We start from the raw sequence: 56,023 nt of genomic DNA, 5'->3' as shown, positions 1-56,023 counted from the left end.
CCAGTTTGTACTGGCCCTTGCGGTCCTCGATCTCGAGCACCCAGACGTCGGGATCGTACTTCACCTGGCGTTCGATGTAGGCGTCGGCCTCGGCCTCGGTGACCGGCTTGGGTCCGGTGCCGCGACTCCACGCCGGCTCGCCGTCGAGCGAGGTCGCCTGAGCGTAGACCGTGACGCCCGCCTCGAAGCGGTTGATCTTGACCAGCACCGTGCCGGCCTCGTCGTGGCCGTGCCGCACGATGGTCGCGGGGATGAAGGCGCGGTCGCACAGCCGCACCTGCGCGCTCACCCAAAGTCCCGTGGTCAGGCCCATCACCATGGTGGGACCGTCATGCCAGCGCGTCGTCCAACCCGTCAAACACCGCGCGCGCCCCACGCCAGCGGAAGCGCACCAGCGCGAAGGGCAGCGCGTCGAGTGCCGCGCCGTCGCCCTCGGCCAATGCCTGCGGCGCCACCAGGATCGGCCGCATGTCCGGACCGCCGCGCGCCGAGGCGAGCGACAGTGCGCCGACCGCCCTGACGAGCTCCTCCGGCTCGCCGTCGGCGACCAGGGCGAACAGCGGCTGCGGTCCTCCGCCCGCCAGCGAGAAGAGGTCGCGCGCGCCGCCGAGCAGCCCGCGCTTGGCGAGCTCCTCATGCAGCGACGCATCGACCAGCCGCCGGTCGCACGCCACTGCCGCCGAATCGCCGGGGCCGGGTCCGAGGCAAAGCCCGGTCGATCCGGCGGGCATCTCGCCCGCCTTGAAGCGGCGCACCGCGTCGACGAACTGGCCCAACAGCCGCGTCAGCCGCGGATTGTCGAGCGGCGCGATGACCAGCGCCTCGGACTCCCCGCCATCGGGCCAGCGAAGGTCGCGCCATACGCCGTCGGCCAGGAATTCGCGGAAACCGGACTTGCTGAGGCGGCCGGAGTGGGCGAGGTAGAGCGCGCCCGCCTCGTCCGATGCGACGATGCCGGCGACCCTTCGATCGGCGCCCACGCGCGGCAGGTTGATCTCGCAGGTGATGCTCTCGCGGCGGGTCGGCGGACGGGGCGCATGGCCGAGCAGCAACGTCTGGCGCGCGGTGCGCGATTCGAAGGCCCACCAGAACTGGTCGTCGCGGGCCCAGTGGATGGTGGTGCGCAGCTCACCGCCGCGCCAGGTGAGCCGCACGCCGCGCGCCGGAACGCCCTTCAGCGCGCCGGCCAGGCGCTTGATGGCACGCTCGATCCGCCTCGGCTCCCCCACGACCCGCAGCATGGCCGACTGTAGCGCGGTTCGGGCCTTGCCGTCGTGGACAGGTTCGGCCAAGAGAGCCGGCTCCATGGCCGATCCACCCATCCTCGCGCTGTCCGGCGTCCGCTATCGCCTGGGCGACCAGACCGTCCTCGACGGCGTCGAGCTCGCGATCGCGCCCGGCGAGCGGTTGAGCCTGGTCGGCCGCAACGGCGCCGGCAAGTCGACCCTGCTGCGCATCCTGGCCGGCGAGCCGATCGCCGATTCGGGCGAGCGCTTCGTGCAGCCTGGCACGACCGTGGCGAGCCTGCCGCAGGAACCGGATTTCGCGGGCCACGCCACCGTGGCCGACTACGTGGCGTCGGCGGGTGCGCCCGACCATCGCGTGGCGGCCCTGCTGGACGACGTGAAGCTCGACGGGTCGCGCCTGCCGGCCGAACTGTCGGGCGGCGAGGCGCGGCGGGCGGCGCTCGCCCGCGCCCTGGTCGGCGAGCCCGACGTGCTGCTGCTCGACGAGCCGACCAACCATCTCGACCTGCCGACCATCGAATGGCTGGAGGACGTGCTGCTGAACTGGCGGGGCGCCTATGTGCTGGTGAGCCACGACCGGCGCTTCCTCGCCAACCTGGCGCGCGCCGTGCTGTGGCTCGACCGCGGCATCGTGCGCCGCCTCGACCGGGGCTACGGCGCCTTCGAGGCGTGGTCGGCCGACATCCTCGAACGCGAGGCGACCGAGCGTCACAAGCTCGATCGCCTGATCGAGCGCGAGACCGAATGGGCCGGCCGGTCGATCCGCGCCCGCCGCACGCGCAACGAGGGCCGGCTGCGCGCGCTCGCCGAGCTGCGCAAGCAGCGCCAGACTCAGATCGGGCCGACCGGGCGCGCCACCATCGGGGCCGGGCCGGCCGGGCAATCGGGCATCCTCGCCATCGCCGCGCGCGGCGTCTCGAAGTCGTTCGGCGAGAGGGCGATCGTCAGGAACTTCTCGACGCGCATCCGTGCCGGCGATCGTGTCGGCCTGATCGGGCCGAATGGCGCGGGCAAGACGACGCTGTTGCGCCTGCTGATCGGCGAGCTCGAACCGGACGTGGGCTCGGTCAAGCTCGGCGCCAGCCTGACGCCGGTGGTGATCGACCAGCGCCGCATGGCGCTCGATCCGGACAAGACGCCGTGGGAGATCCTGGGCGGCGGCAACGACCACTTGCCGGTGCGCGGGCGGCAGACCCACGTCATGACCTATCTGCGCGAATACCTGTTCCGCGACGAGCAGGCGCGCCAGCCGGTGCGTACGCTGTCGGGCGGCGAGCGCAACCGCCTGCTGCTCGCCAGGGCGCTGGCCGCGCCGTCGAACCTGCTGGTGCTCGACGAGCCGACCAACGACCTCGACGCCGACACGCTCGACCTTCTGCAGGAGGCGCTCTCGGACTACGACGGCACCGTCCTGCTGGTCAGCCACGACCGCGACTTCCTCGACCGCCTCGTTACCTCGACCGTCGCCCTCGAAGGCGACGGCACGGCCATCGAATATGCCGGCGGCTACAGCGACTACCTGCTGCAGCGCGGGCCGCGCGAGAAGTCGGCGCCCGTGGAACGCAAGAACAGGCCCGCACCGCAACGCCAGCGCACTGCACCGGCGAGGCTTGGCTACAAGCGCGAACGCGCGCTCGCCGAGCTGCCGCAGAGGATCGACGCCCTGCATGCCGAGATCGCCGACCTGCATCGAGCACTCGCCGATCCGGATATCTATCGCCGCGACGCCACGTCCTTCCAGGCGAAGACGGCGCGCCTCGCCGCGGCACAGGAAGAGGTCGAGGCGGCGGAGACGGAATGGCTGGAGCTCGAGCTGCTGCGCGAGGAACTCGGCGGCTAGGTGCCTTGGCCGCTCCGAACCGGGTATCCTCCGGCATGGCCGAGATCATGGACAACACGACCATCGCCGCCGCCTTCGCCAAGGCCGTGGCGGCACATGCCGATCGTCCGTTCCTCGCGGTGCCGGCCAACGACGCGCGCGACTACCTTCCCGCGGGCTTCGAGATCACCTATGGCGAGGCTGGCCGGCGGATCGGGGAGCTGGCAACCGTCTACCGGCGAGCGGACTACGGCGTCGGCCACAGAATCGCGACATTGCTGGAGAACCGCCCCGAGCATGTCCTGCACACGCTGGCGCTCAACAGCCTCGGCATCTGCTGCGTGCCGATCAATCCCGACTACCGCGCCGCCGAGATCGCCTACCTGATCGACCACAGCGAGCCCGATCTGGTCGTGACGCTCGGCTCACGGCGGGCCTCGATCGAGCAGGCGCTGGCCGAGAGCGCCCACCGTCCGCCTGTCGTCGTATCGGAAACCTTCCCCGACGGCGTGACGGCGGCGTCGCGCGCGGCGCGCGGCTTCGAGCCCCGGCCCGAGACGCCGGCCAGCATCCTCTACACGTCGGGCACCACCGGGCGGCCCAAGGGCTGCGTGCTGTCGCACGGCTACGAGATCGCCTCAGGCGCCTGGTACGCCTCGCTCGGCGGCATCGCCGGCCTGAGGCTCGCGGCCGACCGCATCTACAATCCCCTGCCGCTCTATCACGCCAACGCCGGCGTGGTTTCCCTGATGGGCGCCATCCTGACCGGCAACTGCCAGATCCAGCCCGACCGCTTCCACGCCCAGCACTGGTGGCGCGAGGTCGCCGAGACGGGCGCCACCATCGTGCACTATCTCGGCGTCATCGCGCCGGTGCTGCTCAAGCTGCCGCCCGGCGAGCACGAGCGGCGCCACAAGGTCCGCTTCGGCATCGGCGCCGGCATCGAGCCCGAGCTGCACGCCGCGTTCGAGAAGCGCTTCGGCTTTCCCATGATCGAGCTGTGGGGCATGACCGAGATGGTGCGTGTGCTGGGCGACACCGTCGAGCCGCGCCAGGTCGGCACCCGCGCCTTCGGCCGCGCCGTGCCGGGCATCGACGTCCGCGTCATCGACGACGAAGACCGCGATGTGCCCAGCGAGATGCCCGGGGAGTTGCTCGTGCGGCACTCGGCGGCGACGCCGCGCCGCGGCTGCTTCTCGGGCTATCTCAAGGACGACGCGGCCACCGAGGCATCGTGGAAGGGCGGCTGGTTCCACACCGGCGACGTGGTGTGGCGCGGCCCGGACGGCATGCTGCATTTCGTCGAGCGCAAGAAGAACATCATCCGCCGCTCGGGCGAGAACATCGCCGCTGCCGAGGTCGAGGCGGTGCTGCTGACCCATCCGGACGTGCAGCAGGCGGCGGTGATGGCGGTGCCCGACGAGCTGCGCGACGAGGAGGTGCTGGCCTGCGTCGTGCTGAAGCGCGACCGGCCGGCCAGGGAGGCGGCAACGGCGCTGTTCCAGCACTGCAACGAGCGGCTGGCCTACTACAAGCCGCCGGGCTGGATCCACGTCGTGCCGAGCTTGCCGACGACCGGAACGCAGAAGATCCAGAAGCACACCATCTATCCCGCCGGCACCGATCCGCGCAGCCTCCCGGACATCATCGACCTCCGGGCGTTGAAGCGGCGGCAGCACGCATGAAAGCGCGCTGAACCATTTCAGCTAATATACCTACATGAAGTCCTTTTCCTTCAGAGATGTCAGCAAAACGCCCTGCGCGGTCCTCGAGGAGGCGCTCAAGTCACCCGTCGTGCTGACCAAGCGCGGCAAGGAATGCTCGTGCTCGTTCCCGCCGACTACTTCAGGCGGCTCGCCGGGCGGCCGGGCGGCCGGGCGCCGAAGCCTATTCCCTCGACGACGTGCCCAAGGAGATCGGCCGGCAACTCGACGAGGGTTTGGACGCCATATTGAATCGGCCGAAGCGCCGATAGGCGTGTTTGAGTTCGGCGAGGTCTGCGAGTTCTCGTGTCTCTGGAAGAGACAGGCCGAGCGGGGCGAAGGGACCGGGCGGCAGGCCATGATCCGACGGCGCTCTTCCTGTCCCCATCACCTCGCAGAGGCCGGCACGGGGCAGGCATGCGATCGCCACCACTCAAATTCCTCTCCCCCGCTAGGGGGAGAGGTAAGGTGAGGGGGGTACGGACGATGTTTCATCAAACGCAAGCGTCGCGGTCCACCTCCATGCATCTCCGAATTCGGATAGCTGAGCTCCCACAGTTCGCCAGTGTCACGATGCCTGTAGATTGTCGTCCAACCACCTTCGTCGACGCCGACCTTCTGAAGCTCGTTCGCGAGCATTTCGTTGATGGTCACGGCATCACCGCGTGCCACTATCCGCCCATTCTCCAGGACCAGGATGTCATTGAGTTCGCGCGGAGGCGACATGCGTTGAGCATTCTATCCGTCGCTGCCCCCTCTCCCAACCTCTCTCCCTAGCGGGGAGAGGAGACTTGAGAGCGTGAGGTTGACGTAACCACCCGCCTCCGCTACCCCCCTCGCCGCCCCCTCAAGGTCCAGGAAGAAGTGCCCGATTCCGCCGTCTCTTCTGTCGCGTCCGATTCAGCCCTGGCCGGTCATCCGGCCGGGTTGCGGCGCACGTTCGCCATCATCTCGCATCCGGACGCCGGCAAGACGACCTTGACCGAGAAGCTGCTGCTGTTCGGCGGCGCCATCCATGTCGCGGGTGCGGTCAAGGCGCGCGGCGAAGCGCGGCGGGCGCGCTCGGACTGGATGAAGATCGAGCAGCAGCGCGGCATCTCGGTCACCACCTCGGTGATGCATTTCGAGTATGGCGGCGCGGTGTTCAATCTCCTCGACACGCCGGGCCACGAGGATTTCAGCGAGGACACCTACCGCACGCTCACCGCCGTCGATTCGGCCGTCATGGTGATCGACGCCGCCAAGGGCATCGAGGCGCGCACGCGCAAGCTGTTCGAGATCTGCCGCCTGCGCGACGTGCCGATCGTCACCTTCATCAACAAGATGGATCGCGAGTCCAAGGATCCGATCGAGCTCCTGGACGAGATCGCGTCCACGCTCGCGCTCGACGTGACGCCGATGAGCTGGCCGCACGGCTCGGGCCGTGACTTCAAGGGCACCTACGATCTCGCGCGCAACCGCATGCTGGTGTTCGACACCGCCGACAAGGGCCGCATCGGCGAGGTGATCGAGAACTACGAGATCACCGATCCCCGGCTTGCCGAGGAAGTCGAGCTGGTACGTGCGGCCTATCCGGCGTTCGATCTCGAGTCCTATCGAGCCGGCCACCTGACGCCGGCGTTCTTCGGCTCGGCCTTGAGCAATTTCGGCGTGAAGGAGCTCTTGGACGCGCTCGTTGCCTGGGCGCCGCCGCCACGCCCGCAGCCGGCCGAGCCGCGCGCCATCCAGCCGACCGAGCCCAAGGTCGCAGGCTTCGTGTTCAAGGTCCAGGCCAACATGGACCCCAACCACCGCGACCGCATCGCCTTCCTGCGTCTCTGCAGCGGCAAGTTCCGCCGCGGCATGAAGCTCACGCAGATGGGCACGGGTAAAACGCTGTCGGTCAACTCGCCGATTCTCTTTTTCGCCCGCGAGCGCGAGATCGTCGACGAGGCCTGGCCGGGTGACATCATCGGCGTGCCCAACCATGGCGTGCTGAGGGTCGGCGACACGCTGACCGAGGGCGAGACGATCAAGATCGTCGGCATCCCCAACTTCGCGCCCGAGATCCTGCGTCGCGTGCGGCTCGAGGATCCGATGAAGTCCAAGCAGCTCAAGCGCGCGCTCGACGACCTCGCCGAGGAGGGCGTCACCCAGGTGTTCCGCCGCGTCATCGGCGGCGATCACATCGTCGGCGTGGTCGGCGAGCTGCAGCTCGACGTGCTGAAGACCCGCGTCGAGGCCGAGTACAACGTCAACATCGATCTGGAACCGGCGCCGTTCGAGACCGCGCGCTGGATCTCGGCCGACAGCAAGGCGGACCTCGAGGCCTTCATGGCGGCCAACCGCGGCGGCATGTCCGAGGACCGCGACGGCGCGCCGGTGTTCCTGGCCCGCAATGCCTGGGAGCTCGGCTACATCGCCGAGAAGAGCCCGAAGGTGAAGTTCTCCGACATCCGCGAACGCAGCTAACGCTTCGGCTCCCACCGGTAGGCCTTGGCGCAGGCGCCGCCCATCAGCATGGCGCGCTCGGAGGAGCTCAAGCGCTTGGTCTCGAGGAACGGCTTCACGGCCTGCTCGTAGTCGACGACGGCGAAGGCGCGCGTCCAGTCGGTGCCCCACAGGCAGCGCTCAAAGCCCCAGGCGTCGAACACGCGCTGCAGCGGATCCCAGATGTCGGGGAAGGGATAGGGTTCCTTCGACAGCGTGCAGGCGCCGCTCACCTTGATCACCACGTTCGACCGCTTGGCGAGCTCCAGCACCTTGGGCAGGTCGGCCCACGGCTGGGGCGGCGCGGGCGGCGTGCGCGGCTGCAGGATGCCCAGATGATCGAGGATGAAGCGCGCGTTGGGATGGCGGTCGATCAGCGCCGTTCCTTCGTCGACCTTGCCCCAGCACAGGAAATTGACCGGCAGATCGTGTTGGACGGCGGCCTTCAGGATGCGGTCGAAGCCGGGATCGGTCGGCGGGCGGGGGTTCTCCTCGCGGAGAAAGATGCGGATCCCAACCGCGCCCGGCTGCTTCTTCCATTCGGCGACGACGTCGGCCACCGCCGGATCGTCAGGGTCGACCGGCTTGACGATGGCCATGCGGTCGCCGTGCTTCTTCTGCACCTCGACGGCATAGCTCGCGTCGTAGCCGTAAAGCGAGAAGGCAGAGATGAAGATCGCGCCATCGACGCCGACCTTGTCCATCGCCGCCACCATCTCGTCGCCCGTCACATGCGGCGGCCAGTTCGGCACGTTGCGCCACGGCCGCTTCGCCGTATTGGCCTCGTAGGCGTGGACCTGGCTGTCGATGATCGCCATTTGAATCTCCTCCTATGTCTTTCTCCTCCCCCGTCTTCGGGGGAGGTGTCGGCGTCTTACGAGGGCACCTCCCCATGTGAATGGGGAGGAGGGCTACGCCTTCTGCTCTGTCACCGGCGTCGTCACCTTTTCCGCGCGCAATCGCGCCAGCTCGTCGGCCTTGAGCGCCAGCAGCTCGGCGAGCACGGCCTCGGTGTGCTGGCCGAGCGTCGGCGCAGGCCGGCGGATCTCGGGCTTGCCGCCGTCGTGCAGGCGGATCGCCGAGATCGGCACGCGCGTGCGGCCGCGCCTGGGATGATCGATGTCGACCCAGAAGCCGCGCGCCTCGAGATGCGGGTCGCGGCTGACCTCGCGCGCTGTCTTGACCGGCGCGCAGGGCACATGCGCCTCGTTGAGGAGCTTCAGCACCTCGTCCTTGGTGCGCGCGATCGTCCAGGCGCCGACGATGTCGTCGACCTCGGCCATGCGCCTGGCGCGACCGATCGTGTTGGCGAAGTCGGGATTGTCGAGCAGGTCGGCCCGCCCCAGCAGGCGGCACATCGAATGCCAGTGCCGCTCGGCCGAGGTGAAGATCGCCACGTAGCCGTCGCTGCACGGATAGGTGTTGTAGGGCGCCATGGCGAGCGCGGGATGGCGGTTGCCGGTGCGGTCGGGCACGTTGGTGTCGCCGTCCATGACCGCGCCCATCGCCGAAGCGAGCGCCGTCACGGCCGCCTCGTGCATGGCGACTTCGACGCGCTGACCCTTCCCGGTCCGTTCGCGTTGAACGAGCGCGCCTAAAATGCCGGCGCAGAGATGGATGCCGGCGAGGAAATCGCAGACCGCGGCGCCGGCCTTGGTCGGCGGGCCGTCGGCGTCGCCGGTGGCGTTGGTGATGCCGCTCATCGCCTGGATGGTGACGTCCATGGCGGCGAGGTCGCGATAGGGCCCGTCGAGCCCGAAGCCCGAACTGCCGCCATAGACGAGTCGAGGGTTCAGTTTGCTGAGCACGTCGTAACCGAGGCCGAGTCGATCCATGACGCCGGCCGCAAAGTTCTCGATCACCACGTCGGCCTTGGCCACCAGCTCGAGGAACAGCGTCTTGCCCGTCGACTGCTTGAGATCGAGCACCACCGACTCCTTGTTGGAGTTCAGCATGACCAGCGGCCACGGCTCGACCTCGCGCTTGCGCCGGCGCACGACATCGCCTTCGGGCGGCTCGATCTTGAGCACGCGCGCGCCCATGAAGCCGAGCTGCAGCCCGCAATAGGGTCCGTTGTAGATCTGCCCGAGATCGAGCACGAGCATGCCGTCGAGTGGGCGGCGGATGGTCATTGGTGTCTTCCTTCCCGTTCGGTTCTCCTCCCCATCGTCTTGCGATGGGGAGGTGCCCGCGCAGCGGGCGGAGGGGTCATGAGCGCCGGCGTTGACGCTCATGACCCCTCCGTCGGCGTATGACGCCGCCACCTCCCCGGCTCCGCCGGGGAGGAGTGATTACTGTGGCGCCAGGTGCTCCTTCTTCCAATGCCGCGCGATGTCGATGCGGCGGGTGATCCAGACGCGCGGGTTGTTCGCCAGCCAGTCGAGTACGCGGGCCAATCCCATCGCACGGCCGGGGTGGGCGATGATGCGATTGTGCAAGCCGAAGCTCAGCATGCGCGGCGGATCCTCCTCGAGCACGCACTGCACGGCGTTCCTGATGTAGGTCTCGTACTCGTCGCCGGTCGTCATGCCCTGGCGGGCGAAGCGCACGTCGTTGTGCACCACCGAGTAGGGCACGATGAGCTGTTGCCGCGCGCCGACCCGGCGCCAGTAGGGCAGCTCGTCGTCGTAGGAATCGCTGTCGTACTCGTAGCCGGCGTCGAGCAGCATGGTCCGCGTGTGGATCGACGGCGCGTAGCGGCTGTACCAGCCGGCCGGACGCGTGCCGATGGTCCGGGCGATGCTCGCCGTCGCCATCTCGATCTGCTTCTTCTCGTGGTCGGGCGCGAGATTGCCGTGGATTTCCCACTTGTAGCCGTGGCCGGCGACATCCCAGCCGGCCTCACGCATGGCGGCGCAGGCCTCGGCGTTGCGTTCCAGGGCGCGGGCGATGGCGAACACCGTGCAGGGCAGCTTGCGCCTGGTGAACAGGCGATGCAGACGCCAGAATCCGGCGCGGCTGCCGTACTCGAACATGCTCTCCGCGCCGAGGTCGCGCCCCTTGACCGATGCCGTCGAGCCCTCGGTCAGGCCGGTCTCGGTGGCTGGATCGCCGTCGGGCACGGCATATTCGCCGCCCTCCTCGTAGTTGATGACGAAATTGACGGCGACGTGCGCGCCGCCCGGCCACCGGGGATCGGGTGGGTTGCGCCCGTAGCCCACGAAGTCCCTGGCGCGGCCGGCTTCCTCATCGGTCATGGGTCGTATCTCCCTGGGGCGACCTTATCGCGAACCGTGAAAATATGCTCTACGCTCCACGCATGACCGACATCGGACGAAGCGATTCCGGCGCACGGCACGGTACAGGCGAGGGTGAACGATCCAGCGTGCCGGCCAATCGCATCTCGCAGATCATTCACGGCAAGCGGGCGATTACGGGTGATACGGCGCTGCGGCTGGGGCACTGGTTCAAGACCAGTGCCGAGTTCTGGCTCAATCTCCAGACAGCGTACGACCTGCGGATCGCTGCCGACGAAGTGGGGCGCTTCGTCGCCAAATTGCCGACGAGACCGGAGATCAAGGGACGGTCCAAGGAGGCCGCGTAGCCCGGATCGCGGCGATTGCCCCCCGAGCGGGCGCATCTTCGCGTCGTCCGCAGCGAGGAGCCGAGCATGACCGCTCCGCCGCCTGTTTGCTCTGCAGCTGGCCCGCGATCAGATGGGACAGAGCATCATCGACGCGGCCGGCTTCCTCATCGGACATGGAATGCTCCTCCGGGAGGGCGAGCTTATCGCGAAGCGGAAGCCATGGGCGCATCGAGCGCTTGCCAGAGCCGACCTGCGAAGCGTAGGTCACTGGCCCAGAGCTGAAATGGACGGACATGGGCGTGACTGAGCCCGCGGGACAGGCGGGCTGGCGCGAGCGGCTGCGTCAGGAGGAGCTGAACGGCTTTGCCTTCGCCTTCAAGGCGCGGAGCGGCGCTCTCGCGGTGATCGTGCTGTGGGTGGTGGTGTCGTCGACCTGGTCGCGGCTGCCCATGCTGATGGCGGCCGCGGCGGCGTTCTTCGCGGTCGGCTGGGTGGCCTACGCCGCGCGCGGCCATCGCCACACCATCGCGATCCAGGGCGCCTGCGCCTTCGCCGACGTGGCGATCCTGGTACTGGCGAGCCATTTCCCCGAGCGGGACTGGAACGAATGGGCGCTGCAGAGCTGGATGCGGCGTTCGGCCTTCCTCTACCTGGTGGCCTACATCGCCTGCAGCGCGCTGACCTTCTCGGTGACGGTGGTGCTGCTCTCCGGCCTGGCCGCCGTGCTGGGCCAACTCGCCTCGTTCGTGTTCGTCATCTACGCCGCCGAGCATGTCGACATGTTCAAGGGCTTCGCGACATCCGGCGCCTACGACCTGCTGCGTCAGCTGACGTCGCTGCAGAACGTCGAACCCTGGGTGTTCATGGTGAACCAGCTCGTTCTGCTCGGCGTGACGACCGGCCTGATCGCCGGGGCGATCTGGCGGGCGCGGCGCCATGTCGAGCGCGCGGTCCAGGCCGAGGCACGCAGCACCACGCTCGGCCGCTATTTCTCGCCCGATGTCGCCCAGCGGCTGGCCGACGAGCCGGCGTCGCTGGAGACCGGCCGGGCACAGGACGCCGCGGTGCTGTTCGTCGACATCATCGGCTCGACGCGGCGCATGGAGGCGCTGCCGCCGGAGCAGGTGATCGAGGCGGTACGGGCCTATCACCAGCGCATCGTGCCGATCGTGTTCCGTCATGGTGGCTCGATCGACAAGTTCCTGGGCGACGGCGTGATGGCGGTATTCGGCGCACCGGAGAAGTCGCCGTCCGCCGCGTACGATGCCGTGCTGTGCGCCGTGGTGATTCTCGACACGATCGATGCCTGGAGCGCCGACCGGGTCGCGCGCGGCAACGTCGCCACCACCGTGGGCATCGGAATCCACTACGGGCCGGTCGTGCAGGGGAATGTCGGCATCGCCGACCGGCTCGAATTCACCACGCTCGGCGATACGGTGAATCTCGCCAGCCGCCTGGAAGGCATGACGCGCCAGGTCGATTCGGGCATCCTGCTGAGTCACGAGGCCCTCGACGCGGCCGAGCGCCTGGCGCCGCTGCCGCCCGGCATCAAGGCGCGCTGCCGCGACCTCGGTCCATTGCCCATCGCCGGCCACGAGGCGCCGATCCACGTCTTCGGCATCGCCAGAAAGGGGAGCCCATGAATCCGACGATCACGCGCATCGATCCCGGTCCGCGCTTGAGCGAGGCCAGCGTCTTCGACGGCCGCATCCATTGCTCGGGCATGATCCCGGAGGACACCTCGCGGGACATCGCCGAACAGGTCGGGCAGGCGCTGGCCGAAATCAACTCTCTTCTGGCGAAGGGCGGCAGCGACAAGTCGAATATCCTGTCGGCGGTGATCTGGCTCGCCGACATCGGCGACTTCGCCGCCATGAACGCGGTGTGGGACGCCTGGGTGGTGCCCGGCCATGCGCCGGCGCGCGCCACCGTCCAGGCCCGACTCAACGACCCCAGGATGAAGGTAGAAATCATGGTCGTGGCGGCGGTCCAACTGCTAAGGTCCGCCCCGCCTTTGGAGGAGGAAGACAACATGGCAATCAAGCGCATCAACGCCGGGCCCCGCATGTCGAGCGCCGTCGTGCACGGCAACACGGTCTATCTCGCCGGGCTGACGGCCGACGACACGTCGCAGGACGTCAAGGGTCAGACCGCCCAGATCCTGGCCAAGATCGACAAGTTCCTGAAGGACGCCGGCAGCGACAAGTCGAAGATCCTGTCGGCCAACATCTGGCTGACCGACATCGGTACCTGGAGCCAGATGAACGAGGTGTGGGACAAGTGGGTGTCGCCCGGAAACACGCCGGCCCGCGCCACGGTCGAGGCCAAGCTCGCCAACCCCGCACTCAAGGTCGAGATCATGGTGCAGGCGGCGCTGTAGTCCCGACGCGAGCGGGCGAAGGAAAAGGGCCGGCCGTTGCCGGCTCTTTTTGCGTCGGGAGAGTCAGATTCGCGCCCGGCGCCGGAATCGGGGGGTCGAATCGCCCTCCGATGCAGATGCCATCGGCATCGGACGGAATCCATCGACCCGATTAGGTCCTCGAGGGCGCGTCGAGGTAAAATGCGCGCATGAGCACCCTGACCACACCCGGCCGCGAGGGCCGTGCGGGATTTCCCGTATCGACGTTCTGTTTCGCCAATCGCCCGCCGACCCGTCCTCCCGACACGTGACCGGAGGTTTGCGCAGTTCCCGCAGTTTGCGCAACGCATTCCGGCAGAGAGCAGGCACACCACCCTGAGGGCGTCTCGAGCGGGTGCTCGCGACGTCGATTGTCCGGCGACACCCCGCCGGAGGTTTCCGCGATTTCCGCGATTTCCGCGACGAGGTCGGGAGGCACTCCACACTCCGCCAGACGCGCTCCGGGGACTTCTCGGCCTTTCCGCCACAGGAAACACGTTCGTGTACGTGCAATTCTCCCGTCCTACCGGCTGCTGAACACGGGCTTGCGCTTTTCCACGAACGCCGCGACCGCCTCCTTGTGGTCGGCGGTGCGCGAGGCCAGCACCAGCCGCTCGGCCTCGCGATGCAGTGCCGTCGGATAGTCGACGTGCAGCGCGTCGTCGAGATTGTCCTTCATGCCGGCGAGCGCCACGCGCGGCCCCTCGGCCAGCGACTTGGCGAGCGTGAAGGCCTCGTCGCTGAGCCCGGTGTCGTCGACGACGCGGTTGACGAGGCCGATGCGCTCGCAGCGCTCGGCATCGACCCGTTCGGCGGTGAACATCAGCTCGCGCGCCCGCGCCGAGCCGACCGCGCGGGTCAGCAGCCAGGCGATGCCGTAATCGCCCGACAGCGCGACCCGCGCGTAGCCCGTGCTGACGAAGGCCGATCGGGCGGCGATCCGGATGTCGCAGGCGAGCGCGATGGCGAGCCCCGCGCCCGCCGCCGCGCCGGGCAGCGCGGCGATGGTCGGCTTGCGCACCGCAACCAGGGCGCCGGTCAGGTTGGCCTGACGCCAGCGCAGGTCGGCGAGCCGTTCCTCGAAGCTCATCTGGCCGCGCGGGCCGCGGCCGCCCATGCCCTTGACGTCGCCGCCCGAGCAGAAGGCGGTGCCGGCGCCGGTGATCAGCAGGGCGCCGACGTCCGGATCGGCGCCGCGCTCCTTGATCTGGGTGCGCAGCGCCGGCGTCAGCTTGTCCGACAGGGCGTTGCGCGCCTCCGGCCGGTTGAGCGTGATCAGCGCGACGCCCTCGCGCACGGAACACAAAAGTTCATTTGTGCCGGTATCGATTTCCATGGAACCCTCCGTCGCCATGACCTTCCCGATCACCGAACACACCGTCAAGACGAGGCGCCACACCACGGGCTATCTCGCCTGCGGTGCGGAAGCCGCGCCGTTGCTGGTCTTCTGCCACGGCTGGCCCGAGCTCTCGCTGTCGTGGCGCCATCAGCTGCCGGTCTTCGCCGCGCTCGGCTTCCGCTGCGTCGCGCCCGACATGCGCGGCTACGGTCGCTCGAGCACCTACCCGCGGCACGAGGACTTCGCGCAGGAGACGATCGTCCAGGACATGCTCGAGCTGCTGGCGGCGCTGGGGCGGGAGAGGGCGGTGTGGATCGGCCACGACTGGGGCAGCCCCGTGGTCTGGAACGTGGCGAGCCACCATCCCGAGCGCACCGTCGGCGTCGCGAGTCTCTGCGTGCCCTATCTCTCGCAGGGCTTCTCGCTCGAGCAGATCGTGGCACTGGTCGATCGCGGGCTCTATCCCGAGGCCGAGTATCCCGCCGGACAGTGGGACTACATGCTCTTCTATCGCGAGAACTTCGAGCGGGCCTGCGCCGCGTTCGACGCCCATCCGCGCAACGTCGTGAAGGCGCTGTTCCGCAAGGGCAGCCCGGACGGCGCGGGCAGGCCGTCGCGCACCGCGGCGGTGCGCAGGGCCGGCGGCTGGTTCGGCGGCGGGCCGTGTCCCGACCTGCCGCGCGACGGCGACGTCATCAGCGAGCAGGATCTGGAGGCCTATGCCGCCGCACTCGAGCGCAACGGCTTCTTCGGGCCGGATTCCTGGTACATGAACCACGAGGCCAATGCCGACTATGCGCGGCGCGCCGTGAATGGCGGCCGGCTCGCCATGCCGGTGCTCTTCCTGCACGGCGCCTACGACTACACCTGCGAGACCATGACCTCGCGCCTCGCCGCGCCGATGCGCCGCGACTGCGGCGACCTCACCGAGGTCGTCGTGAAGTCGGGCCACTGGATGGCGCAGGAGCGGCCGGTCGACGTCAATCGCGCGCTCGCCCGATGGCTGGCGACCAGGCTGCCTGCCTACTGGTCGCCATAATTGCGCGATTCCATGGGAGACCAACTCATGGAGGCTTCGGTGCGCCCGTTGTCGATCGTCGTCGTGGCCATGTCCGGCATCCTCGTCGCGTCGGGTGCGTGGGCGCAGAAGGACAAGGATGACAGGCCGGGCCGCGGCCAGGGTCAGGGCCAAAGCCAGACTGCTCCGGGCCAGGGCGGCGGGCCGCCGGCGTCCGCCGGACCGTCGAGTGCCGGGCCGCGCCGGGCGGCGTCGCCGGGCCCTCAGGTCGATATCGTCATATCCGATCGCGACCGCGGCACGACCTACTCCTACTATCGCCGGGAATTCGCCGCGGGCCATTGTCCGCCGGGCCTCGCGAAGAAGAACAACGGATGCCTTCCGCCCGGTCAGGCCAAGAAGATGTGGAGCCTCGGTCGGCCGCTGCCGGCGGGTGTCGTCTACTACCCCTTGCCTGGCGCCTTGCTCGGTCTGTTGTCGCCGGCTCCGGCCGGCCACGAATATGTGCGCGTTGCCAACGACATCCTGCTCATGGCGGTGGGCACGCGCATGATCGTCGGCGCATTAGCCGATCTCGGCGCTCTCTAGCCCGTTCTGGCGCGCGTCGCCGCGCGTCGCGCGAGACTCTCCTTCGGCCACGTCGCCTCGCGGTCGTAGAACTCGGGCACGGCGCGGGCGCCCTCGGGCAGCACGACCCAAGGCTGCTTCGACGCGGTGAAGATGTGGACGTCGGGCGGCATGGCGTCGGGCCTGTCGAGCGTGCCGACGCGCATGAAGCGCACGGCGTCGCCGGCGCCGGGATAGTTGCTCCACACGGCGATGCGGCAGGTCCGGCAGCGCCAGATCTTCTGTCCCTTGCCGCTCAGCGACGGCGTCAGCACCATTTCGGGCTGGCCGCTCAGCAGCTCGACCCGGTCGGCCTCGATCATGGCGTTGAGCGCGAACGCCGTGCCGGTCTCGCGCTGGCACCAGCGGCAGTGGCAGCAATGCACGAACATCGGCCGGCTCGTCATGCGATAGCGAACCTGCCGACAGGTGCAGCCGCCCTCGAAGGTCTCGTTGCCGCTCATCGTGTCGCCCCATAGCATCGCGCGGAAAGGGAGCATTGAAATGGTCGATCGGCTGAAAGGCAAGGTAGCGGTGGTGACGGGCGCGGCGCCGCGCGGCGAGGGCGTCGGCAACGGCATGGCGACCGCCCTCCTGTTCGCGCGCGAGGGCGCCAGGGTGGTGCTGGTGAACAGGAGCGCCGAGCGTGCCGACAAGCTCGCGCGGCAGATCAGGGAGGAGGGCGGCGAGGCCTCGGTGTTCGCGGGCGACGTCGCCAAACCCGAGGTGTGCGAGGCGATGGCCGCGTTCGCGGTCAAGACCTACGGCCGGCTCGACGTGCTGCACAACAATGTCGGCATCGGCGCGCCCGGCACGCCCGAGACGGTCAAGCTCGAGGACTGGCACAAGGTGATCGAGGCCAACCTCACCACCACCATGCTCTGCACCAAGTATTGCATCCCCAGGATGAAGGCGGGCGGCGGCGGCTCGATCATCATGGTGTCGTCGATCGCGGGCGCGCTCGGCCTGATGGGCAGCCCGGGCGCCGTCGCCTATTCGACGGTCAAGGCCGGCCTGCACGGCTTCACCCATTCGGTGGCGGCCGACTACGCGACCCAGAACATCCGCGCCAACTGCATCGTCGTCGGCTCGGTGCACACGCCGATGGTGGCGCACATGGGCGCCGAGGCGCGCGAGCGGCGGCGCAGGATGGTTCCGATGCAGACGGAGGGCACGGCCTGGGACATCGCCCATGGCGCCGTGTATCTTGCCTCCGACGAATCGCGCTGGGTGACCGGCGTGCTGCTGCCGATCGACGGCGGGCTGGTGGCGCTGCGGCAGTGGCCGCGTTGAAGGAGGAGAGATCCGATGAAGAGCTTGGTTCGTGCGGTCGCCGCGGCGGCGGCTTTCGCTGCCGGCACCATGGTTGCGCAGGCGCAGACCCTGGACATGAAGGGCACGTGGAAGAGCAGCGGCGAAGCGATCGTCAGCGGAGCGGCCACCCATCATCCGCCGGGCGCCGCCGCCAAGGCGGCGGGCGCGCATCGATTGCGCCACCAGACCTTCACCTTCGTCGTCGAAGGTCAGGACGCCAGGCGCTTCTGGGGGCATGTCTCGACGGAGCATGCCGCGAAGGTGCCATTCGTCGGCTCCCTGTCGCATGACGGCAAGTGGGTCTATCTCGCCGAGGCGAACGGCCTGGTCGACGGCATGGTGATCGACAGCGACACGCTGCAGGTCTGCTACCGCCAGTCCGGCCCGGTGTTCATGGTCGGCTGCAGCGAGTGGAAGCGGCAGAAGTAGGCCGGACCCTGACGACCCGGCGGTCGTGGCGCCAGGTGTAGAGGCCGCTCGCCACGACGATGGCGGCGCCCGCCATGGTCCAGCCGTCCGGGATGTCGCCGAACACCAGCGCGCCGAGGATCGCGACCCACACCAGCAAGGTGTAGCTGTAGGGCTGCACCGCGCCGGCCTCGGCGTGGTCGAGCGCGCAGATCAGCGCGTAGTGCGCCAGCGCGCCGAGCAGCGCGATCGCGAGCAGCAGCGTCCAGCCCAGCGCGTCGGGCGGATGCCATTCCCACGGGCCGACGACGCTGGTGGCGGCGAAGGCGACGACGGCCGACCAGACGAGCGTGGTGTCCGACGAATCGGTGCGCGCGCAGAGCCGGGTCATGATCTGGTAGACGCCCCACAGCAGCGCGCCGAGGAGCGGCAGCACGAGCGGCCAGTCGAACGCCTTGAAGCCCGGTCGCACGATCAGCAGCACGCCCACGAAGCCCGCCGCCACGGCGATCCAGCGCGCCATGCCGGCGCGCTCGCCGAGGAACAGGACCCCGAGCGCGATCACGATCAGCGGCGAGGTGGCGGCGACGGCGTGCGTGTCGGCGAGCGGCAGGTAGTAGAAGGCGAGCACGAACACGGCGCTCTCGACGACCGCCAGCAGCGCCCGCGCACCCTGCAGCCAGGGCCGCTGGGTGCGCGCCGCGCGCAGCAGGCCGCCGCGCGGACGCACGACCAGCCAGGCGAAGACGCAGAACACCGCGTATCGGATCCACATCATCTGGCCGATCGGATAGTCGGCCACCACCCACTTGCTGAGCGTGTCCATGCTGGCGAAGCCCAGCATGGCGAGAACGGTGTAGAGCGCGCCGCGCGCGGTGCGGGTCATTCGGCGGCGACTGCCCTCCGCGCCGGTGGCCGGAAAGTCGGGATCACGCGCTCGGCGAACAGCCGGAGGCTCTTCATCGTCTTCTCGCGGCCGTAGTAGGGCGGGTAGTGCAGCAGCAGGGAGGTCATTCCGGCGCGCGCCTGCATCTCGCGCAGGCGAGCGATGACGGTCTCGGCCGAGCCGTGCAGGAGGGTCGTCGCCTGCAGGTCGTCGTAGCCGAGCTCCTTGCCCTTTTCCGACACCGAGCCGAGATAGCCCGATGTGCCGGAGCCGCCGAAATGGGCGATGTGGCGCACGATCGCCTCCTCGGTGTCGGCACGGGCCTCGGCATCGCTGTCGGCGATGTAGACCCAGCGCGCGATGTCGACATGGCCGGCCGCCGGGTTCTGGCGGCGCTCGGCCGACGCCTTGGCGAGCTCGCGCTTGTAGAGCGCGGTCTGGGCGGCGAGCGTGTCGACGCCGGGCAGGGTCGAGAGCATGAGGCCGAAGCCGTTGCGGCCGCTGTATCCGATGGAACGATCGGTGCCGCCCGCCATGTAGAGTGGCGGATGCGGCATCTGCACGGGATGCGGCAGCAACTCGTAGGGTTGCCTGACGGTGCCGGCGAAGTACTTGCCCTTGTGGTCCCAGCGGTGACGGTGCCAGGCATCGAACATCAGGCCGATCGCCTCCTCGACGACGTCGCGCCGGCCGTCGAAGTCCTTGCCCAGCCCCTCGAACTCGTAGGGCCGGTAGCCCGAGCCGACGCCCAGGCGAACGCGGCCGTTGCTGAGGATGTCGACGAAGGAGGTGTTCTCGACCACGCGGATCGGGTCGTAGAGCGGCAAGGTGATCACCGCCGCGCCGACATTGATGCGGCTGGTCTTGGCCGCGAGATAGGCCATGTAGGCGAAGCAGTCCGGCATGATGCCGTAGCTGGTCGCGAAATGGTGCTCGGCGATCCAGGCGGTGTCGTAGCCCAGCCGCTCGGCCTCGAGGATCTCGTCGGTCGTACGGGCATGCACGGCGCGATGCGGATAGGGCTCTTCGCTGGGGTTCGGATGAGACGTGAAGAGGACGCCGAATTCCATGTTTCCTCGCCTTCTTGGAGGCCCATCCTAGAGGCCGCATCGCGTCGCCGCCATGGCCTCGCGTATCGACCGGAGAAACGAATTCGGCTACGGGAGGCGCATGGTCTCGCGGCGCAACATCCTCTTCATCGTGGTCGACCAGTGGCGGGCAGACGCACTGGGCTGTGCCGGAAATCCGATCCTTAAGACGCCGAATCTCGACCGCCTGGCGGCGGACGGCGTGCTGTGTCGCCGGCATTTCGTCCAGGCCTCGCCGTGCGGCCCGTCCCGCGCCGCGCTGCTCACCGGCACCTACCAGCACAACAACGGAGTCGTGCGCAACGGCACGCCGCTTGCCCGCCGCTTCACCAACATCGCGCTGGAATGCCGGAAGGCCGGCTACGACCCCGCGCTGTTCGGTTACACCGACACGACCGTCGATCCGACCGGGCTCGATCCGGCCGATCCCGCGCTGCGTACCTACGAATCGGTGATGCCCGGGTTTTCGGCCGAGCTGGTGTTGCCCGAACGTCCCCTCCCGTGGATGGCGCATCTGCAGGCCAGGGGCTATCCGTTTGCCGACGACGTGACGGAAGTCTACCGGCCGGCAGCGGGCGTCGACGGCGGCTGCGGGCCGACTTTCGCGCCCGCGCGCTTCCGCGCAGAGGACAGCATCACCGCCTTCCTTACCGACGCGCTGCTGGACTACATCTCGGTGCGCCGCGGCACCTCGTGGTTTGCGCATGCCGCCTACATCCGGCCGCATCCGCCCTTCGTCGCGCCGGCCCCCTATCATGCGCTCTACGATGCCGCGGCGATGGTCCCGCCGGTCCGGGCCGCGACGGCGGAACGGGAGGCGCGGCAGCATCCGCTGCTCGCCAGCTATCTGCGCACGCAGCGCCAGGCGAGCTACTTCGTGACGGGCCAAGGTGTCGTGTCGGCGTTGGGCGATGCCGAGATCGCCCAGCTGCGCGCGACCTACTACGGCATGGTGCAGGAGGTCGACGACCAGGTTGGGCGGCTGATCGACAGGCTGAAGGAATGGGGGCTCTACGACGAGACGTTGATCGTGGTCACCTCCGACCATGGCGAGATGCTCGGCGACCACTGGATGCTCGGCAAGCAGGGCTATTTCGACGAGGCCTACCATGTGCCGCTGATCGTGCGCGACCCGTCGCGCATGGCGGATGCGGCGCGCGGCTCGGCGATCGATCGGTTCACCGAAGCAGTCGACGTCATGCCGACGATACTCGAGTGGTGCGGACTGAACGCGCCGCGCCAGTGCGACGGCCGTTCCCTGCTGCCGCTCGTCCATGGGCGAAACGTCTCGGACTGGCGCGGCGAGGTTCACTGGGAGTTCGACTTTCGGGGATTGGGTCCGGCCGATTCCGAGAAGGAGCTCGGCCTGCCAATGGACGCATGCTCTCTCGCCGTGATCCGCGACGAGCGCCACAAGTACGTGCATTTTGCGGCGCTGCCACCGCTCTTCTTCGATCTCGCGCGCGATCCGCACTGCCTCGACGACTTGTCGCGCGATCCGACTGCTGCACCGGCGATGCTGGCCTGTGCGCAGAAGATGTTGTCGTGGCGCATCCTTTCGAGCGAGCGTGGCTTCACTGGCATGGCCGCCTCGCCTGACGGGCTGCAGGTCCGTTCCTAGAGCGGTGACGGCGGTCCCGTCGCGCTGAACGACGCCTTGACTTTGCCGCATTGCGCCACCATATACGGCCCGTCCACGCGATCCTCGCGCGGATGCATACGGATTTCTCGCGATTGCGCGACGCGCCACGAAGTTTCAGGGCGCCTCATCCCGGGACAATCTCTTAGAAGCAAGAGCCGCCCCAACCGCGCTTGGGAGCGAGCCGACAACTGGACCGTATTTAGTGAACAACCCGACTTTCACGGACCTCGGATTGGCCGAGCCGTTGCTGCGTGCACTGAAGCACGCCAACTACGAACAACCCACGCCCATTCAGGCTCGCACCATTCCACTGCTGCTGCAAGGCCGTGACGTGCTGGGCATCGCCCAGACCGGCACCGGCAAGACCGCAGCCTTCGCCCTGCCGGTGCTCCAGCACCTCGCTGCCCAGAACCGCCGCGCCGAGCCCAAGAGCCCGCGCGCTCTGGTGCTGGCGCCGACGCGCGAGCTCGCCGTCCAGATCGCCCGTTCCTTCGATACCTACGGGCGCGGTCTCGGCCTGCGCCTCGGCATGGTGATCGGCGGGCTGGGTTTCGGCCGCCAGATCGAGACGCTCCATCGCGGCGTCGACATCCTGGTCGCCACGCCGGGCCGCCTGCTCGACCTGATGCAGCAGGGCCATGCGCGCCTCGGCAATGTCAGCTTCCTCGTGCTCGACGAAGCCGACCGCATGTTCGACATGGGTTTCATCAAGGACGTGCGCCGCATCGTGGCGTCCGTCTCCAAGCAGCGTCAGACGCTGATGTTCTCGGCGACGATGCCGGGTGACATCGCCAAGCTCGCTGCCGAGATCCTGAAGAACCCCGAGCGCGTCGAGATCGCGCCGCAGGGCCGCACGGTCGAGAAGATCGACCAGCGCGTCTATTTCGTGAACGCTGCCGCCAAGCGGGCGTTGCTCAGCCATCTGCTCGGCGACCCCGAGCTCGAGCGCGTGATCGTCTTCACGCGAACCAAGCGCGGCGCCAATCGCGTCGCCGAGGCGCTGGACAAGACCGGTGTGCGCTCAGAGGCGATTCACGGCAACAAGTCGCAGAACGCCCGCCAGAAGGCGCTCGACAATTTCAGCCGCGGCAGGGCCCGCGTGCTGGTCGCCACCGATCTCGCCTCGCGCGGCATCGACGTGAGCGGCGTGACGCACGTCATCAACTACGAGCTGCCGGCCGACGCCGAGAGCTACGTCCATCGCATCGGCCGCACCGCGCGCGCCGGCGCCTCGGGCGTGGCGCTGTCGTTCTGCGACGGCGGCGAACGCGGCCAGCTCAAGAGCATCGAGCGGCTGACCAACCAGCGCATCGCCGTCGTGCCGACGCCGGCCAACGAGGACATGCCCGCCATGCCGGCGCCGGGTGCCCGCGACGGCAGGGACGAGGGCGAGGACCGGCGCGACGAGCGCCCGCGCCAGCATCGTGGTTCCGGTCGCGGTGGCAACGGTCACCATCGTTCCGTAGGCGGGCGTTCGCGTGGTGATCGTGCGCCGGCCGAGCATCAATGGGCGCGCGGCGACTATCGCGACCAGCCTCGGAGCGATCGCCCGCAGGCCGAGCAGACCTACAGCGCTCGCCCGCATGCCAAGCGACCCTATACGCCGCGTCCCCAAGGCGACCGTCCATACGGCGACCGGCCGTTCGGCGGACCGTCGCGCGGCAACGGCGGCCGTCGCTTCGGTGGCGGCGGCCGCGGCCGCGGCCGCGCGGCCTAGACGATCCCTTCCTCGCGGAAGATCTCCAGGCACTTGTTGAGGGCGCGCTCGTAACGGGCGCGCTCTTTCTTCATCGACTCGTCGTTCCAGTCGAAGAAACCGCGCTTGGTCTTGAAACCGATACGGCCCTGGTCGACGTTCCGCTGCAGCACCGGCGGCGGGCCCTTCTCGTTGCAGAGGTCTGGCCAGATGATCTTGGCCACAGCGCAGGTCGTGTCCCAGCCGGAATGTTCTTTCTGCACGATCGGGCCGGCCGCGGCGTAGCGAAAGCCGAAGGAGAGCCGCACCGTGGCGTCGATGTCCTCGGGGCTTGCGACGCCCTGCTCGATCAGCCACAGCGCCTCGCGCATCAGGGCGCCTTGGATACGGTTGCCGAGGAAGCCGATCACGTCCTTCTTCACCTGCACCGGCCGCTTGCCGAGCGCGCGCATGGTCTCGCCGACCTCTTCGGCGAGCTTCACGTCGGTGTGGATCGAGCGCACCACCTCGACCAATGGGATGAGGTGGGCCGGCATGAAGAAGTGCAGACCCATCATGCGGCTCTGCGTCTTCAGCCCCTTGCCGATCTCGCTGATCGGGAAACTCGAGGAGTTCGAGGTGAGAGGCACGCCAGGCCGGGACAGCGTCTCCATCTCGGCGAACAGCTTTTGCTTCAGTGGCAGGTCCTCGGTCACGGTCTCGACGGCGATGTCGATCTTGTTCCACGGCACTTCGGCGAGCGTGGCATAGGTCGCAAGACCCGATGTGTCCGTGCTCTTGCCCATCGCTTCGAGCGCGCGGGCGCTCGCAGCCGGCAGGCCTTCGCGCGTGCCAGTCGAGCGCGAGACGACGTGGGTCTTCCAGCCGCTGCCTAAGAACATGGCGACGATGCCGACGCCCATGGTCCCGCCGCCGATCACGAGGGCATGGTGTTCGCTTTGCGACATTCTTGGTCCTCCCAACTCGACTGGCCCCCTGTCGCGGGGCAATATCCGGCTCATTCAGATGGAGAAACGCATGAGCGGTACATACAAGGATATCGGCGTCACGAGCGAAGGTCATGTCGGCATCGTCGAGATCCAGCGGCCGCCGCACAATTTCTTCGACAATTCGCTGATCAACCAGATCGCCGATGCCTTCGAGGCGTTCGATCGCGACACCAACGTCCGCGCCTATGTCCTCTGCGCGCAGGGCAAGTCGTTCTGTGCCGGCGCCGACTTCGCCAACCGCCCGCAGACCGGTGCGGCCGAGAGCGGCAAGCACCTTTACAAGGAGGCAACGCGCCTGTTCCGCGCCCGGAAGCCCAGCATCGCCGCGGTGCAGGGGCCCGCGATCGGCGGCGGCCTCGGCCTCGCGGTGATGGCCGATTTCCGCGTCGCCGCTCCCGAGGCGCGCTTCTCCGCCAACTTCACGCGGCTCGCCTTCCACCCGGGTTTCGCGCTCACCTTCACCCTGCCGCGTCTGGTCGGCCAGCAGAAGGCGAACCTGATGTTCTATACCGGCCGCCGAATCGGCGGCGAGGAAGCCCATGCCTGGGGGCTCGCCGACGTGCTGGTGCCGCTTGCCGACGTGCGCAAGGCGGCGATCGGCCTCGCCGCGGAGATCGCCGAGAGCGGCCCGCTCGCCGTGGTGTCGACCCGCGAGACGATGCGGCGCGGCTTCGCCGACGCCGCCGAAGCGGCGACCGAGCGCGAGCTCACCGAACAGGACTGGACGCGCAAGACCGACGATTTCAAGGAAGGCATCAAGTCCTACGCCGAGAAGCGCCCGGGCAACTGGAAGGGCCGCTAGGAACGTGGGTCAGGTTCAGGGCAAGGTCGCCGTCGTCACTGGCGGCGCCTCGGGCATTGGCGAGGCCTGTTCGCAGACGCTGGCGCGTGAAGGCGCGGCGGTGCTGGTGACCGACGTCGATGACGCGCTGGGCAAGGGCGTCGTCGAGCGCATCCTCAAGTCGGGCGGCAAGGCGCGTTACCAGCATCAAGACGTGCGCGACGAAGCCGCTTGGCCGGGGGTGATCACCGAAGCCGAGAAGCATTTCGGCCGGCTCGACATCATGGTGGCCAATGCCGGCATCGGCATCATGTCGCCGATCGAGACGATGACGCTCGCCGACTGGCAGCGCCAGCAGGCGATCAACCTCGACGGCGTGTTCCTGTCGATCAAGCATGCCATCCCGGCGATGAGGAAGGCCGGCGGCGGCTCGATCGTGCTGATGTCGTCGATCGCCGGCCTGCGCGGCGCGCCCTATCTCGCGGCCTACTCGGCGACCAAGGGCGGGGTGCGGCTGCTCGCCAAGTCGGTCGCGCTCGAGCATGCCGCCGACAACATCCGCTGCAACTCGGTGCATCCCGGCATCATCGCCACGCCGATCTGGGGCAAGATCCCGACCGGCGCCGAGGGTAACCGCCGCAACGCACCGATCGATCCAGCCGAGCGCTCGGCGGCGATCACGCCGCTGGTACGGGTGGGCGAGGCCCAGGACATCGCCAATGGCGTGCTGTTCCTTTGCACCGATTCCGCCAACTACATCACCGGCCAGGAGCTGGTGATCGACGGCGGCATCACCGCCGGCGGCCGGGCGACACCCCGTACATAGCCGACGATTCCGATATTCAGGTGTGCGCGAAAGCGATTTGACTCTGTGTGCCCCCTCGTGAGCATTGATGCGATTCAGGGGGATCAATGCGGGGATTTTGTCCGGTGGTCGCCGCGCTTTCAGTAGCGGCCTTGGCGGGGTGTTCTCCTTACGGCTTTTCGAAGGAAGTGGGCGATTTCGACGCCAGTGCGAAGGGACTCGCCACATCGGTGGCGGCCGGTCATCAAACGCTGCGCGACGACGCCTTGGCGGCCGCGCGGCGGGATCTCATCTATCATCAGCGCCGCGTTGCCATCCCCGTCAGCTGCCAGCCAGGACAGTCCGTCAAGGATGGGCCGCCATGCAGGCCTTACGCTGTCGGTGGCTCACCGGTCATCGCCGATCCCGATCCGATCGATCCCAAGGTCAAGGAATTGGTGACGGTGCTCAACGCCTATACCGGGGCGCTCGCCGCCGTGACCAAGGCGAGCGATCGAGCGGAGTTCGACAAGGAGGTCGGCAACCTGGCGAAAGCGGTTCAGGGATTGATGGCGGCGACAGGTGTCGGTGTAACGGCAGCTCCCGTCATAGCCGCGGGCGTAAATCTCTTTGGCTGGCTGGTGGGGACGGCACTGGACATTCAGCGCTACGAGACGCTGCGCAATGCGGTGAATGCTGTAGATGCGCCGGCCAAGAACGATGTGAAGCCGATGAAGACGATCGCCAACACGCTACAAGGCGAACTAGTTGTGTTGATGGAGGTACGCCAGGGCAAGCTCCTGGACGAGGCCGCGCTTGTGCGTCGCCGTATCGGCCCGGGAAACAGCGACGAGACCTATCGAACGCGACTTGCGGACCTTGAGGCGTTGCTCGCTGCTGTCGAGGACTTGCGCAAGGCGGACCCGGCCGCTGCTGCTCAGGGTCTTGCCAAGGCACATGAGGAACTGGTCGCGGCAGTGAACAATCCGAAGATTGATTTCGAGCAACTGATCAAGAGTCTCGGTGAACTGAAGGACAAGGTGGAGGCGGTGCAGAAGGCGCTGTCTGAAGCCTCCGGCGCCGGCTCCGCCAAAAAGGGAGCCTGATCCATGGCAAACGAGGCTACTACCGACGACATTCTGCGCCAAAGCGACCTCGCCGCCGCTGAGTACAACGCACCGATCAGAAAGCTGGGTACCATCGAGGAGCCATCCAAGGAGCAGGAGAAGCGCCTGAAGGAGTTCAGGGACAAGCGCGCCGAAATCAGGCGAGAAGCGAGGAAGAAGATACTGGGGAGCGCCGAACTCGATGAAGCCCTGAAGCGATTGAAGGCGGCGACCAAGAACCTCAACGACACGGCCAAGCAGATGCCCAACGCCACCGCAATTCTGAAAAAGGCCAACAAGTTTCTAGGTCATGGCACCGACGCGGTGAACGCCATCAAGAGCGTCCAGAAGCAGATCGGTTGACGGTCGCGCTAGGGCAGCTGCTCATCCATCAACTTCAGCGCCTCGGCCGCGAAGGCACGCATGTTGGCGACACGGTCGCCGGAGCCGCTCCGCAGCGTGCGCGCGATCTTGCCCGCGGGGCCGACGACGGCGACACAGGTGTGGCCGGCGGGATCGCCGTAGGAGTTTCCGGTCGGGCCGGCGGCGCCGGTTTCGGCCAAGCCCCAGGTGGTCTTCAGCCGCTCGCGCACATGCTCCGCTGCCAGCAGCGCCCACGGCTCGCTCGACGAGCGCACGCCGGCGCGCTTCTCCTTGGGCACGGCGAGGAAGGCGTCCTGTGCCGGCCGCGTATAGACCACCGCACCGCCCATGAAATAGGCCGAGGCGCCCGGCACAGCGAGCAGCGCCGCGGAAACCAGACCGCCGGCGGAAGATTCGGAGATGCCGATCGTCTCCTTGCGCGCCTTCAGCTTCTCGCCGATGCGCTGGGCGAGCGGCAGCAATATGTCCATGGGTCAGGCCTTCCTCTTCAGGACGTCCAGTATGAGCGGTACCTGCTGTCCGAGCCAGATCGCTCGGTCGCGATGGTCCTCCAGCGCCTCGCCGGTGTTGGGGTGCACGAAGACCGTGAGGTCCCCGCGGTTCAGTGCCAGCCAGGACAGCAGCGGAGCGAGTTGGTCGTTGCGGAAATGCACCTGATAGCTGAAGCGCGGGTGCGGACCGACCGGCTTCTCGTGGAAGCGGCCCATACTGATGTCGAACGATTTCTCTATGCGCTCGCGTAGCGCCCAGGCGGCGTCTCGCGTGGCGGCATCGAAGTAGACGTGGGCGTGCCAGTCGTTGATCTGCGGGGTTTCCATCGTCCAACCCTATGCTAGCTTTCTCGCATCATGAACTTCGATTTCTCAGACGACCAGAAGCTGCTCAAGGAACAGGTTCGTAAGTTCCTTTCCGACAAGTGCCCGATGAAGGTCGTGCGCCGGGTGCTCGACGGCCCCGAAACCCACGCCGACGAGGTCTGGAAGGGCCTGGTCGAGCTCGGTGTGCCGGCGACCGGCATTCCAGAGGCGTTCGGCGGGCTCGGCCTCTCGCCGCTCGAGCTCTGTGTCGTCGCCGAAGAGATCGGCCGTGCCGCGGCGCCGGTGCCGTTCGACACGTCGGTCGTGCTGGCGACCGAGGCGCTGAAGCTGGCGGCCTCCGACGCCCAAAAGAGGAAGTGGCTGCCGCTCCTCGCCGAGGGCAAGGCGATCGGCACGCTGGCCGTGAGCGAGGGGCCGCAGCCGCCCAAGCCGCGCAACGTCACCACGACCTTCGGCGGCGGCAAGCTCAACGGCAGGAAGGTGCCGGTCGCCGACGGTGAAGCGGCGACCTTCGCTGTCGTGCTCGCCAAGAACGGGCTGGTGCTGGTCGACCTCACGCAAAAGGCGGTGACCAAGCGGCGGGTCGAGACGATCGACCCCGCGCGCAAGCACGCCGAGCTCACTTTCGCCGATGCGAATGCCGAGTTGCTCGGCGCCGAGGGCGAGGGCTGGCGGCTGCTCGAGCGTCTGTACGACACGGCAGCGGTCTACTTTTCTTTCGCGCAGGTTGGCGGCGCGGAAGCGGCGATGTGGATGGCGCGCGACTATGCCCTGCAGCGCCAGGCTTTCGGCCGCGCGATCGGCTCCTACCAGGCAATCAAGCACAAGCTCGCCGACTGCTACGTCAAGCTCGAGCTGGCGCGCTCCAACGCCTATTACGGCGCTATGATGTTGGCCGAGGGCGGTGCCGACCTGCCCCTGGCAGCAGCGGCGGCGCGTATCGCCGCGACGGATGCCTACGAATTCGCCGCCAAGGAGAACATCCAGACGCATGGCGGCATCGGCTTCACGTGGGAAGCGGATACGCAGTTCCACTTGCGCCGGGCGAAGCTGATGGCGCTGTCCATCGGCGGGCCGATGGCGTGGAAAGACAAGCTGGTGAATCGCCTGGAACAGAAGAACGCGGCCTGAGGAGGCGACGATGGACTTCAACGACACTCCCGAGGAAGCCACCTTCCGCAAGGAAGTCCGCGCCTGGCTGGACGCCAACGCCACGCGCAAGACCGACGACAAGCAGAGCTTCCGGGCACGCAACGACGATCCCAATCTCCTCGCGAAAGCCAGGGAGTGGCAGGCCAAGAAGGCCGCCGCTGGATACGCCCGCATCACCTGGCCGAAGGAATATGGCGGCCGCGGTGGATCGCCGATCCTGCAGGTGATCTATCAGCAGGAAGAGGCGAACTACCTGGTACCCCTCGGCTTCTTCGACATCGGGCTCGGCATGTGTATTCCGACCATGATGGCCTATGCCACGCCGGAGCAGCTCCGGCGCTATGTCAGGCCGGCATTGTTCGGCGAGGAAGTCTGGTGCCAGCTCTTCTCCGAGCCGGCGGCCGGCTCGGACGTAGCCGGCATCCGCACGCGCGCCGAGCGCGACGGCGATCACTGGGTGATCAACGGGCAGAAGGTCTGGACCTCGGGTGCGCACTATTGCGACTATGGCATCGTCATCACTCGCACGGATCCGAACGTACCCAAGCACGCCGGCCTCACCATGTTCTTCCTGTCGATGAAGACCCCGGGTATCGAGGTACGGCCGATCAAGCAGATTTCCGGCGGCGCCAACTTCAACGAGGTGTTCTTCACCAACGTGCGCATCCCCGACAGCCAGCGACTGGGCAAGGTGGGCGAGGGCTGGAAGGCGGCGCTCACCACCCTGATGAACGAGCGGCTCGCCGTCGGCCTGCCCGCTGGTGGCCTCGATGTCGACGAACTGATGGAGCTGGCACGAGACACCGACCTCGAAGACGGACCCGCGATCCGCAACCAGCAGGTGCGCGGCAGGATTGCCGACTGGTACGTCCAGCAGCAGGGCCTGAAGCTCACGCGCTATCGCACGTTGACGGCGCTCTCCAAGGGACAGACGCCGGGACCCGAATCGTCGATCATCAAGATCGTGGCGGCACCCAAGATGCAGGACATGGGCGCTTTCGCCATGGAACTGATGGGGCCGGCCGGGATCATGAAGGAGGACGTGCCGCATGCCGCGGGCTTCCAGGCGCAATGGGTCGGGGGCGCCGGCTTCCGCATTGCCGGCGGCACTGACGAGATCCTGCGCAACATCGTGGCCGAGCGCGTCCTCGGGCTGCCTCAGGATGTCCGGGTCGACAAGGACATCCCGTTCAATCAGCTGGGAAAGAAGTAACGCCATGAACAGGCTCGACGGCAAGGTCGCCTTCCTGTCGGGTGCCGCACGCGGCATTGGCGGTGCGACGGCGAGATTGATGGCGGCTGCGGGTGCGAAGATAGCGATCGGTGACGTGCTCGACGAAGCCGGCCGCAAGCTTGCCCGGGAGATCGACGCACTCTACGTGCATCTCGACGTCACCCAGGAGGCGAGCTGGGCGGAGGCAATGGACGTCACGGTCGGCAAGTACGGCAAGCTCGACGTGCTGGTCAACAATGCCGGCATCTTCAACGGCAAGGGCGTCGAGGAAGCCTCTCTCGAGGAGTGGCAGCGATTGGTCGCGGTGAACCTGACCGGCGTCGTGCTGGGCACGCGCGCGGCGTTGCCGCATCTGAAGAAGAGTGGCAATGCAGCCATCGTCAATCTCGCCTCGATCGCGGGGCTGGTCGGCAGCCAGCTTGATCCGCTCTACTCGTTGACCAAGGGCGGCGTCACGCTGTTCACCAAGTCGACGGCCCTCGAGTTCGGTCGCAAAGGGTACAAGATCCGAGTCAACTCGATCCATCCCGGCCTCATCGAGACCGACATGGGACAGCAGACCTTTGTCATGCGTGCCAGGCAGGTCGGCACCAACGACACCGAGAAGGCGCGGCAGGCGACGCTCGCACTGCATCCGATCGGCCGGCTGGGAATGGCCGAGGACATCGCCAAGGGCATCGTGTTCCTGGCCTCCGACGACGCGAGCTTCATGACCGGAGCCGGCCTGGTGGTCGACGGCGGCTGGACGGCCCACTGATCAGAAGATGCCGGTAGCCAGTCCCGCCGCCATCGCCGCGCCGAGTTCCTCGCATTGCCCGACGAAAGTGGGCTGCCACGGTCCCCGACAGATCAGAGGTTCCTGGACCGCGCGCCAACGCAGGCCGGTGAGGATGGTCTCGATACCGCGGCGTGTCCCGGTGCCGTCGCTGCCAGCGCGAATGTAGAGTGCGCAGGGCAGACCGCTCGTCCTGTCGAGCAGCGGGTTGTAGGAACGGTCGAAGAAGTCTTTCAGGGCACCGCTCATGTAGCCCAGGTTCTCGGTCGTGCCGAGGATCACGGCCTGCGACGCCAGGACGTCGTCCGGTCCCGCTTGCAGCGGTGCCACGACGTGTACTTCGATACCGGTTTCGCTGCGCGCACCGCGTTCGGCGGCGTCGCGCAACGCGCGCGTGTTGTCGGACGGGGCATGTGCCACGATGAGGAGCCGTTTTGCCATAGCCGGATCCTACCATGGTCAAGAAACTGCTGATCGCCAACCGCGGCGAGATCGCCATTCGTATCGCCCAGGCCGCTGCCGAGCTTGGCGTCACCACTGTGGGTGTCCACGCCGAGGATGACGCTGCTTCGCTGCATGTGCGGCGCGTCGACGAGACCCGGGCATTGAATGGAAGGGGTGCGGCGGCCTATCTCGATGTTCAGGGCATCGTCGACGCGGCCCGGGCAGCAGGCTGCGACGCCGTGCATCCGGGCTATGGGTTCCTGTCGGAGAACGCGGACTTTGCCCGGGCTTGCGGTGCAGCGAAGATTCGCTTCGTCGGCCCTACGCCCGAGCAGCTCGACCTGTTCGGGGACAAGGCACGGGCGCGCGCGCATGCCGTCAGATGCAAGGTGCCAGTGTTGCCCGGCACCGAGGGGCCGACGAATGCTGCGGGCATCGCCACGTTCTTCAGAAAGCACGCCAAGGCGGGAATCGTCATCAAGGCGATCGCCGGGGGTGGTGGGCGTGGCATGCGGCTGGTCAGGCAGGAAGACGAGATCACCGAGGCTTTCGCCCGCGCCTCTGCCGAGGCCGAGGCTGCCTTCGGCAACGGTGCTCTCTATGCCGAGCGCCTGGTCGGAAGGGCGCGCCACATCGAGATCCAGATCGTGGGCGACGGCAAAGGACGCATCGTCGCTCTGGGAGAGCGCGAGTGCAGCCTGCAGCGGCGTAGCCAGAAGATCGTCGAAATGGCGCCGAGTCCGGGCTTGTCGGCGGCGTTGCGGAAAAGGATCGTCGGAGCTGCAGCCGCGATGGCCAAGGCGGTAAAGTACAGGAGCCTCGGCACGTTCGAGTTCCTGGTCGATGGCGATGCCTTCTTCTTCATCGAGGCCAATCCGCGCCTGCAGGTCGAGCACACCGTCACCGAGGAAGTGTGGGGTGTCGACCTGGTGAAGGCGCAATTGAGCGGCGTTCTGCCCGAGAGTGAAGGCCCGCGCGGCCACGCTATCCAGCTTCGCGTCAATCTCGAAACCATGACCGCCGACGGCTCGGCCAAGCCCAGCGGTGGCACTCTCGGCGTTTTCGAGCCACCAACCGGACTCGGCGTGCGTGTCGACACCTATGGCTATGCCGGCTACCGCACCAATCCGAACTTCGATTCGTTGCTCGCAAAGGTGATCGTGCACGGCGAGACGTTCGAGGCGGCGCTGATCCGGGCCGAGCGCTCCCTGATGGCGTTCCGCCTGGAAGGTGCGCCCTCGAACATCGGCTTTCTGCGCGCGCTGATCGCCGACAAGGCACTTCGCGCCAACAAGGTCCACACGCGTTTCATCGACGAGCACGCCGCGCGTCTGGTGGAAGTCGCAGAACAATTCGAGAAGCCGCCGGTGCCGCCGCGGCAAGCCGGCGCGCGGGTCGATGCCATCGATCCGTTGGCTGTCCTGGCTTACGGAAAATCGCAGGGCGACGCGGCCGCCTCCGCGAGCAATGCTCCGGAAGGCACGGTGCCGGTGCCGGCGCCCATGCAAGGCACGATCGTCAGTATCGCCGTCGAGGAAGGGGACGCTGTCGCGGTCGGTCAGCCGCTCCTGATCATGGATGCCATGAAGATGCAGCACGAGATCAGGAGTCCGGCGCGAGGCTACGTGCGACGGATCGCGGTCGAGGCGGGTGAGACCATCTATGAAGGCCATGCGCTGCTCTTCGTCGAGGAGGCCGACGTCGAGGTGCGAGGGGCGACCGTGGCCGAAACGATCGATCTCGACCACATCCGTCCTGATCTTGCCGAATATTTCGAGCGTCGCGCCATGACGCTGGACGACAGAAGGCCCGATTCGGTGGCGCGACGACGCAAGACCAACCAGCGCACGGCGCGCGAGAACCTGAACGACCTGATCGACCCCGGTTCCTTCATCGAATGGGGCGCCTTCGCCATCGCCAGCCAGCGGACGCGCCGGACGCAGGAGGACCTGATCGAGAAGACGCCGGCCGACGGACTGATCACCGGCATCGGCTGCGTCAACGGCGCGTTGTTCGGGCCCGAGCGCTCGCGCACGGCGATCGCCCACTACGACTACACGGTGCTCGCCGGCACCCAGGGCAAGACCAACCATCACAAGAAGGATCGGCTGTTCGAGATCGTCGAGGCCGACCGGCTGCCGCTGGTTTTCTTCACCGAGGGCGGCGGCGGACGGCCGGGCGACGTCGACGTCCAGTCGGTCGCCGGCCTGAACACCATGGCGTTCCACATCTTCGGCCGGCTGAGCGGCGTGTCGCCGCTGGTCGGCATCAACTCGGGCCGCTGCTTCGCCGGCAACGCCGCGATCCTCGGTTGCTGCGACGTGGTGATCGCGACCAGGAATTCGTCGATCGGCATGGGGGGGCCGGCGATGATCGAGGGCGGCAATCTCGGCGTCTTCGCGCCCGAGGAAGTCGGCCCGATGAGCGTGCAGGTGCCCAACGGCACGGTCGACATCGCGGTCGAGGACGAACAGGAAGCGGTCGCCGTCGCCAAGAAGTATCTCTCGTATTTCCAGGGCGCTCTGCCCGACTGGCGCTGCGCCGACCAGCGGCTGCTGCGTCGGGCGATCCCCGAGAATCGTCTGCGCGTCTACGACGTCCGTACCGTGATCGACACGCTCGCCGACGAAGGCTCGGTGCTAGAGATCCGGCGCGCCTTCGGGCCCGGTATGGTGACGGCGCTCGCCCGCGTCGAGGGCAAGCCGTTCGGCATCGTCGCCAACAACCCGACGCATCTCGCCGGCGCCATCGATTCGGACGGCTCGGACAAGGCGGCGCGCTTCCTCCAGCTCTGCGACGCCTTCGATCTGCCGGTGCTGTTCCTGTGCGACACGCCGGGCATGATGGTCGGCCCCGAGATCGAGAAGACGGCGCTGGTGCGCCACTGTTCGCGGCTCTTCGTGACCGGTGCCAACCTCACCGTTCCATTCGGCACCATCGTGCTGCGCAAGGCCTACGGGCTCGGCGCGCAGGCTATGGCCGGCGGGTCCTTTCACGCCGGCACCTTCGCCATCGCCTGGCCGACCGGCGAGTTTGGCGGCATGGGGCTCGAGGGCGCGGTCAAGCTGGGCTATCGCAAGGAATTGGAGGCGATCGGCGATCCGGCCGAGCGGCGCGCGCTGTTCGACAAGATGGTGGCGGCGGCCTATGCCCGCGGCAAGGCATTGAGCACCGCGACCTATTTCGAAGTCGACGAGGTGATCGACCCCGCCGAGTCGCGGCGCTGGATCGCCACCGGCCTGCTCGCGGCCCCCAGGCGCGAGCCGCTCCGGCACAAGAAGCGCCCCAACATCGATACGTGGTAGACTGCGTCCGTTGTGATACGGGTGATCCTTCTACTGCTGCTTGTCCTCGCGGCGCCGGCGCTGGCCGGCCCGGTCGAGGACGGCAAGGCTGCCTACGATCGCGGCGACGACGCGTCTGCGCTAGAGATCTGGGGTGCGGCGGCCGATAAGGGCGATGCCGACGCGCAGTTCTGGATGGGGGTGCTTTGCGATCTTGGCCGCGGCATGGCGCAGGACCACGCCGCCGCCGCCCAATGGTACCGTCGCGCCGCCGACCAGGGCCATGTCGTCGCCCAGCACAATCTCGCGCACATGTACGAGGCGGGCCACGGTCTGCCGGCGGAGTATGCGCTCGCGGCGGCCGTCACCTGGTACACGCGCGCCGCCAACCAGGGTTACCGGCCGTCCCAGGCCAATCTCGGCGCCATGTATGCCACGGGGCGCGGCGTGCGGCGCGACGACGTGCAAGCCTATAAGTGGTTCGTGCTGGCCGATTCCGCCGCCAACCGGGACCATGTCATGGCGCGCATGAGTCGGGCGGCGATCGCCCAAGGCGACGGCCTGGTCGCCGCCTGGAAAGCCAAGCCGGAACGGTAGCTATTCCTTCAGCCAGAACGTGTCGGGCTTGTAGAGGCCGATGTATCCGCCGGGATCCCAGGCGTAGTAGCCCTTCTCCGGCACGTTGCGCAGCTTGGGGCTGACCACGATCGGCTGCAGGATGCCGTTGACCGTGCCGATGGAGAAGGTCTGATCCGCGTGGGTCTGCAGGATGTTTTCCCACGCCTTCTGGCGCACCGCGGGATCGGCCGAACGCTCCCACTCGGAGAGATAGTCGAGCAGCTTGCAGGCTTCCGGCAAGTCGCACTTCTCACCCTGCGTACCGTTCGATTCGACGAACATGCCCCATTGCGGCCACTGAAGGCCACCCTGCATGGTGGGGGCGAACTCTTTCGGGCTGGTGTCGACGGTCGGCACCGCCGTCGTGACGCCGGCGTAGGCCGTCATGATCGCATCGCCGGACGAGACGCGCAGGCGGAAGTTCTCGCGCGTCTGCGGCTTGGCCAGGAGCTGGATACCGATCTTCTTCCAATGGTCGGTGATGAGGGCCAGCGCGTCGTTGTCCTCGGTCTCCTCGCTGGTGTGCTCGACCACGATGGTCGCCGGACGGCCGTCGGGCAGCCGGCGGATGCCCTGGTCGTTGCGCTTGGCCAAGCCCATCTCGTCGAGCAGTTTGTTGGCCAGCTTCGGGTCGTAGTTGGCCCACTTCGTCGCGTACTCGGGCTTGAAGAGCTCCGAACGGTCCATGATCGTGTTGTTCGAGGGCTTGGCGAGGCCGATATAGACGACCTCGTTGAGCTCGGCGCGATCGATGCCGAGCGAGAGGGCATGGCGGAAGCGCGCGTCGCGCATCACCTTGCGCCATACCTCGTCCTTGGCGTTGAGGTTCGGATAGAGCGCGATCTGGGCGCCCGAGCCCGACTCCCACAGGCGCACCAGCACGCCCGAGGTCTTGCTGCTCTTCTGCAGGAACGTGTAGTCCCGCATGTTGAGGTAGCGCGGCTGCAGGTCGGCCTCGCCGAGGCCGGCCTTGGCCGGCACCAGGTTGGGAGCCACCACCGTGAAGATGATTCGGTCGAGATAGGGAAGCTGCACGCCCTGCTCGTCGATCCGGTAGTAGTAGGGGTTGCGCGCGAACACGAAGCGTTGCGCCGGCGGCGCCGTCGTCAGCACCCAGGCGTTGAGCGTGGGCAGGTCGGGATTGTCGTTGTTGTACATGACATCGACGCGACGATGGATCTGCACCCACTTGATGCTCTGCCCACCCCTGGCCGCCTTGGCGATCTCCTCGGCCGGCGTGTACTTGATGTGGAACTTCTTCAGGTAGTGTGCGGGGCGGTACAGCCAGAGCGGCGCGGCTCGCGCCTGGCTGGGGATGAAGTAGGGGTTGGGCTTGTCCCAGGTGTAGCGGACCGTGCGCTCGTCGATGATCTCGACCTTCGGCGGCCTGCCGTCGACCAGCAACTCGACGGGCGGCCCGCGCGGCGACAGCTCCTTGTTGTTGGCGACATCTTCCCAGAAATAGCGGAAATCCTCGGTGGTGAAGGGGTGGCCGTCCGACCATTTGTGCCCGGCCCGCAGCTTCAGGGTGAACTCGCGGCCTTCCTTGACGTCGTAGCTCTCGAGGATGTCGGGATGGAGCTTGAACTTGTCGTCGTAGACGATCAGGCGCGCATTGGCGTAGATCGTCATCAGGCGCGTGTCGCGCGGCCCGCCGATCAGGATGTTCAAGTCGCCGCCCACCCGACCCATGCCGTCGCCGCCGGGGAAGTGCTGCACGATGGAAGGCTGCTCGGGGATGCGCTTGGCGACCGGAGGCAGCGCGCCCGATTTCACCTGCTCGGCGAGGGAGGGTGTCTCTTGCATCGTCGGCAGGGGATTGGCCGTCGCCAGCGGCCCCAGGAAGAAGGTGCCGAGAACGATTACTGCCGCGAAAACACGCCTTTTCATCCCATCCTCGTGTGCTCTACCCACAGCACAATATGGCCCCGATGATGTCGAAAATCAGTACCGGTCGAACGCACGTCTTGGGCCAGGCCGCATGCCTTCCGGGATACTCGGCTTGACGGTCCCATTGGCGGGAACGGTATCGGGTGCGTAGGCGCCGCGTACCCCGATCGGCCGGTCGCCCTTCACGGTCACACGCTCCATGACGCGGCGCGCAGGATAGTAATCGTGCGCCGCGTAGTGCAGCACCGACCGGTTATCCCACATCACCAGCGTATTGGGTTGCCACTTCACCCGAAGCTGATACTCCGGGATCGTCGCCTGTCGATAAAGGTACTCCAGAAGCGTGTCGCTCTCGTCCGGCTTGAGTCCCTTGAGGCGCACGCAGAACTGCCGGTTGACATAGAGAACGCGGCGGCCCGAGACGGGATGCACGCGCACCACGGGGTGCCAGGGATTGGGGAACTGGTCCTCGAGCTGGCGCAGCCTGGCGCGGTCCCGCTCGCCGAACAGCGGCCGCCACGGCTTGAAGTCGTGCAGCGCCTCGAGCCCGTGGATGTGTTGCTTCATGCGCTCGGAAAGTCCGCGATAGGCGGCGCTCATGCTGGAAAACAGCGTGTCGCCGCCGACCTCGGGCACCACCTTGGCACGCAGGATGGTGGCCATCGGCGGCGCCTCCCGGAACGTCTCGTCGGCGTGCCAGATGTCGGTCAGGGCCGGCGGATTGTCGGCCGAGTAGTCGAGAATGATGACTTCGGGCTTGTCGGGCAGGTTGGGCGAGAAGGGATGGATCGAGAGCTCGCCGAACAGCGCGCCGAAGGCCATCTGCTCGTCGACCGTGATGTCCTGGTCGCGCATCACGATCACCTCGTAGTGCACGAAGGCGTCGTGGACGATGCGGAACTGCTCGGGCGAAAGCGGGCGGCGCAGGTCGACACCCTCGATCTCGGCGCCGATGAACCCGTTGAGGGGCCTGACGCGGACCTCGGACGTTGCCGCCTTGCGCGGTGCGGCAGAGCGAACCGGCATCGTTTCCTCCCATTGCTTATTGGGCTAATCCTAGCCCGAATAGTCCGGGGGAACCATGGCAAGCGGGTTGGAGAACGAGTACGTCGCCCTGCACGAACTCGTGAAAGCGGCGAAAGTGCGGCTCAACGCCAACATCTGGGACTACCTCATCGGTGGCACCGAGACGGAGACGACGCTGCGCCGCAACCGCATGGCGCTCGACTCGATCGCCTTCCGCCCGCGCGTCCTGCGCGACGTCTCGAAGATCGACCCCTCGTCGGAGATCTTCGGCCGCAAGCTCAGGATTCCGGTGATCCTCGCACCGGTCGGCTCGCTCGAATCCTTCGAGCCCGGCGGCGGCATCACGGTGGCCAGGGGCGCCGGGGCCGGCGGCGTCGGCATGATGATCAGCTCGGTGACGACGCTCAGGCTCGAGGACATCGTCAAGGGCGGCGCCGGCCCCAAGATCTACCAGCTCTACGTGCGCGGCGACGACGCCTGGGTGGCCGAGCGGGTCAAGCAGGCGATGGGCGCGGGCTACGACGCCTTCTGCATCACTGTCGACACCCAGGTCTATTCGCGGCGCGAGCGCGACATCGCCAAGCGCTTCGTCAAGTCGTGGCGCACGGCGGCGACGGGCCAGGACCACCAGGCCGCCTTCGCCTGGGACAATTTCAAGCGGATGAAGGACAGGTTCCCCGACGTGAAATTCCTGCTGAAGGGCATCGGTACGGCGGAGGACGCCGAGATCGCCTGCCAGCACGGCGTCTGGGCGGTCTACTGTTCGAACCACGGCGGCCGCCAGCTCGACCATGGCCGCGGCTCGGCGGCGGTCCTGCCCGAGATCGTCGAGACGGTGGCGGGCCGCGCCAGGATCATCGTCGACGGCTCGTTCAGCCGCGGCTCCGACATCGTCAAGGCGATCGCGATGGGCGCCGACTGGGTCGGTCTCGGCCGACTCTATTGCTACGGCCTCGCCGCCTCGGGCGCTGCCGGCATCGAGCGCATGGTCGAGTTGCTCGAGGAGGAGATGAAGGAGGTCATGGGCCTGCTGGGCGTCACCCGCCTCGATCAACTCGACAGGAGCTACATCGCCGCCGCCGCGCCGGCCACCGAGCCCGGCGTGCATTCGGCCTTCCCGCTGCTGCGTGAAGGCTACTGACGGCCCGCGGCGTCAGGATTTTATCATCGTCTGCGGGATGATCAGGATGATCTCCGGGAAGGCGAGCAGGATCGCCACGTTGACGATGTCGACCGCGACGAACCAGCCGCAGCCGCGGAAGATGTCACCCATGCTGACGTTTTTTGCGACGCCCTTCAGGACATAGACGTTGAGGCCGACCGGCGGCGTCATCAGCCCGATCTCGACCATGCGCACCACCAGGATGCCGAACACGATGGGGTCGATGCCGAGCGCCTTGATGGTCGGCAGGATGATCGGCACGGTCAGCAGCACCATGCCGATGCCGTCGATGAACATGCCGAGCACGAGATAGAGCGCCAGGATGCCGATCAGGATCACGATCGGCGGCACGTCGAGACCGGTGATGCTCGCGGCGATCGCCGCCGGCGTGCCGGTGAAGCCGAGGAAGTGGACGAAGATCAATACGCCGGTGATGATCGCGAAGATGAGCGAAGTCGTCCGCACCGTCTCGACCAGGGCAGCCCGGAACTCCTTGAAGCGCATGCGGGGAATCGCGAGCAGGAGCGCTCCCAACGCTCCGACGCCGGCGGCTTCCGTGGGCGTGGCGAGGCCGGTGTACATGCTGCCCATGACGAACATGATGATGGCGATCATGCCCCACACGCCCTTGAGGGACGTGAAACGGTCGCGCCAGGTGATGCCGCGGATCGGCAGCCCCAGCTTGGGATTGATCTTGAAGCGGATCAGCAACATGGCGATGTAGCTCACCGCCTGCAGCAGCCCCGGCAGGATGCCGGCGAGCAGCAGCGCACCGATCGATTCCTCGGCGATGAAGCCGTAGATCACGATCAACACCGACGGCGGGATCATGATGGCGAGCGTGCCGCCGGCCGCGACACAGCCGGTCGCGATCTTGTCGTCGTAGCCGTATTTCTTGAGTTCGGGGAGAGCCACTCGGCCCATGACCGCGGCCGAGGCCGTCGAGGCGCCGCAGGCCGCCGCGAAGCCGGCGCTGCCGGCAACCGTGGCGACCGCGAGTCCGCCGGGCAGATGACCGAGCCATTGTCGCGCCGTCCAGTAGATATCGCGCGTGATGTTGGCGTAGTAGGCGAAGAAGCCCATCATGATGAAGAGCGGCAACACCAGCAGGTTGTAGTTGGTGGCGTGGCCGATGATGGATTGCGCCGAGAGCGCCGCCGCCGGGTCGTAACCCCGCATGATCCACAATCCGCCGAAGCCGCAGATCGCCGTGGCGAAGGCGATGCGCACGCCCGACATCAGGATCAAGGTCAGCGTGACGAGCGACAGGACGCCGATGCTAACGGTATCCATGACGCGGACCTTCCGGGGTTGTCGGGGCGGCAGTGAAGAAGCGGTGGCTACTCGACGGCATGCATGCCGCCCGCTTCGGGTTCGTTGGCCGGAAAGCGATCCGGATTCCACAGGTGAAGGTATTGCAGGTACATGCGCAGCGCCGTCAGGGCATAGCCGAGCGTTACCGCGGCGCCCGTCGGCCATGTCTTGAAGTAGGGCGGAGACATGGTGACGTCGTCGTAGAGCCAGAGCTGCCAGGCGTTCTTGGCGCTGAACCAGGCGAGCACCGAACAGATGAAGATGCTGACCAGCAGCGTCGCCATCACGGCCCGTCGCCGCGCGTTCCTCGGCAGCATGTCGAGCGCGAGGTCCATGCCGACATGCCCGTGCGTGGCCTGGGTATAGGAAAGCCCGAGGAACACGATGATCGGCATCAGCAGTTCGCTGAGCTCGAGATGTCCCGGTATGGGCGCGACGAAGAGGTATCGCATGGCCACTTCGGCGCCGACGAACGCCATCACGAAGACGGCGAGCATCGCGGCCACGGCGACCAGCGCCATCTCGATCGGTCGCAGCAGGCGGCCGACGATTCCTGCCGCGATCGTCGTGACCACCATCAAGGCGGCGACGACGATCGCCAGTAAGATCAACTCATGCATGGAAGGACAGCGGTCGGGTTATTTCTTGGCCGCGGTCCTGGCCTTGCCGACCTCCGCCTTGACGAACTCGAGAATCTCGGTGCCCGGCCGGCCGGCGCTATCCTGTTCCTTGGCCCACTCCTTCCAGATCGGGCCGGAGGCTTCGATGAGCTTGTTCCGTTCGGCTTCAGGGAACTGCGTGACCTCGAGTTTTTCCTTGAACAGCGGAATCCACTTGTCGTCTTCCTTCTTGTAGATCTCCATCAAGGCCTTGGTGGCCGCCTCCTGGGCCTGTGGCAGCTTGGCCTTGAGATCGTCCGGCAGCTTGTTCCATGCCGTCAGGCTGACGCCCTGCCAGCACAGGAAGCCGCTCATCGCCATGCCTTCGGTCACGAACTTGGAGACTTCGTAGAGCTTGTAGGCGCCGAACGTGTAGCTGTAGGGAAAGCCGAAGCTGTCAATCGTGCCGCGTTCGAGCGCCTGATAGCTCTCCGGCGCCGTGACCATCGTCGGCACCGCGCCGAATGCCTGCAACGCCTTGGCGTTCAGTCCGGTGATCCGCATCTTCACGCCCTTCATGTCGGCAACCGACGCGATGCGCTTGTTGCCCATGAATTCGAAGGCCGGAAGGAAGGTGGGCGACAGATACTTGATGTTCCAGCGCTCGGCCATCTCCTTGACGATGGCCGGATGCTGCAGCACGGCGTGGTTGACGACGGCGTTCTGCGCCAGGTCACGCGGCGGCAGGAACGGCAACTCCATCACCGTCGTCAACGGGAACTTGTTCGGATAGTAGCCGGCGCAGAGCTGGGCGCCTTCATAGCCGCCGGCCTTGATCGCCTCGGGCGCCTGCCGCTCGGGACCGAGCGCCGCGCCGTAGTGGATCTTGATCTCGAACTTGCCGCCCGACTCCTTCTTGTAGAAGTCGGCCATCGCCTCGATGCCCGCGGTGACCGCGCGCTTGGGCCCGAAGATGTTGAAGTTCCAGGTGATGTCCTGCGCAACGGCAGGCGACGCGACCACTACACCGGCAACTACGCACGCAACGCACGCAAACGGAGCTCTTGCCATGATAGCCTCCCTTTTCGTGCACCTTTGCTCTGGCGCTTGCAGACAGCATGCACAGGTTCGGAACGCGGATCAACATGTCGCGCTCTCCCGGTGGCTGGTTCATCCGTTCGGCGTCAACTCCGCTGCAGAAACCGCAGAAACCTTCCGCAAGGCCGGATTGACCGCCCAGCGTCGCACCGGTCGGCCGCCTTGAGGGCCGCTGTCCGGCGTTGCGAGACTGCGCAGCACGCCGAGGCCGGTGAGGGTGCCGCCGATCCTAGCCCCGCCCGATGAACGGCATCTTGGTCGCCATCACGGTCATGAACTGCACGTTGGCGTCGAGCGGCAGGCTGTCCATGTAGACGATCGCCTTGGCGACCGCGTCGACATCCATGCGCGGCTCGACCCGTGTCGTGCCGTCGGGCTGCGGCACGCCCTTGGTCATGCGCTCGGTCATCGGCGTGACGGCGTTGCCGATGTCGATCTGGCCGCAGGCGATGTCGTAGGCGCGGCCGTCGAGCGAGGTCGACTTGGTGAGGCCGGTGATGGCGTGCTTGGTCGATGTGTAGGCGACCGAGAAGGGCCGCGGCGCATGCGCCGAGATCGAGCCGTTGTTGATGATGCGGCCGCCGCGCGGCTTCTGGTCCTTCATGATCTTCATGGCTTCCTGCGTGCACAGGAACGGGCCGGTCAGGTTGGCGGCGACGACCGAGAGCCAGGTCTCGTAGGGCAGTTCCTCGAGCGGCACCGGCGGCGCCCCGCCGCCGGCATTGTTGAACACCAAGTCGAGCCGGCCCCAGGTCGCCTTGACCTTGGCAAAGAGCGCCACGATGTCGTCTCGCCTGGTGACGTCGGTCGGCACCGCCATGGCATTGGGCGCGTTGTTGCCCGCCATCTTGGCGGTCTCGTCGAGCGCGTCCTTGCGCCGGCCCGCCAGCGCCACCTTGTAGCCGTTCTGCAGCAGGGCGAGAGCCGAGGCGCGGCCGATGCCGCTGCCTGCTCCTGTCACGATCGCGATCTTTGCCATGGGTGTTCCTCCTCGCCGGCGGACCCTAGCAGACCGGCGCCCCGCGATTGAAGCGAACCTTTGCCGGGCGCACAGTCGACAGGTGCGACGTCGTGCTTTCCTGGGCGTGGTGCCGGCCCTGTGGCTGCCGTCCCCGTGGCTGCCGTCGATGGCGCGCGCCCAGCCGGTGCTGGCCGACGATCCATTCGGGCTGGGCGTCGCCTCGGGCCGACCGACCGCGCGTTCGATCGTGCTGTGGACGCGGTTGATGGCGGCCGAGCCGCACGAACGTCCCCGCGAGTCCATCGAGGTGAGTTGGTCGCTCTGTCGCGACGAGCGCCTGCAGCAGGTCGTGCGGTCGGGCAAGGCGACGGCCGAGGCGCGCTGGGCCCATTCGGTCCATGTCGAGGTGGGCGACCTCGAGCCCGGCCGGACCTATTGGTACCGCTTCGTCGTGCGCGGCAAGCCGAGCCCGATCGGCCGCACGCGCACGGCCGCGGATCCGGCGGCCGCGTTGGCGACGCTGCGCTTTGGCTTCGGTTCCTGCCAGCAATACGAGCAGGGCTACTACGCCGCGCTGGGCCACGCCGCGGTGGAGGAGCTCGACGCCTTCGTCCATCTCGGCGACTACATTTACGAGTTGAGCTGGGGCCGCGACCTGGTGCGCCGCCACGAGGTCGGTCGGCCGACGACCCTCGAGGAATATCGCGACCGCTACGCGCTCTACAAATCCGACCCCGCCCTGCAGGCGGCGCACGCCGCACATCCCTGGATCGTCACCTGGGACGACCACGAGGTCGACGACGACTATACCGGCGACGTCTCGCCGCTGGTGGGGGACAGCGCGCGCTTCCTCGCCCAGCGTGGCGCCGCGTACCAGGCCTTCTGGGAGCACATGCCGCTGCCCGAATCGATGCGTCCGCAGGGGCCGTCGATGCGGCTGCACGATCGCCTGCGCTTCGGCGATCTCGCCGAGTTCCACGTGCTCGACGGCCGGCAGCACCGCTCGCACCACGCCTGCCGCGAGACGCTGACGCGCGGCAAGCTCCTGACCGGGTGCGAGGAGCGGCTCGATCCGCGCCGCTCGCTGCTCGGCGCTGAGCAGGAGGCGTGGCTGGGCGACGGGCTGCGCCGGGCCGCGGCGCGCTGGAACGTGATCGCGCAGCCGACCCTGATGGCCGAGCTCGATCGCGGCCGAGACGGCACGACGAGTCACTGGGCGGACGGCTGGGACGGCTATGCGCCGGCGCGGCGGCGCCTGCTCGATCAGGTCGCGGCCTCGCCGACGCGCGACACGCTGGTGATCGGCGGCGACGTGCACTCCTTCTGGGCGACCGACCTGCGGCGCGACTTTGCCCGCGGCGGCGAGCCCGTCGTGGCGACGGAATTCGTCGGCGGCTCGCTCACCTCGCAGGGTCCGAGCGAGGCACGCATGAAGGCGTTGTTGGCGCGCAATCCGCACATCCGCTACGGCCGCACCGGCGCCAACGGCTATGCGGTCGTGGCACTCGCGCCCAAGTCGGCCGAAGTCGCCTTCCGCACCGTGCGCTCGGTCAAGGAGCGCGAATCGCCGGTCTCGACGCTGGCGCGCTTCGCGGTCGAGTCGGGCCGGCCGGGCGTTCAGGCGCTGTGAGGAGGCGCGATCAACCGGCGGCCTCGAGATAGGCGCGCCAGCCGCCGAGCGCGGTGATGTCGCGTGCTCCCTCGATGGCGTAGCCCTCGCAGAGGAAGCCCAGCACGCTCGTGCCGTCGGAAAGGGCGACCGTGCCGAGACCGAGCGGAGCGGGAATGCGCCGCACGAAGGCGCCGACCCGGGCGGCCGGCAGGCTCCACACTTCGAGTTCGATGGCGCCGCCGCCGGTGCCGACGCGCACCAGGCCGGGACGCGACGGCGGGCCGCCGGGCAACGCATGGAGACGGTAGTGCGGGGCGGTGCTGCCCGAGTACTCGAGGCGGCCGCCGAGATCCACGAGCTCGCCATTGAGCGGCAGGCCGCTCATGTGGGCGCCGACGACTGCGATGGCGACGCGATCCTCGGCGGCGACCGGATCGGCCTCCGCCGGCGGCAGCCGGCTCGTCGTCCTGCCGAGTGGCAGCGTGACGGCGCGTTGCCAGCGTGCGCCGAAGGCGAGCAACGCCGTCTCGGCCAAACCGCGCGCGATCAGGGTGATGCCGAAAGGCAGGCCGTCGGCGCGGAAGCCGGCAGGCAGGGCGAGGCCCGACAGCCGGAAGAAATTCACGAAGTTGGTGTAGTGCCCGAGATGCGAATTGAAGAGCACCGGTTCGCGCGCGAGATCGGCCAGGGTGTAGATCGTGCCCGCTGTCGGCAGCGCCAGGAAATCGAGGTCCTGCATCGCAGCGTCGGCCCGTGCCTTGAGCTCGGCGAGCCTGTATTGGCCCTCGAAGGCGTCGACGGCGCTGTACTTGCGCCCGCCCAGCACGATGTCGCGTGTCGTCGGCCACACCCCGGCCTCGGGTCCCGCCCTTTCGATGAAGACGCCGACCGCCGCGGTGCGCTCGGCAACCCACGGCCCGCTGTAGAGGAGCTGGGCGGCGTCGCTGAACGGGGCGTAGTCGAACTCGACCGCAGTGCCGCCCATCGCCTTCAGCCGCTCGATGGCTTCGCCATAGAGCCTCGCATAGTCGGCGTCGCCGAAGAATTCGAGGGGCCGCGGCACGCCGAAGCGGAAGGTGCTGCCGATCGCCGCCGCCGGGCGCAGTTCGGCGGCGACCCTCAATACGGCGTCGGCGTCGGCGCAGGAGAGCGCGAAGATCGAGACGCAATCGAGCGAGGCGCAAGCCGGCACGACGCCTGCATTGCTGAGCAGGCCGGGTGTCGGCTTCAGCCCGACGATGTTGTTGAAGCCGGCCGGCACGCGGCCCGATCCGGCCGTGTCGGTGCCGAGCGCGAAGCTGACGAGGCCGGCCGAAACGGCGACCGCCGAGCCCGAGCTCGAGCCGCCGGGAATGTAGTCGGCGTTGAAGGGATTGCGCGGCACGCCGTAGGGTGAGCGCACGCCGACCAGGCCGGTCGCGAACTGGTCGAGGTTGGTCTTGCCGACCACGATGGCGCCCGAATCGACCAGGCGCTGAACGACCGCCGCCGATGTCCGGGGCGTGTAGGCGTAACCCGGGCAAGCGGCCGTGGTCGGCAGACCCTCGACGTCGATATTGTCCTTCACCGCGAAGGGCACGCCGAACAACGGCAGCTTCTCGCCGCGCCTGGCGTCGAGTGCATCGGCCCGGGCGCGCAGGACGTCGTCGGGCATGCGCGACAGCCACACGGCGTCGTCGCCGTGGGACCGGATACGCTCCAGAACGTCCTCGATCACCGCTCGACAGGTGAGGATGCCCTCGGAATAGGCGGTATGGAGGGCGTGAAGGCCGAGATCGCGTGCGGTGCTCATCGTCCTAGATTGCATACAAAATGAATGCCAACGCCTAAAAAGAATGCAATAGGCTGAAATTGCATACAATTGACCTGTCGTCGCAGTCGGCCGCCGATGTCACCGGATGACCGGGGAGGCGGCCGATCCTGCCCGAAAAAGCAGCGGAATCCGCCATCGGAGACGCATTTTCGAGGATGGCACACTGCTTGCTGACCTTACTTCCGACTCGTCCGTGGGAAGCAAGGGGGCAGACATGAAGCGGCGTACGTTCATCAAGACCACTGCGGCGGCGGGCGCTGCGGCAACGGCGGCACCGGCGATCTGGTCGGAGGCCAAGGCGCAGGCGCGTCAGGAGACGCTGCTGATCGTCACCGAGGCGCCGCCCAACTCCATGGACATCCACGGCGTCGGCGCCAACCGGCCGGCCTACGAGGTGTCGTGGAACACCCACGACCGGCTGATGACCTACGGCGTCAAGAAGGACGCCAACGGCAACGACCACTACGACTACACCAAGCTCGAACCCGAGCTGGCGACGGAGTGGAACCTCGGGCCCAACTCGGTGACCTTCAAGCTGCGCCGCGACGCCAAGTTCCACGACGGCACGCCGATCACCGCCAAGGACGTCAAGTGGTCGTTCGACCGCGCCGTCACGGTGGGCGGCTTCCCGACCTTCCAGATGAGGGCGGGCTCGCTCGAGAAGCCCGAACAGTTCGTCGTCGTCGACGATCATACCTTTCGGGTCGATTTCGTGCGCGCCGACAAGCTCACCATGCCCGACATCGGCGTGCCGGTGCCGGTGATCATGAACTCCGGGCTCGCCAGGAAGCACGCCACGGAGAAGGACCCGTGGGCGATGGAATGGTGCAAGAACAACCACGCCTCGGGCGGCGCCTACAAGGTCGAGAAGTGGCAGCCCGGCCAGGAAGTCATCTTCGTGCGCAACGACGAGTGGAAGAACGGCCCGCTGCCCAAGGTGCGCCGCGTCATCCAGCGCATCATCCCGTCGGCCGGCAACCGGCGCGCGCTGCTCGAGCGCGGCGACGCCGACCTTTCCTTCGACCTGCCGCCGAAGGATTTCGCCGAGCTCCGGAGCTCACCCAAGCTCTCGGTGATCGGCACGCCGATCGAGAACGCCATGAACTATGTCGGCATGAACACGGCGAACAAGCCGTTCGACAACGTGAAGCTGCGCCAGGCCGTGGCCTACGCGATTCCCTACCAGCAGATCATGGACTCCGTGATGTTCGGCCAGGGCGCGCCGCTGTTCGGCGGCGCCGACAACAAGTTCAAGGGCGTCTACTGGCCGCAGAAGCATGGCTACAGGACCGACCTCGACAAGGCCAAGGCGCTGATGGTCGAGGCGGGCCATCCCAACGGGCTGGAAACCACGCTCTCCTTCGATCTCGGTTTCGCCAGCACCAACGAACCGATGGCGGTGCTGGTGCAGGAAAACCTCGCCAAGATCGGCATCAAGACCACGATCAACAAGGTGCCGGGTGCCAACTGGCGCGCCGAGTTGCTGAAGAAGCAGATGCCGCTGATCCTCAACGCCTTCGGCGGCTGGCTGAACTATCCCGAATACTTCTTCTATTGGTGCTATCACGGCCAGAACGCCGTCTTCAACACGATGTCCTACAAGAACCCGGCGATGGACGCGCTGATCGACAAGGCGCGCTTCACCACGGGCAAGGAGTACGAGGAGGCGGTCAGGGGTTTCGTCGACATCGCCTTCGAGGACGTGCCGCGCGTGCCGATCTACCAGCCGCTGCTCAACGTGGCGATGCAGAAGAACGTCACCGGCTACCGCTACTGGTTCCATCGCCAGCTCGACTACCGGCAGCTGGTGAAGAGTTAAGCCGCACACGTCACGGCCCAAGGGTGCTGAAGCTCCTTCTTTCGCGGCTGATGACGGCGATCCCGAGCATCATCGGGGTCGTCGTCGTCACCTTCATGCTGACCCGCCTGCTGCCGGGCGATCCGGCGGCCTATTTCGCCGGCCTCGCCGCCAGTCCGCAGGCGGTCGAGGAGATCCGCGCCAAGCTCGGGCTCGACAAGTCGCTGCCCGAGCAGTTCGTCGCCTATATCGTCGATCTCGCCCAGGGCAATCTCGGCCATTCGCTCTCCACCGGCCAGCCCGTGGTGACCGAGATCGCCACGCGCCTGCCGGCCTCGGCCGAGCTCACCTTGTGCGCGCTGCTGATCGCCGTGCTGATCGCCATCCCGCTCGGCGTTCTCGCCGCGGTGAAGCAGGGCACGTGGATCGACCATCTCTGCCGCGTCGTCACCACCGCCGGCGTGTCGCTGCCGGTGTTCTTCACCGGCCTGCTGTTCGCCTACGTCTTCTACTACCTGCTGCAGATCGCGCCGGCGCCGACCGGACGGCTCGACGTCTTCCTCTCGGCGCCGCCCGACATCACCGGCTTCTACCTGATCGACTCGCTGATCGTCGGCGACATGGAGGCGTTCCGCGGCGCCCTCAGCCAGCTCGCGCTGCCGGCGATCTCGATGGCGATCTTCTCGCTGGCGCCGCTCGCCCGCATGACCCGCGGCTCGATGCTGTCGGTGCTGGGCAGCGACTTCATCCGCACCGCGCGCGCGAGTGGGCTCGCCGGCCGCACCGTCGTTTTCACCTATGCCTTCCGCAACGCCGTCCTGCCGGTCATCACCGTGCTTGGCATGGTGTTTTCCTTCCTGCTCGGCGCCAACGTGCTGGTCGAGACGGTGTTCGCCTGGCCGGGCATCGGCCTCTACGCCGTCAACGCGCTGATCACCTCGGACTATGCGCCGGTGCAGGGCTTCGTGCTGGCGATGGCGGTGCTCTACATCGCGCTCAACCTCGCGATCGACCTGCTCTACGGCCTGGTCGACCCGCGCGTGCGGCTGGACGTCTGATGCTGCCGCTGCTGCGTCATGCCCGCTACGTGCTGTCGGAGAACCCGGTGACGGGCTTCGCCTTCACCCTGTTTGCGCTGTTCCTGGTCGCCGCCATGTTCGGGCCGCTGATCGCGCCCTACGATCCGCTGGCCAGCAACGCGGCGATGGCGCTCCAGCCGCCCTCGGCCGCGCACTGGTTCGGCACCGACCAGCTCGGCCGCGATATCTTCAGCCGCGTGCTGGTGGCGACGCGGCTCGACCTTTCCATCGCCTTCGCCTCGGTGATCCTGGCGTTTCTGCTGGGCGCGCTGTCGGGCGTCGCGGCGGGCTACTTCGGCGGCTGGACGGATCGTGTCGTCGGCCGCGTCGCCGACACGATCATGGCGTTCCCGCTGTTCGTGCTTGCCATGGGCATCGTCGCCGCCCTCGGCAACAAGGTCACGAACATCGTGATCGCCACGGCGATCATCAATTTCCCGCTCTATGCCCGCGTCGCGCGTGCCGAGGCCAACGTGCGGCGCGAGGCGGGCTACGTCGAGGCGGCGCGCCTCTCGGGCAACGGCGAGGCGCGCGTGCTGCTGGGCCATGTCCTGCCCAACATCATGCCGATCATGATGGTGCAGATGTCGCTCACCATGGGTTACGCCATCCTCAACGCGGCGGGCCTCTCCTTCATCGGGCTGGGCGTGCGCCCGCCCGATCCGGAATGGGGCATCATGGTCGCCGAGGGCGCCAACTTCATCCAGTCGGGCGAGTGGTGGATCGCGCTGTTCCCCGGCGCGACGCTGATGCTCGCGGTGTTCTGCTTCAACCTGCTGGGCGATGGCCTGCGCGACATCATCGACCCGAGAATGCGGACATGACGGATGTCGCCGTCCCCGCGCTCGCCGTCGAGGATCTCTCGGTCGAGTTCCGCACCCGCTCGGGCACCGTCAGGGTGCTCGACCATGTCGGCTTCGCGGTCGACAAGGGCGAGACGGTGGCGCTGGTCGGCGAATCGGGCTCGGGCAAGTCGGTCACCGCCTTCGCCGTCATGGGTATCCTCGATCCGGCCGGCAAGGTCACGTCGGGCAGGGCGATGTTCGGCGGCCAGGATCTGCTGGCGCTGAACGAGCGCGAGTTCGCCGAGCTGCGCGGCCGCGAGCTGTCGATGATCTTCCAGAATCCGCGCACAGCGCTCAATCCCATCCGCAAGGTCGGCCGGCAGATCGCCGACGTCCTGGTGCGGCATGGCGGCGCCACCCGCAACGACGCGCCGCTCAAGGCGGTGGAAATGCTCAAGAAGGTGCGCATCCCCGACCCCGAGCGTCGCGCCGAGGCCTATCCCTTCGAGCTGTCGGGCGGCATGTGCCAGCGCATCATGATCGCCATTGCGCTCGCCTGCCGGCCGACGCTGCTGATCGCCGACGAGCCGACCACCGGCCTCGACGTCACGACCCAGGCCGTCATCATGGACCTGATCGACGAGTTGGCGGGCGATTCGGGCATGGCCACCATTTTCATCACCCACGACCTGGCCCTCGCCGCCGAACATTGCGACCGTATCGTCGTCATGCATGCCGGCCACATCGTCGAATCGGCGCCCAGCCGCGATCTCTTCGCCCATGCGCGGCATCCCTATTCGGCGAAGCTGCTGGCGGCGACGCCGGGCGAGGCGTCGACCCTGCGGAGCCTCGCCTCGATCCCGGGCAACCTGCCCGACCTTCGGCGCGACGACCTGCCGGCCTGCCGCTACAGCGGCCGCTGCGAGCGCGTGATCGGCGACTGCGTGCGGAAGCTGCCACACAAGCCGGTGGGCGAGCGCCACGACGTCGCCTGCTGGAATCCGCTGTGAGCGCGCTGCTCGACATCGCCGAACTCGCCAAGCGCTTCGACGTCGGCAAGAAGCGGCTGCTGCACGCGGTCGACGAGGTGAGCTTCACCATCGGCAAGGGCGAGACGGTCGGGCTGGTCGGCGAATCGGGATGCGGCAAGTCCACCTTGGTGAGGCTCATCAACCGCCTGCTCGACCCCACCTCGGGCAGCATCCGCCTCGCCGGCACCGAGCTCGCCGACATCCGCGCCCGTGGCTTCGCCGGCAATGCCAACCGCAAGCGCATCCAGATGGTGTTCCAGGACGCGGGCGATTCGCTGAATCCGCGCTTCACCGCCTTCGACGCCATCGCCGATCCGCTGCGCCGGTTGTCGACGCTCCGCGGCGCCGAACTCGCCGCGCGCATCGAGCGGCTGGCCGACATGACCGGCCTGCCGCGCGAGCTGCTGACCCGTTTCCCGCACCAGCTGTCGGGCGGCCAGAAGGCGAGGGTGGGCATCGCCCGCGCCATCGCCGTCGAACCCGAGCTGCTGATCCTCGACGAGCCGACGGCGGCGCTCGACGTCTCGGTCCAGGTCGTGATCCTGCAGATGCTGCAGACGCTCAAGCGCGAACTCGGCATGAGCTATCTCTTCGTCAGCCACGACCTCAACGTGGTGCGCCTGCTGTGCGACCGCGTGCTGGTCATGTATCTCGGCAAGATCGTCGAGGCGGGCCCGGCGGCCGAGCTGTTCGCCGACCCCCGGCATCCCTACACGCGCGCACTGATCTCGGCGATCCCGCAGGCCGATCCGGAAAGGCGCGTCGGGCGGCTGAGGTTGAGCGGCGAGCCGCGCAGCCCGATCGATCCCGATCCGACGGTTTGCCGCTTCTACGGTCGCTGTCCGCGGGGCGAGCCGCGTTGCTCCTCGGAGATGCCGCTCTTGCGCCCGGCCGGACCGGCGCGCGAAGTTGCCTGTCATTTCGCCTGAGGAACCATATGGCCGACGACAAACCGGATATCGCGCGCTGGGTCGACGAAGGAGCCAGGGCGATCGGCCTGCCGATCGCGCCGGAGTATCGCGACAAGGTGATCCTGAACGTCGAGCGCTCGCTCGCCATTGCCGCGCCGTTGCTCGCCGTCGAGCTCGACGACGAGCTGACGCCCGGCCCGGTCTTCCGGCCGTGAGCGACGCGCTGTCGAAGAGCGCTACGGCCGCCGAGATCGCGCGCGCGGTAGCGGGCGGCAAGGTCAAGGCGAGCGCGGTGATCGACGCGGCGCTGAAGCGTATCGAGGCGGCCGAGCCGACGGTCAGTGCCTTCACCGACATCGTCGCGGTGCGAGCACGCAGGCGCGCCGCCGAGATCGACCAGGGTCTGCATCGCGGGCCGCTGGTGGGCGTGCCGTTTGCGGTCAAGAACCTGTTCGACATCCAGGGCCTGCCGACGCGGGCGGGTTCGAAGATCAATGTCGACGGTCCGATCGCCAGACGCGACGGCGCGCTCGTTCGCAAGCTCGAGGCGGCGGGCGCCGTCCTGGTCGGCGGCCTCAACATGGGCGAGTACGCCTACGACTTCACCGGCGAGAACGCGCACTATGGTCCGTCGCGCAACCCGCACGATCCCACGCGCATGACCGGCGGTTCGTCGGGCGGCTCGGGCGCCGCCGTCGCGTCGGGCGAGGTGCCGTTGGCGCTCGGCTCCGACACCAACGGCTCGATCCGCGTGCCGTCGTCGCTCTGCGGGCTGTTCGGCCTGAAGCCGACCTATGGTCGCCTGAGCCGCGCCGGTTCCTATCCCTTCGTCGATGCCTTCGATCATCTCGGACCCATGGCACGCTCGGCCGGGGATCTGGCCCTGTCGTTCGACGCCATGCAGGGCTGGGATCCCGACGATCCGGTCTGCACCGACCGCCCCGCCGACCCGACCGTGCCGCGGCTGCGCGAGGGCATCGACGGGCTGCGCATCGCCGTCGCCGGCGACTACTTCGCGCGCGGCGCTGAACCCGAGGCCTTCGAGGCGGTGGCGACGGTCGCGAAGGCGCTGGGCGCCCGCGGGACGGTTGCCCTGCCGCAGGCCGGCATCGCCCGATCGGCGGCCTATGTCATCACCGCGATCGAGGGCGCGCAGCTCCATCTGCCGCGGCTCAGGACCCGCCCGCAGGATTTCGACCCCGATACGCGCGAGCGCTTCATGGCGGGCGCACTGCTGCCGGGCTCGTGGTACGTCATGGCGCAGCGCTTCCGCCGCCGCTATCGCGCCAATGTGCTCAAGCTGTTCGACGAAGTGGACGTGGTACTCGCCCCGGCGACGCCCTGCACCGCGCCCAAGCTCGGCCAGGTGGCGATGAAGCTCGCCGGCGTGGAGATGCCGGTGCGTGCCAATCTCGGCCTGTTCACCCAGCCGATCTCGTTCATCGGCCTGCCGGTGGTCGCCGTGCCGACGCGCGCCGTCGGCGGCCTGCCGATCGGCGTGCAGGTGATCGCCCGTCCCTACAACGAGCAGGCTGCATTGCGCGTCGCCGCCCATCTCGAGAAGCAGGGTGTCTGCGTCTCGATGCCGGCCTAGGAGGCACCAATGGAGATCAACATCCCCTCGGTCGTGGCCGCGGTGACGGCAGCCTTCAATCGCTATGAGGCAGCGCTGAACGGCAACGACGTCGCGGTGCTGGACGAGCTTTTCTGGAAGAGCCCGCACACGTTGCGCTACGGCATCGGCGAGCAGCTCTATGGTCACGACCAGATCGCGGCCTTCCGCTCCGGGCGCGACCCCAAATTCGTGGTGAAGCGCGACCTCCTGAAGGTCTGGATCGTCACCTACGGCACCGATTTCGGCACGGCCAATTGCGAGTTCCAGCGCCATGGCGGCAGCAGGATCGGCCGCCAGAGCCATACCTGGATGCGCACACCGGAGGGCTGGCGCATCGTCGCTGCCCATGTTTCGCTGCTGGGCGAAACAACTCCGATGAAGGCGTGAATCTTTTCCTCACCCACGTTCCCCGGTCGCGCGAGCAGTACTATGGCGCCCGCGCGCTCGCGCGGCTGCAGGAACTCGTCGAGGTCGTCCTGCACGAGGGCGATGCGCCGCTCGATCCGCCCGGCGTGATCGCCGCGGCGAAGGATGTCGATTTCATCATCGCCGACCGCACCACACCGGTGCCCGCGATCGTCTTCGAGTCCCTGCCGAGGCTGCGTGTCGTGATGCGCAGCGCCATCGACATCCGCAACATCGACGTCGACGCGGCGTCGAAGGCGGGCGTGCTGGTGACGCACGCGGAGGCGGGCTTCGTGAAGTCGGTGGTCGAGCTCACGATCGGGCTGATGGTCGACCTGTCGCGCGGCATCTCGCGTGCCTCGAACCAGTATCGCCGTGGCGAGGCGCCGGAGATCCGCGTCGGCCGCCAGCTCGCCGGCAGCACCGTCGGCATCGTCGGCTACGGCCGTATCGCGCGCGATCTCGCGCCGGTGCTGGCGCAGCTCGGCATGACGATAATGGTGAGCGATCCCTATGCGCAGGTGGACGATCCACGCTTCACCAAACTGCCGTTGGCGGAGATGCTGGGGCGCGCCGACTACGTCGTCTGCCTCGCCATCGCCAACGAGGAGACCGAGAACCTGATGGACGCGGCAGCCTTTGCGCGGATGAAGCCCGACGCCTTCTTCATCAACATGTCGCGCGGCAACCTGGTCGACGAAGCCGCTCTCGCGAAGGCGTTGACGGAGGGCCGCATCGCCGGCGCAGCCATGGATGTCGGGCGCGCGCCCGACCAGATGCCTTCGCCCGAGTTGGCGCGTCTGCCCAACGTGATCGCCACGCCCCATGTCGGCGGCCTCACGCCGCCCGCGAGCGAGAGCCAGGCCTTCGACACGGTGCGTCAGGTCGAGGCGCTGGTGAACGGCGAGATTCCGCCGGGCGCGGTCAATACGCGGCAGTGGCGGCGGCGCTAGGGCCGGGCCAGCCGCGCGGCGATCGCCCCGGCGGCCAGCCGGTGGCCTGCTTCGTTCCAATGGCCGTCATTGACGAAATGATGGGAGAGGGGAGCGCCGTCCGACTCGAGAAGCGGGCGCATGTCGAGCACGTCGAGGCCGGCGCGAGCCAGCGCGGCGACGAACGCCACGTGAACCTGGTCCTCGACGTCGCGGTTGGCGCCGACCCACAGGGCGCGCGAGGGGATGACGACCACCAACAGCCGCCGGTCGCGTGCCAGCCCGGCGACGCGCTGGGCCGAAGACTCCACGACGGCCCGCGAGAACGTGTGGCGCGGAATGCCTGCCAGGTTGGGCGTGACGAGGCCGAGCGCCACCGCCACGGCCCGCAGCGGCGGCGTCTGATGGACGACGGCGGCGAACAGGAGATAGGCGGCCGAGTGATGTTCGAGCCAGCCGCGCCA

General features: G+C 67.7%; 53 protein-coding genes and 1 pseudogene (2 of these 54 cut by a window edge). 32 read left to right on the top strand and 22 right to left on the bottom strand.

Translation table 11 applies throughout. From position 1 onward, the window contains the following. On the bottom strand, positions 1-319 hold the 5' portion of the coding sequence (locus KIT25_17920; protein ID UYN93912.1) for a DUF1491 family protein. It extends 17 nt beyond the left edge of the window; the window shows 319 of its 336 coding nt (coding positions 1-319); its start codon is at positions 317-319; the stop codon falls past the left edge of the window. Positions 320-329: 10 nt separating this feature from the next. Further along, positions 330-1,292 carry a hypothetical protein gene (locus tag KIT25_17915; protein UYN93911.1) on the bottom strand — a complete coding sequence of 321 codons (963 nt, stop codon included), beginning with the start codon at positions 1,290-1,292 and terminating at the stop codon, positions 330-332. A gap of 13 nt (positions 1,293-1,305) precedes the next feature. Between KIT25_17915 and KIT25_17910 the strand changes: the two genes are divergently transcribed. Both KIT25_17910 and KIT25_17905 read left to right on the top strand, forming a co-directional pair. Next, entirely contained in the window at positions 1,306-3,087 is a 1,782-nt protein-coding gene (locus KIT25_17910; GenBank protein UYN93910.1) for an ATP-binding cassette domain-containing protein, read from the top strand. A 35-nt stretch (positions 3,088-3,122) separates the two neighbouring features. Then, entirely contained in the window at positions 3,123-4,751 is a 1,629-nt protein-coding gene (locus KIT25_17905) for an AMP-binding protein (protein UYN93909.1), read from the top strand. 405 nt (positions 4,752-5,156) lie between these two features. Here KIT25_17905 and KIT25_17900 read toward each other — a convergent pair whose 3' ends face one another. Next, positions 5,157-5,495, bottom strand: coding sequence for a hypothetical protein (locus tag KIT25_17900; protein UYN93908.1), 339 nt, complete (start codon positions 5,493-5,495; stop codon positions 5,157-5,159). A gap of 138 nt (positions 5,496-5,633) precedes the next feature. On the opposite strand from KIT25_17900, the gene KIT25_17895 reads away from it, so the two are divergent. Next, a complete protein-coding gene (locus KIT25_17895) occupies positions 5,634-7,220 on the top strand; it encodes a peptide chain release factor 3 (protein ID UYN93907.1) in 1,587 nt (528 codons plus the stop codon). Here the strand turns inward: KIT25_17895 and KIT25_17890 are convergent. From KIT25_17890 to KIT25_17880, 3 genes are all read right to left on the bottom strand, one after another. After that, the gene (locus KIT25_17890; protein UYN93906.1) at positions 7,217-8,056 is read right to left on the bottom strand and encodes an amidohydrolase; all 840 of its coding nucleotides are present in this window, start codon (positions 8,054-8,056) and stop codon (positions 7,217-7,219) included. The two genes, KIT25_17895 and KIT25_17890, sit on opposite strands and share 4 nt — an antisense overlap. 93 nt (positions 8,057-8,149) lie before the next feature. After that, a complete protein-coding gene (locus tag KIT25_17885) occupies positions 8,150-9,370 on the bottom strand; it encodes a CoA transferase (GenBank protein UYN93905.1) in 1,221 nt (406 codons plus the stop codon). Positions 9,371-9,529: 159 nt separating this feature from the next. Continuing rightward, positions 9,530-10,435, bottom strand: coding sequence for a polysaccharide deacetylase family protein (locus KIT25_17880; GenBank protein UYN93904.1), 906 nt, complete (start codon positions 10,433-10,435; stop codon positions 9,530-9,532). 44 nt (positions 10,436-10,479) lie between these two features. On the opposite strand from KIT25_17880, the gene KIT25_17875 reads away from it, so the two are divergent. The 4 genes and pseudogenes from KIT25_17875 to KIT25_17860 all read left to right on the top strand — a co-directional run bounded on the left by KIT25_17875 (position 10,480) and on the right by KIT25_17860 (position 13,144). Then, positions 10,480-10,782: a HigA family addiction module antidote protein gene (locus tag KIT25_17875; GenBank protein ID UYN93903.1), complete on the top strand. Its 303-nt coding sequence runs from the start codon at positions 10,480-10,482 to the stop codon at positions 10,780-10,782. Between the two features lie 281 nt (positions 10,783-11,063). Continuing rightward, positions 11,064-12,407, top strand: a complete 1,344-nt coding sequence (locus KIT25_17870) for an adenylate/guanylate cyclase domain-containing protein (GenBank protein UYN93902.1) — start codon at positions 11,064-11,066, stop codon at positions 12,405-12,407. Continuing rightward, positions 12,404-12,754: pseudogene (locus tag KIT25_17865) on the top strand (RidA family protein). The gene KIT25_17870 and the pseudogene KIT25_17865 overlap by 4 nt, the downstream one beginning before the upstream one ends. Positions 12,755-12,796: 42 nt before the next feature. Further along, positions 12,797-13,144, top strand: coding sequence for a RidA family protein (locus KIT25_17860; protein ID UYN97976.1), 348 nt, complete (start codon positions 12,797-12,799; stop codon positions 13,142-13,144). Positions 13,145-13,685: 541 nt separating this feature from the next. On the opposite strand, the gene KIT25_17855 is transcribed toward KIT25_17860, so the two are convergent. Beyond that, positions 13,686-14,498 carry an enoyl-CoA hydratase/isomerase family protein gene (locus KIT25_17855; protein UYN93901.1) on the bottom strand — a complete coding sequence of 271 codons (813 nt, stop codon included), beginning with the start codon at positions 14,496-14,498 and terminating at the stop codon, positions 13,686-13,688. On the opposite strand from KIT25_17855, the gene KIT25_17850 reads away from it, so the two are divergent. Together KIT25_17850 and KIT25_17845 are read left to right on the top strand one after the other, a co-directional pair. After that, entirely contained in the window at positions 14,497-15,540 is a 1,044-nt protein-coding gene (locus tag KIT25_17850; protein UYN93900.1) for an alpha/beta hydrolase, read from the top strand. The genes KIT25_17855 and KIT25_17850 overlap by 2 nt on opposite strands. Before the next feature lie 27 nt (positions 15,541-15,567). Further along, positions 15,568-16,107, top strand: coding sequence for a hypothetical protein (locus tag KIT25_17845; protein UYN93899.1), 540 nt, complete (start codon positions 15,568-15,570; stop codon positions 16,105-16,107). Here KIT25_17845 and KIT25_17840 read toward each other — a convergent pair. Next, on the bottom strand, positions 16,104-16,625 hold the full coding sequence (locus tag KIT25_17840) for a GFA family protein (GenBank protein UYN93898.1): 522 nt from the start codon (positions 16,623-16,625) through the stop codon (positions 16,104-16,106). The genes KIT25_17845 and KIT25_17840 overlap by 4 nt on opposite strands. Before the next feature lie 4 nt (positions 16,626-16,629). Between KIT25_17840 and KIT25_17835 the strand changes: the two genes are divergently transcribed. Continuing rightward, complete coding sequence (locus KIT25_17835) at positions 16,630-17,418, top strand: SDR family oxidoreductase (GenBank protein ID UYN93897.1); 789 nt, start codon at positions 16,630-16,632, stop codon at positions 17,416-17,418. 15 nt (positions 17,419-17,433) lie between these two features. After that, positions 17,434-17,868, top strand: coding sequence for a hypothetical protein (locus KIT25_17830; protein ID UYN93896.1), 435 nt, complete (start codon positions 17,434-17,436; stop codon positions 17,866-17,868). On the opposite strand, the gene KIT25_17825 is transcribed toward KIT25_17830, so the two are convergent. Together KIT25_17825 and KIT25_17820 are read right to left on the bottom strand one after the other, a co-directional pair. Continuing rightward, positions 17,831-18,733: a DMT family transporter gene (locus KIT25_17825; GenBank protein UYN93895.1), complete on the bottom strand. Its 903-nt coding sequence runs from the start codon at positions 18,731-18,733 to the stop codon at positions 17,831-17,833. The genes KIT25_17830 and KIT25_17825 overlap by 38 nt on opposite strands. Next, on the bottom strand, positions 18,730-19,803 hold the full coding sequence (locus tag KIT25_17820) for an LLM class flavin-dependent oxidoreductase (GenBank protein ID UYN93894.1): 1,074 nt from the start codon (positions 19,801-19,803) through the stop codon (positions 18,730-18,732). The genes KIT25_17825 and KIT25_17820 overlap by 4 nt, the downstream gene beginning before the upstream one ends. Positions 19,804-19,855: 52 nt before the next feature. On the opposite strand from KIT25_17820, the gene KIT25_17815 reads away from it, so the two are divergent. Together KIT25_17815 and KIT25_17810 are read left to right on the top strand one after the other, a co-directional pair. Continuing rightward, the gene (locus KIT25_17815) at positions 19,856-21,442 is read left to right on the top strand and encodes an alkaline phosphatase family protein (protein ID UYN93893.1); all 1,587 of its coding nucleotides are present in this window, start codon (positions 19,856-19,858) and stop codon (positions 21,440-21,442) included. Between the two features lie 223 nt (positions 21,443-21,665). Then, positions 21,666-23,180, top strand: coding sequence for a DEAD/DEAH box helicase (locus KIT25_17810; GenBank protein ID UYN93892.1), 1,515 nt, complete (start codon positions 21,666-21,668; stop codon positions 23,178-23,180). Here the strand turns inward: KIT25_17810 and KIT25_17805 are convergent. Beyond that, on the bottom strand, positions 23,177-24,106 hold the full coding sequence (locus KIT25_17805; protein ID UYN93891.1) for a 3-hydroxyacyl-CoA dehydrogenase: 930 nt from the start codon (positions 24,104-24,106) through the stop codon (positions 23,177-23,179). The genes KIT25_17810 and KIT25_17805 overlap by 4 nt on opposite strands. 70 nt (positions 24,107-24,176) lie before the next feature. Here KIT25_17805 and KIT25_17800 point away from each other — a divergent pair, with 70 nt between their 5' ends. The 4 genes from KIT25_17800 to KIT25_17785 all read left to right on the top strand — a co-directional run bounded on the left by KIT25_17800 (position 24,177) and on the right by KIT25_17785 (position 27,182). Beyond that, on the top strand, positions 24,177-24,950 hold the full coding sequence (locus tag KIT25_17800; GenBank protein UYN93890.1) for an enoyl-CoA hydratase/isomerase family protein: 774 nt from the start codon (positions 24,177-24,179) through the stop codon (positions 24,948-24,950). Between the two features lie 4 nt (positions 24,951-24,954). Next, a complete protein-coding gene (locus KIT25_17795; protein UYN93889.1) occupies positions 24,955-25,755 on the top strand; it encodes a glucose 1-dehydrogenase in 801 nt (266 codons plus the stop codon). 104 nt (positions 25,756-25,859) lie between these two features. Beyond that, the gene (locus tag KIT25_17790) at positions 25,860-26,819 is read left to right on the top strand and encodes a hypothetical protein (GenBank protein UYN93888.1); all 960 of its coding nucleotides are present in this window, start codon (positions 25,860-25,862) and stop codon (positions 26,817-26,819) included. Between the two features lie 3 nt (positions 26,820-26,822). Further along, complete coding sequence (locus tag KIT25_17785) at positions 26,823-27,182, top strand: hypothetical protein (GenBank protein UYN93887.1); 360 nt, start codon at positions 26,823-26,825, stop codon at positions 27,180-27,182. An 8-nt stretch (positions 27,183-27,190) separates the two neighbouring features. Here the strand turns inward: KIT25_17785 and KIT25_17780 are convergent, their stop codons facing one another. Beyond that, on the bottom strand, positions 27,191-27,673 hold the full coding sequence (locus KIT25_17780; GenBank protein UYN93886.1) for a CinA family protein: 483 nt from the start codon (positions 27,671-27,673) through the stop codon (positions 27,191-27,193). A 3-nt stretch (positions 27,674-27,676) separates the two neighbouring features. Then, complete coding sequence (locus tag KIT25_17775) at positions 27,677-28,021, bottom strand: DOPA 4,5-dioxygenase family protein (GenBank protein ID UYN93885.1); 345 nt, start codon at positions 28,019-28,021, stop codon at positions 27,677-27,679. Between the two features lie 30 nt (positions 28,022-28,051). On the opposite strand from KIT25_17775, the gene KIT25_17770 reads away from it, so the two are divergent. From KIT25_17770 to KIT25_17760, 3 genes are read left to right on the top strand one after another with little or no spacing between them, the layout of a single operon-like run. Further along, a complete protein-coding gene (locus KIT25_17770) occupies positions 28,052-29,152 on the top strand; it encodes an acyl-CoA/acyl-ACP dehydrogenase (GenBank protein UYN93884.1) in 1,101 nt (366 codons plus the stop codon). Between the two features lie 10 nt (positions 29,153-29,162). Continuing rightward, positions 29,163-30,386, top strand: a complete 1,224-nt coding sequence (locus KIT25_17765) for an acyl-CoA dehydrogenase family protein (protein UYN93883.1) — start codon at positions 29,163-29,165, stop codon at positions 30,384-30,386. Positions 30,387-30,390: 4 nt separating this feature from the next. Beyond that, the gene (locus KIT25_17760) at positions 30,391-31,164 is read left to right on the top strand and encodes a glucose 1-dehydrogenase (protein UYN93882.1); all 774 of its coding nucleotides are present in this window, start codon (positions 30,391-30,393) and stop codon (positions 31,162-31,164) included. Here the strand turns inward: KIT25_17760 and KIT25_17755 are convergent, their stop codons facing one another. Further along, a complete protein-coding gene (locus tag KIT25_17755) occupies positions 31,165-31,623 on the bottom strand; it encodes a flavodoxin family protein (GenBank protein UYN93881.1) in 459 nt (152 codons plus the stop codon). It lies immediately after the preceding gene. A gap of 14 nt (positions 31,624-31,637) precedes the next feature. On the opposite strand from KIT25_17755, the gene KIT25_17750 reads away from it, so the two are divergent. Both KIT25_17750 and KIT25_17745 read left to right on the top strand, forming a co-directional pair. Beyond that, on the top strand, positions 31,638-34,931 hold the full coding sequence (locus KIT25_17750) for a biotin/lipoyl-binding protein (GenBank protein UYN93880.1): 3,294 nt from the start codon (positions 31,638-31,640) through the stop codon (positions 34,929-34,931). A 21-nt stretch (positions 34,932-34,952) separates the two neighbouring features. Then, a complete protein-coding gene (locus tag KIT25_17745) occupies positions 34,953-35,507 on the top strand; it encodes a sel1 repeat family protein (protein UYN93879.1) in 555 nt (184 codons plus the stop codon). Here KIT25_17745 and KIT25_17740 read toward each other — a convergent pair whose 3' ends face one another. Beyond that, a complete protein-coding gene (locus KIT25_17740; GenBank protein UYN93878.1) occupies positions 35,508-37,418 on the bottom strand; it encodes an ABC transporter substrate-binding protein in 1,911 nt (636 codons plus the stop codon). It lies immediately after the preceding gene. Between the two features lie 54 nt (positions 37,419-37,472). Further along, positions 37,473-38,444 carry a TauD/TfdA family dioxygenase gene (locus KIT25_17735; protein UYN93877.1) on the bottom strand — a complete coding sequence of 324 codons (972 nt, stop codon included), beginning with the start codon at positions 38,442-38,444 and terminating at the stop codon, positions 37,473-37,475. A gap of 55 nt (positions 38,445-38,499) precedes the next feature. Here KIT25_17735 and KIT25_17730 point away from each other — a divergent pair, with 55 nt between their 5' ends. Further along, positions 38,500-39,585, top strand: a complete 1,086-nt coding sequence (locus KIT25_17730; GenBank protein ID UYN93876.1) for an alpha-hydroxy-acid oxidizing protein — start codon at positions 38,500-38,502, stop codon at positions 39,583-39,585. Positions 39,586-39,597: 12 nt separating this feature from the next. Here the strand turns inward: KIT25_17730 and KIT25_17725 are convergent, their stop codons facing one another. From KIT25_17725 to KIT25_17710, 4 genes are all read right to left on the bottom strand, one after another. Then, entirely contained in the window at positions 39,598-40,899 is a 1,302-nt protein-coding gene (locus tag KIT25_17725; protein ID UYN93875.1) for a TRAP transporter large permease subunit, read from the bottom strand. Positions 40,900-40,946: 47 nt separating this feature from the next. Further along, positions 40,947-41,540 carry a TRAP transporter small permease gene (locus KIT25_17720; GenBank protein ID UYN93874.1) on the bottom strand — a complete coding sequence of 198 codons (594 nt, stop codon included), beginning with the start codon at positions 41,538-41,540 and terminating at the stop codon, positions 40,947-40,949. 18 nt (positions 41,541-41,558) lie between these two features. After that, the gene (gene dctP / locus KIT25_17715) at positions 41,559-42,590 is read right to left on the bottom strand and encodes a TRAP transporter substrate-binding protein DctP (protein UYN93873.1); all 1,032 of its coding nucleotides are present in this window, start codon (positions 42,588-42,590) and stop codon (positions 41,559-41,561) included. A gap of 256 nt (positions 42,591-42,846) precedes the next feature. Beyond that, positions 42,847-43,596: an SDR family oxidoreductase gene (locus KIT25_17710; protein ID UYN93872.1), complete on the bottom strand. Its 750-nt coding sequence runs from the start codon at positions 43,594-43,596 to the stop codon at positions 42,847-42,849. 82 nt (positions 43,597-43,678) lie between these two features. Between KIT25_17710 and KIT25_17705 the strand changes: the two genes are divergently transcribed. Next, a complete protein-coding gene (locus KIT25_17705) occupies positions 43,679-45,208 on the top strand; it encodes an alkaline phosphatase D family protein (protein UYN93871.1) in 1,530 nt (509 codons plus the stop codon). Between the two features lie 10 nt (positions 45,209-45,218). Here KIT25_17705 and atzF read toward each other — a convergent pair whose 3' ends face one another. Beyond that, complete coding sequence (gene atzF, locus KIT25_17700) at positions 45,219-46,982, bottom strand: allophanate hydrolase (protein UYN93870.1); 1,764 nt, start codon at positions 46,980-46,982, stop codon at positions 45,219-45,221. A 235-nt stretch (positions 46,983-47,217) separates the two neighbouring features. Here atzF and KIT25_17695 point away from each other — a divergent pair, with 235 nt between their 5' ends. The 8 genes from KIT25_17695 to KIT25_17660 are packed head-to-tail and all read left to right on the top strand — an operon-like array spanning position 47,218 to position 55,580. Then, positions 47,218-48,822 (top strand): ABC transporter substrate-binding protein, encoded by a 1,605-nt coding sequence (locus tag KIT25_17695; protein UYN93869.1) that lies wholly within the window; start codon positions 47,218-47,220, stop codon positions 48,820-48,822. A 50-nt stretch (positions 48,823-48,872) separates the two neighbouring features. Continuing rightward, positions 48,873-49,859, top strand: a complete 987-nt coding sequence (locus tag KIT25_17690; protein ID UYN97975.1) for an ABC transporter permease — start codon at positions 48,873-48,875, stop codon at positions 49,857-49,859. Next, positions 49,859-50,704, top strand: a complete 846-nt coding sequence (locus KIT25_17685) for an ABC transporter permease (protein UYN93868.1) — start codon at positions 49,859-49,861, stop codon at positions 50,702-50,704. The genes KIT25_17690 and KIT25_17685 overlap by 1 nt, the downstream gene beginning before the upstream one ends. After that, on the top strand, positions 50,664-52,625 hold the full coding sequence (locus tag KIT25_17680) for an ABC transporter ATP-binding protein (GenBank protein ID UYN97974.1): 1,962 nt from the start codon (positions 50,664-50,666) through the stop codon (positions 52,623-52,625). Before KIT25_17685 ends, KIT25_17680 begins: the two co-directional genes overlap by 41 nt. Positions 52,626-52,633: 8 nt before the next feature. Further along, the gene (locus tag KIT25_17675; GenBank protein ID UYN93867.1) at positions 52,634-52,822 is read left to right on the top strand and encodes a DUF4089 domain-containing protein; all 189 of its coding nucleotides are present in this window, start codon (positions 52,634-52,636) and stop codon (positions 52,820-52,822) included. A gap of 8 nt (positions 52,823-52,830) precedes the next feature. Further along, complete coding sequence (locus tag KIT25_17670) at positions 52,831-54,201, top strand: AtzE family amidohydrolase (GenBank protein UYN97973.1); 1,371 nt, start codon at positions 52,831-52,833, stop codon at positions 54,199-54,201. A 9-nt stretch (positions 54,202-54,210) separates the two neighbouring features. Next, positions 54,211-54,609: an oxalurate catabolism protein HpxZ gene (hpxZ, locus tag KIT25_17665; GenBank protein ID UYN93866.1), complete on the top strand. Its 399-nt coding sequence runs from the start codon at positions 54,211-54,213 to the stop codon at positions 54,607-54,609. Continuing rightward, positions 54,606-55,580: a hydroxyacid dehydrogenase gene (locus tag KIT25_17660; GenBank protein UYN93865.1), complete on the top strand. Its 975-nt coding sequence runs from the start codon at positions 54,606-54,608 to the stop codon at positions 55,578-55,580. The genes hpxZ and KIT25_17660 overlap by 4 nt, the downstream gene beginning before the upstream one ends. Here the strand turns inward: KIT25_17660 and KIT25_17655 are convergent. Then, a protein-coding gene (locus tag KIT25_17655; GenBank protein UYN93864.1) for a hypothetical protein crosses the window boundary here: on the bottom strand, positions 55,577-56,023 show its final stretch. The gene runs 537 nt beyond the window's last position; the window shows 447 of its 984 coding nt (coding positions 538-984); the start codon falls outside the window, past its right edge — the gene reads right to left on this strand; its stop codon occupies positions 55,577-55,579. The genes KIT25_17660 and KIT25_17655 overlap by 4 nt on opposite strands.

This window comes from Enhydrobacter sp. (assembly GCA_025808875.1).
Taxonomy (GTDB): domain Bacteria; phylum Pseudomonadota; class Alphaproteobacteria; order Reyranellales; family Reyranellaceae; genus Reyranella.
This window is presented reverse-complemented; position numbering and strand designations above follow the sequence as displayed.

Bases quoted from the DNA above. Each gene is read 5' to 3' on its own strand.
- KIT25_17830 (UYN93896.1), top strand. From the start codon at position 17,434: ATGAAGAGCTTGGTTCGTGCGGTCGCCGCGGCGGCGGCTTTCGCTGCC.
- KIT25_17855 (UYN93901.1), bottom strand. From the start codon at position 14,498: ATGGAAATCGATACCGGCACAAATGAACTTTTGTGTTCCGTGCGCGAG.
- KIT25_17900 (UYN93908.1), bottom strand. From the start codon at position 5,495: ATGTCGCCTCCGCGCGAACTCAATGACATCCTGGTCCTGGAGAATGGG.
- hpxZ (UYN93866.1), top strand. From the start codon at position 54,211: ATGGAGATCAACATCCCCTCGGTCGTGGCCGCGGTGACGGCAGCCTTC.
- KIT25_17725 (UYN93875.1), bottom strand. From the start codon at position 40,899: ATGGATACCGTTAGCATCGGCGTCCTGTCGCTCGTCACGCTGACCTTG.
- KIT25_17755 (UYN93881.1), bottom strand. From the start codon at position 31,623: ATGGCAAAACGGCTCCTCATCGTGGCACATGCCCCGTCCGACAACACG.
- KIT25_17690 (UYN97975.1), top strand. From the start codon at position 48,873: ATGACGGCGATCCCGAGCATCATCGGGGTCGTCGTCGTCACCTTCATG.
- KIT25_17740 (UYN93878.1), bottom strand. From the start codon at position 37,418: ATGAAAAGGCGTGTTTTCGCGGCAGTAATCGTTCTCGGCACCTTCTTC.
- KIT25_17735 (UYN93877.1), bottom strand. From the start codon at position 38,444: ATGCCGGTTCGCTCTGCCGCACCGCGCAAGGCGGCAACGTCCGAGGTC.
- atzF (UYN93870.1), bottom strand. From the start codon at position 46,982: ATGAGCACCGCACGCGATCTCGGCCTTCACGCCCTCCATACCGCCTAT.
- KIT25_17850 (UYN93900.1), top strand. From the start codon at position 14,497: ATGGAACCCTCCGTCGCCATGACCTTCCCGATCACCGAACACACCGTC.
- KIT25_17720 (UYN93874.1), bottom strand. From the start codon at position 41,540: ATGCATGAGTTGATCTTACTGGCGATCGTCGTCGCCGCCTTGATGGTG.
- KIT25_17800 (UYN93890.1), top strand. From the start codon at position 24,177: ATGAGCGGTACATACAAGGATATCGGCGTCACGAGCGAAGGTCATGTC.
- KIT25_17695 (UYN93869.1), top strand. From the start codon at position 47,218: ATGAAGCGGCGTACGTTCATCAAGACCACTGCGGCGGCGGGCGCTGCG.
- KIT25_17730 (UYN93876.1), top strand. From the start codon at position 38,500: ATGGCAAGCGGGTTGGAGAACGAGTACGTCGCCCTGCACGAACTCGTG.
- KIT25_17685 (UYN93868.1), top strand. From the start codon at position 49,859: ATGCTGCCGCTGCTGCGTCATGCCCGCTACGTGCTGTCGGAGAACCCG.
- KIT25_17845 (UYN93899.1), top strand. From the start codon at position 15,568: ATGGAGGCTTCGGTGCGCCCGTTGTCGATCGTCGTCGTGGCCATGTCC.
- KIT25_17770 (UYN93884.1), top strand. From the start codon at position 28,052: ATGAACTTCGATTTCTCAGACGACCAGAAGCTGCTCAAGGAACAGGTT.
- KIT25_17750 (UYN93880.1), top strand. From the start codon at position 31,638: ATGGTCAAGAAACTGCTGATCGCCAACCGCGGCGAGATCGCCATTCGT.
- KIT25_17910 (UYN93910.1), top strand. From the start codon at position 1,306: ATGGCCGATCCACCCATCCTCGCGCTGTCCGGCGTCCGCTATCGCCTG.
- KIT25_17765 (UYN93883.1), top strand. From the start codon at position 29,163: ATGGACTTCAACGACACTCCCGAGGAAGCCACCTTCCGCAAGGAAGTC.
- KIT25_17840 (UYN93898.1), bottom strand. From the start codon at position 16,625: ATGCTCCCTTTCCGCGCGATGCTATGGGGCGACACGATGAGCGGCAAC.
- KIT25_17675 (UYN93867.1), top strand. From the start codon at position 52,634: ATGGCCGACGACAAACCGGATATCGCGCGCTGGGTCGACGAAGGAGCC.
- KIT25_17825 (UYN93895.1), bottom strand. From the start codon at position 18,733: ATGACCCGCACCGCGCGCGGCGCGCTCTACACCGTTCTCGCCATGCTG.
- KIT25_17775 (UYN93885.1), bottom strand. From the start codon at position 28,021: ATGGAAACCCCGCAGATCAACGACTGGCACGCCCACGTCTACTTCGAT.
- KIT25_17905 (UYN93909.1), top strand. From the start codon at position 3,123: ATGGCCGAGATCATGGACAACACGACCATCGCCGCCGCCTTCGCCAAG.
- KIT25_17875 (UYN93903.1), top strand. From the start codon at position 10,480: ATGCTCTACGCTCCACGCATGACCGACATCGGACGAAGCGATTCCGGC.
- KIT25_17890 (UYN93906.1), bottom strand. From the start codon at position 8,056: ATGGCGATCATCGACAGCCAGGTCCACGCCTACGAGGCCAATACGGCG.
- KIT25_17820 (UYN93894.1), bottom strand. From the start codon at position 19,803: ATGGAATTCGGCGTCCTCTTCACGTCTCATCCGAACCCCAGCGAAGAG.
- KIT25_17680 (UYN97974.1), top strand. From the start codon at position 50,664: ATGGCCTGCGCGACATCATCGACCCGAGAATGCGGACATGACGGATGT.
- KIT25_17780 (UYN93886.1), bottom strand. From the start codon at position 27,673: ATGGACATATTGCTGCCGCTCGCCCAGCGCATCGGCGAGAAGCTGAAG.
- dctP (UYN93873.1), bottom strand. From the start codon at position 42,590: ATGGCAAGAGCTCCGTTTGCGTGCGTTGCGTGCGTAGTTGCCGGTGTA.
- KIT25_17785 (UYN93887.1), top strand. From the start codon at position 26,823: ATGGCAAACGAGGCTACTACCGACGACATTCTGCGCCAAAGCGACCTC.
- KIT25_17710 (UYN93872.1), bottom strand. From the start codon at position 43,596: ATGGCAAAGATCGCGATCGTGACAGGAGCAGGCAGCGGCATCGGCCGC.
- KIT25_17880 (UYN93904.1), bottom strand. From the start codon at position 10,435: ATGACCGATGAGGAAGCCGGCCGCGCCAGGGACTTCGTGGGCTACGGG.
- KIT25_17760 (UYN93882.1), top strand. From the start codon at position 30,391: ATGAACAGGCTCGACGGCAAGGTCGCCTTCCTGTCGGGTGCCGCACGC.
- KIT25_17835 (UYN93897.1), top strand. From the start codon at position 16,630: ATGGTCGATCGGCTGAAAGGCAAGGTAGCGGTGGTGACGGGCGCGGCG.
- KIT25_17815 (UYN93893.1), top strand. From the start codon at position 19,856: ATGGCCTCGCGTATCGACCGGAGAAACGAATTCGGCTACGGGAGGCGC.
- KIT25_17885 (UYN93905.1), bottom strand. From the start codon at position 9,370: ATGACCATCCGCCGCCCACTCGACGGCATGCTCGTGCTCGATCTCGGG.
- KIT25_17805 (UYN93891.1), bottom strand. From the start codon at position 24,106: ATGTCGCAAAGCGAACACCATGCCCTCGTGATCGGCGGCGGGACCATG.
- KIT25_17860 (UYN97976.1), top strand. From the start codon at position 12,797: ATGGCAATCAAGCGCATCAACGCCGGGCCCCGCATGTCGAGCGCCGTC.